A 57,671-nucleotide genomic window follows, 5' to 3' on the forward strand; every position below is an offset into this window, starting at 1 on the left:
GGATTAGCGAAAATGATGTTGACAGTATGTTATTACAATTAGAACGCAATCAAAAACCATTTTGGCAACGTAAAGATGGTTCAATTATGTTGGTCGATGAATCGCTTCGACAAGTTACACAGGCATTAGCTAAACTTAGATTAAGTCATGGTGATTTTCATCATGGTGAATTAAATATTTCGGCAACACAAGCTTTAAGTGTGAAATCAATTTTAAATGAACAGACAGAATTTGATGATAACTTTAAGCAACTAGCCTATGATTTAGCACATCCAGATTTATTTGATTATTCAGCAGATCAGCACGTAAATGCTGAGCTTCGACCATATCAAAATGAAGGAATTCAATGGTTAGAAATGTTGAATGCATATCACTTTGGTGGTATTTTAGCTGATGAAATGGGACTAGGAAAAACAGTTCAAATTATCGCTTTTCTATTTAATAATTTAAGAGATGGCGAAAAAGATTTAATTGTGGCCCCCGCATCATTAATCTATAATTGGCAAGCTGAATTTGAAAAATTTTCTCCAGACATTAGTATTAAAGTGGTTGAAGGAACGAAAGAAGTTCGCCAATCGATGATAGCTGATTCGCAATCGGAAATTTTAATTACTAGTTATAATAGTGCACGATCAGATATAGATGAATATCAACAAATTGGAATTAATTATTTAATTTTAGATGAGGCACAGTTCATTAAAAATGCTAGTTCAAAAACTAATAGAGCATTGCGTAAGTTGACGCCACGTAATACGTTTGCGTTATCAGGAACCCCAATTGAAAATCGGATTGAAGAATTATGGGCAATTTTTGAAGTTGTAATGCCTGGATTATTACCTAATAAGAAAGAATTTAAGCGAATGGAGCCGCAAGAAATTGCGGCAAGAGTAACACCATTTATCATGCGACGTGAAAAAGCTAAAGTATTGACTGAGTTGCCTGATAAAGTTGAAAGTAATCTTTATAATGAATTAACTAAAGATCAAAAGGCCGTTTATTTAGCGCAACTTCAACAAATGCAGGTTAAAGTTAAAGGGATGTCAGGGGATGCCTTTGTTAAAAATAAGATTGAAATTTTAGCTGGCTTAACTAGACTCCGACAGATTTGTGATACACCCTCACTATATTTAGATGAGTATGATAGTGATTCAGGTAAGTTGAATCAATTGAGTGAGATTTTAAAACAAGTTAACGAAAATAATCGGCACGTTTTAATCTTTTCTCAGTTTACGAGTATGTTGGATCAGATTAAGGTTAAATTGAATGAATTGGGATTAGATTCGTATTTATTAAAAGGTGATACTAAACCAAAAAATCGATTAGAGATGGTTAATCAGTTTAATGATGGTGAAAAGAATATTTTCTTAATCTCACTTAAAGCTGGGGGAACCGGTCTTAATCTAACCAGTGCAGATATGGTTATTTTAGTTGATTTATGGTGGAATCCAGCGGTTGAAGATCAAGCTACTGCTAGAGCTCATCGTATTGGTCAGAAAAATAATGTCGATGTTTTCCGATTAATTACTAAAGGTACCATAGAAGAACAAATTTATAAGTTACAAGAAACGAAGCGAAACTTTGTTGATCAAGTGTTAAGTGGAACCGAAAATAAGGCTTCATTATCTGAAGAAGAGATTCGAGAAATTCTTGGGATATAATAATTAAATTTTAAATTTCGATATTTACTCGCTGTCAATATGTTGGTATACTAGTCTAGTACCGCATTTGGAGAGTTGGCAGAGTGGTAATGCAACGGACTCGAAATCCGTCGAACCGGTTCATACCGGCGCGCAGGTTCAAATCCTGTACTCTCCTTAATGGAAAACATAAGAATACACAAATAAATAGACAATTACTATAAATCAACGTTTATAAAAATTGTCTATTTTTTTAATTCCTATTAATAAAACATAATTTAAAAAATGGTACCCATTTGGTACCCAAAAATAAAATTAATAGTTTTTCTTTATGTATTTTTTTGTATAAGTATATTTAGGAAAATAGTTAATTATCAAATTAAACATATTTCTAAAGCATGCTTTAAGTCTAAATGTTATGATTTTAAACGTATCTAGGATGTTATTATTAATTAATTGGTAACTTATTTATTATAAAAATGTGCAAATGTTAAATATTTTTAAGTAAATAATATTCTGAGGCTGGAATCTAATTTATTATTTATTTTAATAGTAGTTTACTGCAAAGCGGTAAGATAATTTTTCATGGATAAATTAGATTGACTAAAAGTTCTACAAACTTGTATAATTACGAAAGTATGTTCGAAAAAATAAATAAGATATGAATAAAGTGAGTACAATGATAATGACAAAAAAAAATAAAAATCTTCTTGTTCGACCTTTTTTAAAGTGGGCAGGAGGAAAACGGCAGTTATTACCTGAAATTGAAAAATATCTACCTAAATCTAACGATATAAAAAATTATTTTGAACCTTTTGTTGGAGGAGGAGCCTTATTTTTAAACCAACAATATTCAAAAGTTACTATCAATGATTTTAACGGGCAGCTCACTAATGCTTATGATGTAGTTAAAAATAATGTTCACGATTTAATTGAGTTATTAAAGGAACATGAAAATAATAATACAAGTGAATATTATTATGATTTGCGTGCTTGGGATAGAACCAACAAACTTGAAAATAAGTCAAGGCTTGAACAAGCTGCAAGATTTATTTATTTGAATAAAACAGGATTTAATGGCTTATTCCGAGTTAATAGTCAAAACCAAATTAATGTTCCATATGGTAAATATAAAAACCCAGCTATTGTTAATGAAAAGGTATTATTAAATGTAAGTCAGTATTTAAATGAAGCAAATGTTCAAATATTGAATGGCGATTATGCTGATGCTGTGAAAAATGCATCTAGTGGTGATTTTGTATATTTTGATCCACCATATGCACCAGTTAGTGATGATAAATCATCATTTGTTGGATATACATTAAACGGTTTTAGTTTAGATGATCAAATAAAATTAAGTGAAGTTTTCAAAGAATTAGATAAAAAAGGTGTTAAATTAATGTTGTCTAATTCTGATGTCCCTTTTATACGTGATTTATATAAAGACTTTAAAGACACTACTAAAATAGTACAAGCAACTAGAAATATAAATAGTAATGCTGCTGGACGGGGGAAGGTCGGCGAAGTTATTGTTATGAATTATTAATGAAAAATTTGAGGTGTTATAGGTGGATGAGGAAAAATTAAGTATTGAAAAACTTAGTGTAAATTCCCAAGCTTGGAATGAAATTTTTAATACATTAAACATAGTTGAAAATGTTAATGAAAAAAATTATTTTGAAATTAGTGCATCAAAAATTAAAGAAATTACAAATAGAGAAGCTAGATTAATGACTAAATTTGATTGGTCTGCTAGTTTACCACAGGTATTTCAAGATAATAAGTTAGTTATTTTGCCAAATTCAAGAGGTTCGTATGTAATTGGAAGATTTGAAGCATATCATAATTTTTCTCCAAAGCCTATTAAATCCTTAAGTACCAACATGCCTACCTGGATGGAAACTTTTGATCATTTTGATATTACTTCCGAAAGTGTAGCGTTAAATGTTGCACAAGCATCAGGAATGATTGATTATGTTATGGATAATGTATCAAATGAGTTTGAAATTAACGAGCCACATGCAGAATCAACTTTAACAGGCAGAATGAAAAGCGAATCAATATCGTATATTATTAATATGAGTATTCCAAAACTTGACCAGGATGGATGCCCCTTGTTAAACGAGGATAATACAACAAAATATATAAAGTCACCAAACAAATTTGACTTTACTGTTAATAATAGTCAAATTGAAATTGATGCCTCGTATGAAACCATGAGTAAATTGGCGGTTATTGAAGCAAAACAAAAGAATCCATTTGATTTTATGACAAGGCAATTGTATTATCCATACAGACGTTATAAAATGCTGGGAATTGATAAAGAAATATTACCTATATATTTTACTTATGTTGACAAAGTATTTAGTTTTAGTGTTTATAAATTTAATGATGTTAATAATTATTCTAGTATTAGTTTAATGAAGCAAATTGATTTTATTTTAGATGATAGTGATGTTATTACTTTGGATACTGTTCAAGAAATTTCTGCTAAAAGTAAGATGCTTGATGAACCAGATGACTTAGTTTATCCTCAGGCTAATACGTTAAAGAGAGTTTTTGAACTAGTTGATATTTTAGATGAACCTAAAAATAAATTCGAACTTGCTGTATTATACGGATTTAATGATAGACAGGGAGATTATTATGGTAATGCAGCAACTTATTTAGGATTTGTAAAAAAAAGTAAAGATAAATTTGAACTGACTCCTTTAGGTGAAAATTTAAGAAAATTGCCATCTGGACATATGCGTAATGTTGAAATGATTAAAAAAATATTAGATCATAAAACCTTTAAACTGAGTTATGATTTCTGGTATATAAATGATTTTAAAACCGATGAAAAATTTAAAAAATATGTAGAAAAGACAATTTTTGAATTAGTACCTAATATTAATCAAAATACAGTGGAAAGAAGAGGCCAGACATTAAGAGCATGGTTAAAATGGATATTCAGTGTTACTGAATAGAAAATTAGTAATAAACTTATTTTATAATTAAATGTAATTGTTTTTTGATCTTATTAGTATGATATTTTAATAAATGTAGATCTCGCATAAGTGCGAGATTTTTGATCAAGTTTTGATGAAACTTTACTCAATTGTATTTGATATGTACTGGTTGTTTAATTATTTCTGAACTGAGATAGTATTTTCTAGATAGTTCTTTAAAATAAGAGTTTTTAACTTTGTATAAACTAATCAATTTTATTAAAATTATAAATAAAAGAAAAAAATTTTAATGATACTGATAGCCAATTATCACATTTTGGGTACCCATTAGGTACCCAAAGCTTGTATAAGCGTTTATGTAGAAAGGTTTTTCAAATCCTGTACTCTCCTTAATGGAACACAAAAAAATAGACATACCTTGTATATCAATGATTATAAGGGTGTCTATTTTTTTAACATAAAATGTCGAAAGAGTTTGTACATAAAAAATTACAAACAAAATAGGTAGTAAAAAATAATGTACTAATTGATATCTAAATATGTTTTTATTTTATGCTCAATAAATTTAATATGATCGTCAATTTCATTTTGGCTTTTATGTAAATCATCTAGTTGATCAAACAAAATTTTCAATCTTTTTGGAATAGTACTATCGCCTTCATAACGAAGCTTAGCATATGATTTCATTTTTTTGATACTCATACCAGTTTTTTTTAAACGAATAATAAATTCAATCCAAATAACGTCTTGTTCTGTGTAAAATCGTCGATTATTGGCATCACGATTGGAAAAGACTAGTTCATTTTTTTCATAGAATCTAAGTGTATCTATAGTTAGTCCACAAATTTTAGAAAATTCACCAATTGAATATTGCATCTTTATCTCCTTTGTCATAACTAGTTTGCTGTAGATTACGCTAGGGTACTGATATTGTCAATATAAAATCTATTTGTAGATAAGTGTTGACGTGGACAATACTCCAGCATTTAATCTAAATGTATTCATATGAAATAAATTTAAATATAGGAGAAAATAATATGACAGAAGACTTACGATTTAATATAGGATTAAAAAATTTGAAGAAAGTTGATGATAAAGCTGGTCAAAATGTTATTGAATCTTTGACGGGTATTTCAGAAGATATCGGAAGATATATTATTGAATTTGCTTTTGGTGATATTTATGAGCGTGATGTTTTGGATCTTAAGCAACGGGAAATGATCACAATAACTAGTTTACTTACACAAGGTGATACATCTCCGCAACTTGATGTACATATTAATGGATCTTTAAATGTAGGGCTAACTCGTGAACAAATTATCGAAACATTTATACAAGCAATTCCATATGTTGGGTTTCCAAAGGTTTTGAATGCTGTAACAGTAGCTAAAAAAGTGTTTACCGATATAGATAATAATAAAATTTAATATTAGACGATAAAACGACAATCATTAAATTAATTCATAATGATTGTCGTTTTTTAGTAAGATAGATTAATATTCAAGTAGCGTGCAGCCAGTAAAGCAGCTTGTTGTTCGTTTACAATCACACCGCGTAGTGAAGCAAAATCAGCCTCAATTAATTCAAAAGAATTCAGACTTAAGTCCAGTCCTTTTAATGAAGTTCCATAGGTTGAAATCTGATTTAATTGGCAGTCAGTGAATGTAGTTTTGGTGAGCTTATTATCAGTGAAACCAACATCTTGTAAACTGGATTCAAGAAATTGACAATGCTTAATTTGAACATGATTAATACTAGCAAGATCAAGAATAGAATGATCAAAGATACAAGTACTAATGTAGGCATTATTTAGGTTTATTCCGAGCATTTTACAATTGTTGAACTCACAACGAAGAAAAACGGCTTCTTCAAGATTACAATTGGAAAAATCACAATTATTAAAGACAACATCTGTAGCTTCAAATTTATAAAGGGAACTTTTGGTTAAGGTTACATGATTAAAAATAGATTGTTCAACAAAGGGATGTTCAATTTGTTGTTCTTCATCAAATTCATTTTCAATTAACTTGTTTTTAAGTAATAAATCTTCAGTATTAAAAATATCAAGAAAAGAACCAGAAGATAAGATATCAGGATTTACTTTGGCAATGGTCATAAAATTTGTCCTTTCAAGTTACTACTTTTTTGTAAATAGTTTAGTGTTTTTAGTACGTTCGATGATGCTTTTACGGTCTTTGAAAATAATAATGACTAAGAAAATTAAGGCAGCTGCGATTAAAATCAAAATAATTGCCATTACCCAATGCTGATTAACAAGGGCATCGCCACCAAAAGCGTAAATAAATGCAATTGGAGTGCTACCAAGGATAATACAGCTAATTGTTTGAAGTTGACTAGTTTGCATCTTAACGGCTGCCATACTGGTCATAAATGATGGAATAAATGGGATGGCATAGCCAATTACAAGTCCAACGCGTGGATGCCGCATATTGATAATAGCATCAAGATATTTATTAGTACGTTCTTTTTTCATCAGACCATCTACAAAGGTTAAGGCATAGACATCAATTATGTTACCTAAAGAAAATCCAATAGCACTGACGGTGACGCCTAATAATTTTCCAAAGCAAATTCCAGCTGCAATTGCAAAAATAGAAGCGGGGGCACCAGGAATCGCTGAGACCACAATGATGAGCGTTGAAAAAACAATTACATCTGAAGTAGAATAATTTCTAAGTAAGGCTAATAATGATTTTAAATCATGAGAATTAGACCACATGGTACTAAATTGTGGATAATAATTTTTGATTAAAACAGCGGTTAGGCTAAGAGCGATGATGATTTCTAGAGTTATTAAAATGTGTTTAACGTATTTATTCATTTAACATCCTTGTCATAAGTAATAATTAGATAATCTTATCATAATTAGACAAAAGTCGGTAAAATAAGTTATAAATAGTGTATGATTATTGGAAATTGATGAAATCCTAGGAGGAATTGATTGTGGTAGATTTTAGAGTTGAACACGATACATTAGGAGCAGTAGAAGTTCCAATCGATGCCCTTTGGGGTGCCCAAACGGAACGCAGTTGTCACAACTTTCCAACAGGACCATTAATGCCGGTTCAACTAATTAGAGCCATAATTAATATTAAAATGACCGCGGCACAAGTTAATGATGAAAATAAGTTAATTGATCATCAAAAAGCAACAACGATAGTGGTAGCTTCTAATCAAATCATGTCATTAGCGGATAGAGAATTGATGGGAAGTTTTCCGTTACATGTTTATCAAACTGGATCAGGAACCCAGACTAATATGAATGTGAATGAAGTTATTGCAAATGTCAGTAACCAAATTAATCAACTTGCGAAGATTGCCCCCAATGATGATGTTAATAAGTCACAAAGCTCAAATGACGTTTTTCCCTCCGCAATGAATATCGCTGCAACACAAGCAATTAATCAATTGATACCAGTTATTGAACATTTAATTACAGTTTTGAAAGATAAGCAACAACAATATTGGGATGTTGTTAAATTAGGGCGAACTCATTTACAAGATGCAACTCCATTAACGTTTGGACAAGAAATAAGTGGCTGGGTTAGTGCATTAGAACATGATTTAAAGTATCTTCAACAACTGAGTGAAACGTTATTGGAACTACCAATTGGCGGAACTGCAGTTGGAACTGGATTAAATACGCCAGTTAATTTTGACACTGAGATTATAAAAAAATTGAGTGAAGTATATGGAGTATCATTTACTACTCAGAATAAATTTTTTGGTTTAGCCTCACATTCCGGCTTAACAGCAGTTCATGGTGCAATTAGAACCTTAGCCGCTGATTTACTTAAGATTGCGAATGATATTCGTTTCCTAGCTAGTGGACCACGTGCTGGATATGGAGAATTGATAATTCCAGTTAATGAACCTGGATCATCAATTATGCCAGGCAAAGTAAATCCAACTCAAGCTGAAGCAGTAACGATGGCAGCAACGCGAGTGATGGGAAATGATACGACGATTGAAATTGCGGCTAGTCAAGGTAATTTTGAAATGAATGTTTATAAACCGGTTATCATCGCAACTTTCTTGGAATCAATTGAAATATTAACTGGGGTCTTAGGACCGTTTACGGATAAAATGGTAGCAGGAATTACGGTTAATGAAGACCGGATGAAATCCTTAATTGATAACTCTTTGATGACGGTAACTTCACTATCACCAAAAATTGGTTATCATAAAGCCGCTGAAATTGCTCAACTAGCACATGAAGATGGCACTAACTTAAAAACGGCTGCATTAAAATTAGGTTATATAATGGCAGACGAATTTGACCAGTTAATTGATCCATTAAAAATGACAAATAATAATCGTTAAGTTTAGAAATGAGATGTGAAATTACATCTCATTTTTTTATTGCAGTAAATTAACCACTTATAACGTCAATTTTGCGAGTTATATCAATTTAGACTAATTGCATTATATTTTTTGATATTCTAAAAAAATAGGAGGACGAATAATGCATTTTTTTGAGGCAATACACTTAACAAAAAAGTTTAATGATAAAGAGATAGTTAAAAATGTTAATTTACATGTTGAAAAAGGTCAGTTTATTGCTTTTTTAGGGCCGAATGGTGCGGGTAAGTCTACGACTGTTGAAATGTTAATTGGACTATTAACTCCAACTATTGGTGAAATTAGCTTGGAAGGAATTAAAGTTAATAGTGAGAAATTTAGAAATAAAATAGGTGTGGTATTTCAGGATAGTTTACTAGATCGAGATTTAACAGTAATGGAAAACTTAAAGACACGAGCAAATTTATATCAGAATTTTGATTCAGAATATTTTAACCAAATAATCATAAAATTGGAATTAGAAGCTATTTTAAAACAACAATATGGCGTTTTGTCTGGTGGGCAAAGGCGACGAGTTGATATTGCACGGGCACTAATTCATCAACCAGAATTGTTGTTTTTAGATGAGCCATCGACGGGATTAGATATTCAAACCAGAAATAAAATTTGGCAAGTGTTAAATGAGATTAGAAAAACTAAACAATTAACAATTATTTTAACAACTCATTATTTGGAAGAAGTTGAGTATGCTGACTATGTGTATGTACTTGATCATGGTGAAATTATTGCTGAAAATACATTGGATAATTTAAAAAAAGAATATGCACATGACCAATTGATAATTCATTTTAAAGGTAGTAGTAAATTCTGTGATTTGATAGAAAGAAATAATCAACAAATTGGTCAAGATTTGAAATTAATAACGAATTCAAATATTGAAGCAATCAATATATTGGATGATTTGAAAAATGAAATCAGTTCTTTTGAGATGCGGCCTGGAAGTGTTAATGATATTTTCTTAGAATTAACGGGAAAGGAAATTAGATAATGGTAGGGTTAATAAAACGAAATTTACGATTACAGTTTAATAGTTTTGGTGGAGTTTCACTCTCTTTGATGGGAGCAATCATTTCATTTGTTTTGTATTTAGTTTTTTTAAGACAAAGTATTGCTAGTGGTTTGAGTAGAGTTCCTGATTTAAAACAAATTTTAGATCCCTGGTTAATGGGTGGAACATTAACAATTACGGCAATCACAACGACTGCAAATAGCTTGGGGCAAATGGTTAAGGATCGTGATAATGGAGCTTTACGTGATTTATTATTAACAAGGCCGTCTTATTATCATATCCAAGGGGCTTATGTACTAAGTACCATATTAATTGGAATTGTTATGCAAGGATTAGTGATGACATTTATGTCGTTGTATTTTAGTTTGATGGATGCAATGACTTTTCGTTTGGATTGGGTATTACCAATTTTAATCGTGATGATTTTAAGCAGTGTGGTTTGGACAACGGTTAATATGTTATTACTATCGTTTATTAATAATGTTGATTCATTAAGCAAATTCAATTCGATTATTGGAACTGCAGCTGGATTTTTTGCTTGTGTTTATATGCCAATTGGCTTGATTCCAACATCAGCCCAATGGTTAATTGAATTCACTCCGGCACCTTATAATGCTGCTTTATTTCGCCAAATATTACTCAAAGATCCATTAAATAATTCATTTAAAAATGCTACACCAGCTGTTTTAAATGATTTTAAAGAGTCAATGGGGATTGGAATAAATATTAATGGATTGACGACGGTTTATTCAAATATACTATTACTAGTTGGCTTTACTATGATTACAATCATTGCTATTCTAATTGTGACAAATATATTAAAACGTGGTGTTTTAAAACGACATTAATAAGTAAAGGAAGAGAATAATTGTGAAGGTTAACTTTCATCAAGATAAATCGTTACTCGATAATGAGATGGTTGTCGAAGTATCAGCAAATCAACTTAGTCAACCTGTTATTGATTTGATAAAAACATTAAGTAATGATAATTATTCTTCAAAAGTATTGCCAATTACTATTGATGATAAAACTAAAATGATTCAATTTAAGGATATTATCGCAATTGAGGTGCTTAAAACTGATTTGACTATTGTTACGAATAGTCAAATTTTTGAAGTTAAGGGACAGTTGAAAAATATGCTTAGTAAATTACCAATTGAGTCTTTTGCACAAGTATCGAAAAGTGCCATTATTAATTTAGATCATTTGCAAAGCATAGAAGCAGGGTTTTCAGGTAATATGGTTGCAATTTTAAGTCATCAAGTAAAGATGGGAATTAGTCGCAAGTATTTATCAGATTTAAAATTAAAATTAAGGATGTGATTCAGATGATGCTTGTAAAAGAATTAATTAAAAAAGCTTTTATTGGAGTACTAATTGGTTCAACGACTTTTGTCTTTGTATTGTTGGTTGGCTGGTCGAAGGTCGAAATTGATTCAGCTGGCCTTGAGATTATTTTAATAATGAGTGCTGTTATTGGCCTTATTTCTAAAGTATTAGATATGGAGCTTGGAACTTATTTATTACGAAGATTACTCCATTTTGTTTTAACTACAATAACATGTATGCTTGCTTATTGGGCCTATCCAGTTGCCTTTTTAACGAGTTGGCAACAAGGAATTTTTGGATATCTAGTTATATATTTATTAATTTTGCTGGGATTCAGAGTTTGGGTCTTTTTAGATTTAAATTCAATTAATAAACAAGTAAAAAGGCGAAAGCAAGCTAAAAAATAGTTACTGGCTGTTTTTCTTTTAGTTAAACATGCTAAAATATCATTGAGGTGGCTAATTATGAATGACGATCAAATGACATTTGAGACCACAAATTTATTAACTAACCAAACGCGGCCAATTATTTTAGTAGCAACAACCATTGAACGCGTTGTTGATGAAGGATATGCGTTAGTAATTTATCCTAAAGATAACGGTGAATTTACTTTATGGCCAGAGCCAATGTATTTATTTGATGAACCAAGACTGGCAAAAAAAATCGCAGAATATAACTATGTAAAACAATTAATGTTAGAAAATGAAACTAAACGTGTTAGAAATAATCTGACTAACACTGAACTAAGTCACCTAGATTTTGAATGGCTCGGATATTATCAGACTTGTGCTAATGATGAATTAACGATTAATCAGTGGACAATTACGTCAGAAACTAAGCAACAATTAAAAAAAACATTTAAGAACTGGCAAATAAATATTGAACAACTAAAGTAGCGCAGTGTGTCGGTTGTGATAAAATTAAACAATTGAATTAATCAAAGGAGCGACCATTAATGAAAATTGGAATTGATAAAATTGGCTTTAATACATCATCATATTATTTGGATTTAACCGATTTAGCGAATGCTCGCGGTGTAGATCCAAATAAGTATTTAATAGGTATTGGTCAAGAAAAGCAGGCGGTTGTTTTACCTACACAAGATATTGTAACGATGGGGACGATGGCTGCTGACCAGATGTTAACTGATGCAGATCGTCAAACAATTACCACTGTAATTGTTGCTACGGAATCAGGGATTGATAATTCTAAAGCGTCAGCAATTTATGTTAAAACGTTGTTAGGACTTGGAGATTTTGTCCGGACGATTGAATTTAAAGAGGCTTGTTATGCTGGAACAGCTGCTATTCAAGCTGCTAAAGGACTAGTTAGCGCTAATCCAGAAGAACATGTATTAGTGATTGCGGCAGATATTGCACGATATGGATTGAATACACCAGGTGAAGTAACCCAAGGTGGTGGGGCAGTTGCTATGTTAGTAACAGCTAATCCACGTATTTTATCGATTGAAGGTCCAAGTGTTCCAATTACACGGGATGTAATGGATTTTTGGCGTCCGTTAGGAAAAACAGAAGCAATTGTTGATGGAAAATATTCGACAAACGTATATATTGAGATGTTTTTAGAAGCTTTTAAACGATATCAAGAATTAACTGATGACGATTTGACTGACTTTACTGCATTGGCCTTTCATTTACCATTTACTAAAATGGGAAAGAAAGCATTGGAAGCCTTGCTAGGCGATGAGGATAGTTTAATTGCGGAAAAATTAAGAGCACAATTAACTGCTAGTCAGATTTTAAATCGTAAAGTCGGTAATCTGTATACTGGCTCACTGTACCTAAGTTTAATTTCATTATTAATAAATGGTGAGTTAGCTGCTGGTGAAAAAATTGGCCTATTTAGTTATGGGTCAGGTGCAGAAGGTGAATTTTATACAGTCACGCTACAAGCAGGATTTGAAACGGCGTTTGATAAAGATTTAATAGAATCTAATCTTGAAACTAGAACTAAAATTAGTGTTGCTGAATATGAAGCAATTTTTAATAGTCAGCTTGGAATGAATAGTGAAGATATTGAACTTAATTTGGATAACGATATAAGTAAATTTAGACTAACAGGAATTCAAAATCAAAAACGAATTTATACAAAAAAATAAATTTGTTATATACAATTAATATAATTTGTAGCATACAAAAAGACCACACAATCATAATGTGGTCTTTTTGGTTTTAATAAATATCATCTCGAAACAATCCAACAACTTGTCCAAGAATGGAAACATTGGTTAAAATAATTGGTGCCATAGTGTCATTTTCTGGTTGCAGACGAAAATGATCTGACTCTTTAAAGAATCGTTTACAAGTCGCCTCATTATCATCATTCATGGCAATTACAATATCGCCATTTTTTGCACTAGGTGTTTTACGGACGATAACTTTATCACCACTAAGAATACCGGCGTTAATCATACTTTCACCACGAATAGTTAGCATAAATAAATCTTCGTTATTATTAATGGTTGGTGGAACTGGAAAATAATCGGTCGCTTCTTCGACCGCTAAAATAGGAGCACCGGCAGTGACAACGCCTAACATTGGAATTTTTGCTTCAAACGTTGGTTCAGTAACGGTACTAACACCGATTAGTGACAAACCTTCAGGTGTAATTTCAATTGCACGTGGTTTTGAGGGATCCTTTTGAAGGTATCCTTTTTTGATTAGTCGGTTAATATGCCCATGAACGGTAGAAGTTGAAGAAAGATTGACAGCTTCTCCAATTTCACGAACAGTGGGTGGATACCCATGATTTTCAACACGATCATGAATAAAATTTAGTACTGCTAATTGTTTTGTTTCTCCAGATTTTGACATGATGACACTCCCGTTTTTTTATCTATAGTTAAGATTACCATAGTCTAGCACGTTAATCAAACACTTGTTCGTGTATTCTGTAATCAATGATTAAGCTTGAAGAATGGCAACAAATTGAGTATTATTAAACAGATAAAAGTAAATCAACGAGGTGCATAATGGCAACGGATGAAGAACGTAAATTATTAACTGCTAGAATTAATCAATTGGCTAAAAAAGCTAAAGAAGATGGATTAACTAATGAAGAAAATGAAGAACGTCAAAAATTAAGAAAAGAATTTTTGACTAATTTTAGAGAATCATTTCGGAGTCAAGTTGAAATGATGCAAGTGTTCGATAAATCTGGAAAAGAAGTTACACCAGAAAAAGTTAAAGGAATTCAAAGAGATAAAGGGTTACGTGATGATTAATTAATTAGGTTAAATCTAAAATTTTTCTTTCAATCGTAGTCAATATTGAGTATCATTAGTTATTGAACTAGAAAAGGGGGATTCAATATGTCAACTGGCATTTGGATTTTATTGATTGTAGTAGCTTTAGTTATTGGTTTGGTTGGCGGATTCTTTGGTGCCCGTAAGTATATGGAAACTTATCTTAAGAATAATCCACCAATTAATGAAGAAATGCTTAGCACAATGATGTTACAAATGGGCCAAAAGCCTTCTGCTAAGAAACTTCACCAAATGATGCAAGCAATGCAACAACAATCAAAGAATAGTAAATAATAATTCTTTAAAATAAAAGGATAATCATCATAACTGATGATTATCCTTTTTTGTATTATTTGCTTTCTTTTTTTACTGGTAAAACATAGTGGAAATTTGGATCGATTTGCTGGTCTAAGTCATTAAATGATTGTTGTAAGCGAGCTTCATATTCGGCTTGATTATCATCATCTAATTTAATTTTCTTATCAACCATGATTGGCTTTCCAAAAGCAACGGTCGTTTTCTTACGAGTTAAAAGGCCTTTGAATGTCATTGGCCCTTGATATACGGCTGGAATTAATGGAACACCAGATAATTTGGCAATCACCAATGCACCACCTTTCATCTGCTCCGAGTAACGAGTTCCACTTGGAAAAATAATGGTTGAAAGATCAGTCTTTTTCAAATAATTAACAGGCGTTTTAATAACGGATGGCCCTGGATTAATGCGATCAACTGGGTAAGCAAACATATGGTCTAAGACAAACTTATAAAATTTATTCTCAAATAATTCTTGTTTAGCCATGAAGCTGAACTTTTTAGGTGAACCAGCAAGGGCAAAATAAACTGGGTCAAACCATGTACGATGTGGTCCAACTAAGATATAATTTCCTTCAGGTAAATTTTCTTTATTTAAGTATGTTGGTTTTCCGTTTAGAATGTACAATAGAATTCTAACTAAACCACGTAAAAATGAATAAAACATTAGGTCATTTCTCCTAAAATAGTTTATGTGCTTATTTATCTTCTGCACATGTTTAGTATGCAAGAAAAATATGAGAGTTGCAAGTTACTTTAATATGAGGAATTAAGAATGCAAGAACAGAATTTAGTACAAGATAGTGAAAGAATTGATCAGTTATATAGTCAAGATGTTCAAATTATCCAAAGTAATGAAGTGTTTTCATTTTCGTTAGATGCTGTTTTATTGGCTAATTTTGTACCAGAAACTAAGAAAACACGTTTAAAAGTTGTTGATATGTGTGCGGGTAATGGGGCGGTGGGCCTATTTTTACACGCTAAGATTCCTTCACACTTTATAGAAGTTGAAATTCAACCACGTTTAGCCGATATGGCACAACGCAGTATTAAATTAAATAATTTGGATAAACAATATTCGGTATTAAATATGGATATTGCGGATTTATATACAGAAATAAAAAAAGATTCGGTTGATATTGTCCTTTGTAATCCGCCATATTTTACTAATTTACCTGACAGTACCAAAAATCCAAATGAATATTTAGCGATTGCTCGGCATGAAATTAAAACTAACCTTGAAGGTGTTGTGTCAGTCATGAGTGGGTTACTTAAAACCAATGGTCGTGGATATATGGTACATCGACCAGATCGATTGGCGGATATATTCGCGATGATTAGTAAGTATCGAATGGCACCCAAGCGGATTCAATTTATTCATCCCAAACCGGGACGAGAAGCTAACATGGTACTAATTGAAGTAATTCGGGATGGACATGCCGGTGGAGTCAGAATAGTTGAACCAATTATTGTTTCTGATGAAAATAATGAATATACGCCACAGGTTAAAGAGATGTTATATGGAAAATAAAGCATATTACTTTTATGTATTGTATTGTGCGGATAATACGTTCTATGGTGGTTATTCTAATGATGTGATTAAACGATTTGAAACCCACCAATCACGACAAGGGGCTAAGTATACGAAGGTTAAAAGTCGTCATCCGCTACATTTAATCTATTCAGAAAGATTTGAGTCTAAATCCACAGCTATGCAAGCCGAATATCAATTTAAGCATCAATCACGACAATTAAAAGAAAAGTTTTTAGCTGCACATAAAATTAATTGGCAAAAATATCTGTCATAATAAGGGCTTTTGTTTTAGCCGAACACCTAGTTTTGATATAATTAGAATAGTTGCAAATATAAATATACTTATATGGAGGTCAATTGACAGATGAAAATTATTGCGTACGGAATTCGAGATGACGAACAGTCATTTGTAAAAGATTGGGCAATGGAACATTCAGATGTAGAAGTGACAATCGTTAAAGAATTAATCGATGAGCAAACTATTTTACAAGCTGAAGGATATGACGGTGTTGTAGCGTTTCAACAAGCTCAATATCAAGATGCAGCATTACAAAAAATGGCAGATTTTGGAATTAAATATTTGTCGTTAAGAAATGTTGGCGTTGATAATTTAAATCCTAGTAAAGTGAAAGAACTTGGATTAAAAGTTACCAATGTCCCAGTTTACTCACCAGAAGCAATCGCCGAATTTGCGGTTACACGGTTAATGAATTTATTAAGACGAACTAAAGAATATAACTTAAAAGCTGCTAATCAGGATTTTCGATGGGCACCACAAATTTCAAAAGAATTGAATCAACAAACTGTGGGGGTCATTGGGACCGGGCACATTGGTCAAAGTGTGATTAAAATCTTACAAGGCTTTGGCGCTAAAGTAATTGCTTTTGATAAATTTCATAATGCGGAAATTGAAGCTCAAGGATTGTATGTGGATACCATGCAGGAAATTTTTGACCAGGCAACGGTAATTACATTGCATATTCCATTGTTTCCTGAAACGGAACATTTGTTGGATGCGGCTGCCTTTGAAGCCATGAATGATGGGGTGTTTATTATTAACACTGCACGTGGGCCATTGATTGATGAACAGGCTTTAATTAGTGCGTTAGACAGCCACAAAGTTGGTGGAGCAGCCTTAGATGTCTTAGAAGAAGAAACTAAACTATTTAATCAAGATTTTTCTGGTAAAGAAATTGATTATCCGGTGTTTAAAAATTTAAGTGCTAGAGAAAATGTATTAGTTTCACCACATACTGCTTTTTACACGGATGTAGCAGTAAAAAATATGGTACATGTGAGTCTTGATAATAACTTATCGTTAATTAAGACGGGAACTGCAAATAATTTAGTAACTTTTAATTAACCCTTGCACAGTTCCTGTAATTTAGGTATAATTATTTCCGGTGCACAAGCGCCAATTCACACCTAGGATTGATGATGAGAGGGTTGCTCGAGAGAGTTCTTGATTCATATGATATGCCTAGGGAGGAAAAAAACTTTTGGAGGTACTATTCATGTCAGTTATTAGCATGAAACAATTATTAGAAGCCGGTGTTCATTTTGGACACCAAACACGTCGTTGGAATCCAAAGATGAAGCCATTTATCTTTACAGAACGTAATGGTATTTACATCATTGATTTACAAAAGACTGTTAAAATGATCGATACTGCTTACAATTTCGTTAAAGAAAATGCCGCTGATGGTGGCGTTGTTCTTTTCGTCGGAACTAAGAAGCAAGCTCAAGAAGCCGTTGCAGAAGAATCTGTACGTGCTGGTCAATATTTTGTTAACCATCGTTGGTTAGGTGGAACATTGACTAACTGGGATACTATCCAAACACGTATCAAGCATCTTAAGCAACTTAAGAGCATGTCTGAAGATGGTAGTTTTGATGTATTACCTAAGAAAGAAGTTTCATTGCTTACTAAGAAACGTGAAAAGCTTGAAAAATTCTTGGGTGGTATCGAAGACATGCCACGCATCCCAGATGTAATGTTCATTGTTGATCCACACAAGGAACAAATTGCTGTTAAAGAAGCACAAAAGCTTAACATTCCTATCGTTGCTATGGTTGATACTAATACTGACCCAGACGATATCGATGTAATCATCCCTTCAAATGATGATGCTATTCGTGCCGTACGTTTGATTACTGCTAAGATGGCAGATGCTGTTATCGAAGGTAACCAAGGTGTTGACGACCAAGCTGAACAAGTTAAAGCTGAAGAAGCAAAGAAAGAAGTTTCTGGCGCTGACCTTGCTGGCTTAAAAGCAACCGTTGAAGGCACAACTGAAAAATAATTAAAACCTTAGGCTGTTTCATTTGCAACTAGGACCATATTGGCCTGAGCAATTGGGACAGTCTTTTTTTAAACAAAAAAGTAAACATATAATTAAGGAGAAACATAACATGGCAGACATTAAAGCAGCCCAAGTGATGGACTTACGTAAAAAAACTGGTGTAGGAATGATGGACGCAAAAAAAGCCCTTGTTGCTACTGAAGGTGATATCGACAAAGCAATTGATTTTCTTCGTGAAAAAGGAATTGCTAAGGCCGCTAAGAAGAATGATCGTATTGCAGCTGAAGGTTTAACTGGAATCAAAATTAATGGTAACAAAGCTGTTATCGTTGAATTGAACTCAGAAACAGATTTCGTTGCTGCTGGAGATACTTTTAAAGATCTTTTAAGCCATATTGCTGATGTTTTAGTTGCAAATCATCCAGCTGATGTTGAAGCTGCACTAGCTTTATCAACAGATAAAGGTACATTAAATGATGAATTGATCACGGCCACTCAACAAACTGGAGAAAAAATCTCACTCCGTCGTTTTACAATTATTGAAAAGACAGATAGTGAAAACTTTGGTTCATATTTACACATGGGTGGAAGCATTGGTGCGTTAGTTCTTCTTGAAGGTGCTGATGCTGAAACTGCTAAAGATGTTGCTATGCACGTTGCTGCTGTTAATCCAGAATTTGTTTCACGTAATGACGTTCCTGCAGATCGTTTAGCACATGAAACAGAAGTTCTTACTCAAGAAGCTTTGAATGAAGGCAAACCAGCCAATATCGTTGAAAAAATGGTTGCTGGTCGTGTTAACAAGTTCTTGGCAGAAATTAGTTTAGCTGATCAAGCATTCGTTAAAGATTCTGATATGACCGTATCTAAATATGTTGAATCTAAGAATGGTCAATTAAAGACGTTTGTTCGTTATGAAGTTGGCGAAGGTATTGAAAAGAAAGCCAATAACTTTGTTGAAGAAGTCATGGGACAAATTAAAGGCTAGTAAAAATTGGCGTACATTTAGTACGTCTTTTTTTCTGAGTCAGATTTTATTTTTGGGAGATTCTTGCAGGAGGACAGAAACATGACGGATGTAAAATATAAACGAGTAATTTTAAAATTAAGTGGTGAAGCACTTGCTGGTGATCGAGGTTTTGGAATTAATCCACCAGTTATTAAAGACGTAGCTGAAGAACTAAAACAAGTTCATGAACTTGGTGTAGAAATTGCCATTGTTGTTGGTGGCGGTAATATGTGGCGCGGTGAAGCCGGTGCACAAATGGGTATGGAACGGGCACAAGCCGATTATGTTGGAATGCTAGGAACCATTATGAATGCTTTAGCATTACAAGATAGTTTGGAATCAATTGGTGTACCAACTCGTGTTCAAACATCAATTGAAATGCGTCAAATTGCTGAACCTTATGTTCGTCGTAAGGCAGTTCGTCATTTAGAAAAAGGCCGAATTGTAATCTTTGCTGGTGGAACCGGTAGTCCATACTTCTCTACCGATACAACGGCAGCATTACGAGCAGCTGAAATTAATGCAGATGCAATTTTAATGGCAAAAAATGGAGTTGATGGTGTTTATAGTGCTGATCCTAATAAAGATTCCTCAGCCGTTAAATATGATAGTTTGACTCATTTAGAAATTATTAAAAACAATTTACACGTTATGGATTCAACGGCAAGTTCATTGTCGATGGATAATGATATTCCACTCGTTGTCTTTAACTTAAACGAAACTGGTAATATTATGAAAGTCGTTGAAGGACAAAATATTGGAACAACTGTCAGGGGGAATAATGATGGCAACAAGTAAAGAAATTTTAAATGAAGCAACAAGTAAAATGAAAAAGTCAGGTGAATCACTTTCACGTGATTTAGGTAATATTCGTGCTGGACGAGCAAATGCTAGCATTTTAAATCGGGTGATGGTTGATTATTATGGAGCACCTACACCAATTAATCAGGTAGCTTCAATCACGATTCCAGAACCACGCTTATTAATGATCTCACCATTTGATGAATCAATTATTGGCGACATTGAAACGGCAATTAATGCATCAGATTTGGGATTAAATCCTGCTAATGATGGAAGTGCAATTCGTCTTTCAATTCCACAATTAACTGAAGAACGTCGTAAAGAATTGGTTAAAGATGTTAAATCAGAAGCTGAAAAAGCTAAGGTTGCCGTTCGTAATATCCGACGTGATGCAATGGATGACTTGAAAAAAGGTAATAAATCTGGCGACTTTAATGATGATGAATTTCATGAATTAGAAGACAAGGTTCAAAAAATTACAGATGCTGGTATTAAAGAAGTCGATGCAATTGCTGCAGATAAAGAAAAAGAATTAATGCAAGGCTAATCATTAATAAAATATAGTTAAAAATAATGATGCGAAACTTTTGTTGAGTATCATTATTTTTTTTGAATTATTACTTTTATGCATTTTGATAGATCAGCGAGTAACTAATAACTGAGGGCTGTTTTAGTAATCCATTAATATCACTAGTTAATATGGTGTTTTTTTGGTAAAATTGAAACAACATATTTAAAAAGTAGGGTGGAGTATTGTGTTTTCAAAATTTAAACGTACTAATTCAAATAATGATGAGACTAACCAATTGGATTTGAATAATATTCCTAACCACATTGCTATTATTATGGATGGTAATGGTCGTTGGGCTCAAAGAAAACATCTTCCTAGAGTTGCTGGGCATCGTGAAGGAATGCAAACGGTGAAAAAAATAACCGTTGCGGCTAGCAATTTAGGAATTAAAGTATTATCGCTATATGCTTTTTCAACGGAAAATTGGAAGCGACCTAATGATGAAGTGAATTATTTAATGCAATTACCAATTAATTTTTTTCAAACTTTCGTTCCTGATTTAATAAAAAATAATGTTAAAGTAATGGTTATGGGCGACATTTCTAAACTTCCCGAGGGGACTCAAAAAGCAGTTTATGATGCAATCGAGCAAACTGCCGGATGTACCGGAATGGTGCTTAATTTTGCTTTGAATTACGGTGGTCGCATTGAAATTGTTGAAGCAGCAAAACAGGCCGCAATGGAAGTTAGTGATGGTAAAATAGAAGTTGATCAAATTGATGAGAATTTATTATCCAGTCTAATGATGACTGGATCACTAGCAGAGTTTGAAGATCCAGAACTACTAATTAGAACTAGTGGAGAACAACGAATTAGTAATTTCATGCTTTGGCAACTTGCATACAGTGAATTTGTTTTTGTTGATGAACATTGGCCCGATTTTGATGATGATTCATTAAAGAACGCAATTATTAGTTACCAAGGACGTCACCGTCGCTTTGGTGGATTAGATAAAAAATAAATAACTACAAAATTAGAAATGAGTGTGACTAACTATGAAACAACGTGTTATTACAGCAATAATTGCTTTAATTATTTTTATTCCACTAATAATGATCGGTGGTTTACCATTAACAATTGCCGCAATGTTACTTGGAATTATTGCAGTTGATGAAATTTTAATTATGAAAAAGATTCTATTAGTTTCGTTTGAAGCTATTTTAACGAATATTGGGGTGCTATTATTGATTATTCCCAATAACTGGTTTGATTTTTTACCGGGTAGATTTGATCGCTTTGTATTATTTTATGTAGTTATAATTTTATTAGCTGTCCATACAGTTACTAAAAAGGGACGCTTTACTTTTGATGATGCTGGTGTATTAACCTTAGCGATGTTATATGTTGGTATGGGCTTCCACTATTTTGTTGCTGCTCGTGCAGATGGATTTACTACCTTACTTTACGCAATGTTAATTGTTTGGATTACTGACAGTGGTGCATATATGATTGGACGTAAGTTAGGAAAACATAAACTTGCACCTAAAATTAGTCCTAATAAAACATGGGAAGGTTCTATTGGCGGAACAATTGCGGCCACTATCATTATTGGAATCTATTTGATCTTTTTCCCAGTGGGATATAATTGGATTATCATGATTATCTTAACTTTGATTTTATCAATCATTGGTCAATTTGGAGATTTAATCGAATCTTCATTGAAACGTTTTTATGGTGTGAAAGATTCCGGTAAAATTTTGCCAGGACATGGTGGAATTTTGGACCGCTTTGACAGCATGATTTTAGTAATGCCAATGTTATATTTACTTGGTATTATTTAGCTTAATAATTTATTTTAAATTGATTGGAAGGTAGCCTCGTGATTATTACAATCATCACCTTTATTATTGTTTTTGGAGTATTAGTTATTGTCCATGAATTTGGACATTATTACTTTGCCAAGCGGGCAGGTATTTTAGTGCGCGAATTTTCGATTGGAATGGGTCCAAAAATTTGGTGGCATCGTAAAAATGGTACGACTTATACAGTTCGAATTCTTCCCTTAGGTGGATATGTTCGAATGGCCGGAGCCCAAGATGATGACGATGACGCTATAAAACCAGGAACTCCAGTCAGTATTCAGCTTAATGAACAAGAGCAAGTAACATTAATTAATACAAGTAAGAAAAGTACGTTATTTAATGGAATTCCAATCCAAATTGCAGATGCTGATTTGGTAGATGGTTTATGGATTGAAGGTTACATCAATGGCGATGAAACTGTATTAAAACGTTATGAGGTTGATCACGATGCTTCCATTATTGAAAGTGATGGTGTTCAAGTTAGAATTGCACCCCGTGATGTTCAATTTCAATCGGCGTCGTTGCCACAGCGAATTTTAACGAATTTTGCTGGACCGATGAATAACTTTATATTAGCAGTTGTTGTTTTTGCTATTTTAGGGTTTATGATGACTGGAATTCCAACTAACAGCAATGTCGTGGGTGAAGTTACCACAAACTCAGTTGCACAAAAAGCAGGGTTAAAATCCGGCGATAAAATTACAGCCGTTAACCATAAAAAAACAAGTAATTGGACAGAACTTTCAACAGCTATTTCATCTAAACCAGATAAGCAAGTTACGTTATCAGTTAAGCGAAATGATACTCATAAAACAGTTAAGTTAACTCCCGATTCTGTAACTCAGGATAAGAGTAAGGTTGGTAAAATTGGGATAGCTGAGGAACAAAAGACTGATTTTGCTGCAAGAATAAGTTATGGTTTCACACAGTTTATGGCAATTGTAACCCTTATTTTTGGGGTCTTAGGTCATATGCTTACACATGGGTTTAATGTAAATGATTTTGGTGGCCCAGTGGCAATATACGCTGGAACATCAACGGCGGCATCATACGGAATAACAGGCGTACTTAACTTTTTAGCTGTTCTTTCAATTAACCTTGGAATTGTTAATTTGTTACCAATCCCAGCGCTTGATGGTGGGAAAATTTTATTGAATTTTATCGAAGCAATTAGAAGAAAACCGAATTCTGAAGGATTTGAAGGGACAGTTACAATAATTGGTTTTGGTTTATTGATGTTGTTAATGTTGGCTGTAACCTGGAATGATATTCAACGGTATTTCTTTTAAAGTAACATAAACAAGGAGAATTATTAAAAAATGAAACAATCAAAAATGTTAATTTCAACACTTAAAGAAGTTCCTAGCGATGCGGAAGCTTTAAGTCATAAGATGATGCTACGTTCAGGTTATATTTATCAAGTTGCTGCTGGAGCTTACGCATATTTGCCGTTAGCTCATCGAGTATTAAGAAAGCTTGAAAATATTATTCGTGAAGAATTAGAAAAAATTGATGCGGTTGAAATGTCAGTACCTGCAATTTTACCTGCAGATTTATGGCGCGAATCTGGTCGTTATGAAACTTATGGAGAAAATTTATTCAAGTTTAAGGATCGTCATGAACGTGAATTCATTTTAGGACCCACACACGAAGAAACTTTTACTGAAATTATTCGTGATAGTATTAAGTCTTATAAAAAATTACCATTGACGTTATATCAATTACAAAATAAATATCGTGATGAAAATCGTCCTCGTTATGGTCTTCTTCGCGGACGTGAATTTGACATGATGGATGCTTATTCATTTACTGTTAAGGAAGAAGAACTAGATGCTGCCTTTAATCAGATGGCAACTGCTTATAACAATATTTTTAAGCGCTGTGGGCTTGAATTTAAAACAATTATTGGTGATGCCGGAGCAATGGGTGGAAGTGATTCGAAGGAATTTTCTGCGTTAGCCGCGGTTGGTGAAGATACGATTGTTTATTCAGATTCTAGTGAATATGCAGCTAACTTAGAAATGGCAACTTCACAATTTACTAGCAAAAAATCACATGCTGCTCAATTAGATTTAAAAAAGATTGCAACTCCAGATGTTAAAACAGTTGAAGAGTTAGCTCAATTTTTAGAAATTGAAACTAGTGGCGTCGTTAAAACCTTATTATATATGGCTGATGGCAAACCAGTGATGGTATTAGTTCGTGGAGATCACGAAGTTAATGAAGTTAAAGTAACGAACTTTTTGCATGCAGATGAATTAGAAATGGCAACTCCTGAACAAACCGCAGCTACTTTAGATGCATCATTTGGTTCACTTGGACCAGTTGGCGTTGGTGAAGAAGTAACTATTTTAGCTGATCAATATATTGGTGACATGGTTAATGTACCAGTTGGTGCGGATGAAGATGGTTTCCATTATATTAATGCTAATGTTGAACGTGATTTCCGAGTAGATGAATTTGGTGATTTTCGAATCGTCCAAGAAGGTGAAACTTCACCTGATGGAAATGGTCAACTTCAGTTCCAACGCGGGATTGAAATTGGTCATATCTTTAAGTTGGGAACTCGTTATTCTAAGTCACTTGGCGCTTCAGTATTGGATGATAACGGCCGTCAACAAGATGTAATCATGGGTTGTTACGGGATTGGAATTTCTCGATTACTATCAGCCATTTCAGAACAATATGCTGATGAAGATGGGTTAGTTTGGCCAAATGAAATCGCACCATTTAACGTGCATGTTGTACCAGTTAACATGAAGAATGATGAACAACGTGAGTTAGCACAAAAAATTAACGATCAACTCCAATCAGAAGGATACGAAGTACTGTTAGATGATCGTAAAGAACGTCCCGGTGTTAAGTTTGCAGATTCTGATTTGATTGGAATTCCATTGAGAGTTACGGTTGGTAAAAAAGCTGATGAAGGAATTGTCGAAGTTAAAATTCGCAGTACTGGTGAGACTTTGGAAGTTAAACAAGAAGAACTTGGAAGTACACTTTCAATTCTAATGAAGACAAACGCAGAATAGATATTGATTTAATTTAAATGTGATACGATAATTTTTAACGATTATTCGATTCGCATTTTTATTTTGAGGAGGCAGTTCAAGTGGGGTTATCTCAGCATCAGTTATTTACTAAATTACTTGAGCAAATTCATTTTGAAGATAGTCAAAATGAAGCTTTTAGTGACGCCGAAATTCAGCGAGTGGTAGTTCATCAAATTTCAAAAAATTGGGAATTTACTTTTTTCTTTCCAAAGGTGTTACCGTTTGATTTATTTCAAACATTTAATAATGCGTTAACCGTTGGTTTTAATTCAATTGCTAAAGTATCATTTAAAATTGTTACGAACGAAGAAAGTTTAGTTCAGCGTGATATTGCTGATTATTGGAATTTTATGGTTTCTAATAGTGGGGTTGAATCACCATTATTGGGTCAGGTAGCTGATCGTGGCGTTCCTAACGTTAATGATGACCGAGTTACATTAGTGACAGAGAATGAAATTATCCGGGACTTTTTGATGAGCGAGGCAATTGGTCAAATTGAGGAAACTTATGTCCAATTTGGTTTTCCAAAATTTAGAATTCATACGATGGTTGATGAAAGTGCATCAGCTGCCCAAGTTCAAGCTTTAAAAGAAGCGCAAGATAAACGAAATGTTGAGTTAGCGGCGAAGGCAGCTGCCCAGACGCAAGCAATGGCAAGTCGAAGTTCAGACACGGCTTCACCAGTTGAAGGCCCAGCTAAACTGGGGAAGAATATTAGTGATAAAGAAGAAGTTCGGCGAATGATTGATATTACTGAAGAGGAACGTTCAGTTGTTGTCGAAGGTTATATTTTCAGTAAGGAAGTCCGGACACTGAAGTCGCAACGGCAATTAATGATTATTGAAATTACTGATTACACTTCCTCAATTACAATTAAAAAATTCTCACGTAATGCTGATGATGAAGCTCAATTTGAAGCAATCAATGAAGGTGATTGGATTAAAGTTCGTGGTCCAGTTCAAGAAGATACCTTTATGCGTGATTTAACGATTAATGCGTATGATTTAAATACTGTGTCACATCCAAAGCGGCAGGACACTGCTGAAGGTGAAAAACGAGTTGAACTCCATTTGCATACAACAATGAGTCAAATGGATGCGACCAATTCAATTAAAGATTTTGTAGGTCAAGCTGCTAAGTGGGGCCATAAAGCAATTGCGATTACGGATCATGCTGGCTTACAAGGATTTCCTGAAGCGTTTGCTGCTGCGAAAAAAAATAATATTAAAATGTTATATGGCGTTGAAGCTAACGTGGTTGATGATGGGGTTCCAATTGGTTACAATTCTAAACATGTTCCGTTGAAAGACACTGAATATGTTATTTTTGATGTGGAAACAACTGGACTATCAGCAATTTATGACAAAGTAATTGAATTATCTGCCGTGAGAATGAAAAATGGTGGAGTGCTAGAAGAGTTTGAGCATTTTATTGATCCTGGTTTTCATTTATCAGAAACGACGACTAATTTAACCAGTATTACTGATGATGACGTTCGGGGTTCAAAATCTGAAGAAGAAGTCTTCCAGATGTTCCGTGATTTTTGTGGCGATGCAATTTTAGCAGGCCATAATGTTACGTTTGATATGGGATTTATGAATACTGGCTATGCTCGTCAAGGCAAAGAGCCAATTCAAAATCCAGTGATTGATACGTTAACTTTAGCGCGCTTTTTACATCCAGAATTAAAAGGGTATCGGTTAAATACGTTAGCTAAAAAATTTGGTGTAGTGTTAGAACATCATCATCGCGCTATTTTTGATTCACAAACAACCGGGAATTTATTACATATTTTCTTGAAAGACGCTGAAGAACGATATGAGATTGAATTTCATGATCAGTTAAATGATCATATGAGTGAAAATGATGCTTATAAGCATGCGCGTCCATTCCATGTTACTATTTTTGCTCAGACGCAAGCAGGCTTGAAAAATCTCTTTAAGTTAATTTCATTATCGAATATTAAATATTTCCATCGAGTACCACGGATTCCAAGAAGTGAATTGGATAAATATCGAGAAGGCTTAATTTTAGGAACGGCTTGTTCTTCTGGCGAAGTATTTACATCAATTATGCAAAAAGGCCGTGAAGAAGCACTCGAAAAAGCTAAGTATTATGATTTTATTGAAGTTCAACCCAAAGCAATGTATGCACCATTAATTGAAGGTGAATTAATTAAAGATGATTCCAATCTCGAAGAAATTTTAATTAATATGGTAGAAATTGGTAAAGAATTAGGTAAGCCAGTGGTTGCTACTGGGGATGCTCATTATCTTAATAAAGAAGATTCAATTTATCGTAAAATTTTGATTCATTCGCAAGGTGGAGCCAATCCGATTAATCGCTATCAACTACCAGAAGCACACTTTAGAACGACTCAAGAAATGTTAGATGCATTTTCATTTATGGGTGCAGAACGAGCACATGAAATTGTTGTTGAAAATACTAATTTGATTGCAGATATGATTGATGATATCACGCCATTGCAGGATAAATTATATACGCCTAAAATGCCTGGCGCAGAAGATGAAATCCGATCAAGAACAATGGATACAGCTGCTGCATGGTATGGTAATCCATTACCTGAATTAGTTCAAAAACGGATTGATCGAGAATTGGAAAGTATTATTGGTAATGGATTCTCAGTGATCTATTTAATTGCGCAACGATTAGTGGCTAAGTCTAATAAAGACGGTTATTTAGTTGGATCGCGTGGATCGGTTGGATCAAGTATTGTGGCGACTTTAACTGGGATCACAGAAGTTAATCCGTTACCACCACATTATCGTTGTCCAGAATGTCAATATAGTCTGTTCTACACAAAAGGTGAGTATAGCTCAGGATTTGATTTACCAGATAAGACTTGTCCTGACTGTGGTGCATTATTGATTAAAGACGGGCATGATATTCCGTTTGAGACATTCCTTGGCTTCACAGGGAATAAAGTTCCCGATATTGATTTGAACTTTTCCGGTGATTATCAAGCAATCGCGCATAATTATACAAAGGTTTTGTTTGGTGAAAAAAATGTTTATCGTGCTGGAACCATTGGTACGGTCGCCGATAAAACTGCTTATGGATATGTAAAAGCTTACGAGCGTGATACGGAACAACAAATTCGGGGTGCCGAAATTGATCGATTATCTAAAGGGGCAACCGGAGTTAAACGGACAACTGGACAACATCCAGCCGGAATTTTAATTGTGCCGGATTATATGGAAATTTATGATTTTACTCCGGTGCAGTATCCAGCTGAAGATACGAGTGCTGCATGGAAGACAACTCATTTTGATTTCCATTCGATTCATGACAATATTTTAAAGATGGATATTTTGGGGCATGATGATCCCACGATGATTCGGATGTTACAAGATTTATCTGGAATTGATCCTAAAACCATTCCGACTGATGATCCTGGAGTAATGAGTTTATTCTCAAATCCCGATGTATTAGGGGTAACCGAAGAACAAATTTTTTCAAAGACCGGAACCTTGGGCGTACCTGAATTTGGAACGCGTTTTGTACGAGGAATGCTGGAAGAAACGCATCCTAGTAATTTCTCGGAGCTCCTACAAATTTCAGGATTATCACATGGGACTGATGTCTGGTTGGGTAATGCCGAGGAATTAATCAAAAAAGGAATTGCGACAATTGCTAACGTAATTGGTTGTCGTGATAATATTATGACCGATTTAATTCATTACGGAATGGATTCTGAAATGGCCTTTCAAATTATGGAACATGTTCGTAAGGGAAAAGGGATTCCAGATGAATGGCAATCTGCGATGAAAGAGTCAGAAGTTCCTGATTGGTATATTGATTCTTGTTTGAAGATTAAGTATATGTTCCCACGGGCGCATGCGGCAGCTTATATTTTACTAGCTTTGCGGATTGCATATTTCAAAGTTTACTTCCCATTGGTTTATTATTGTGCATATTTCTCCGTTCGAGCAGATGATTTTGACATCGTTTCAATGGCGCATGGTAAAGAAGCTGTTAAAAGTGCGATGGAAGAAATTAATAAAAAGGGTAATGATGCATCAACTAAAGAAAAGAATTTAGTGACGGTATTGGAATTAGCTAATGAAATGTTGGAACGTGGGTATAGTTTCAAGATGGTTGATATCGATCGTTCAGATGCATCAGAATGGTTAATTGAAGGAACAACGTTAATTGCGCCGTTTAGTTCAATTCCCGGATTAGGTTTAAATGTAGCTAAACAAATAGTAGCTGCACGTGAAGAAAAAGAATTCTTGTCAAAAGAAGACTTAGCTAAACGTGGCAAGGTTTCAAAAACATTAATCGATTTTATGACGGTTAATCGGGTACTTGATGCATTACCAGACGAAAATCAATTATCTTTATTTTAATTAATGACGATAAATTTTAAGGTAGGCGGGGAAATGAAAAAAGGAGTACTGTTGGTTAATTTAGGAACACCTGAAGCACCAACAACTGCAGCAGTAAGAACCTATTTGCGTAAATTTTTAGCTGATAAGCGTGTAATTGATATGCCACGCGCATTATGGTTACCAATTTTATATGGCATGATCTTACCAGTTAGGCCGGCTAAATCAGCGGCACTTTATCGTAAAATTTGGACAAGCGAAGGGTCACCATTATTGTTGTTTGCGCAACAACAAGCAAAACAATTACAAGTACTATTGCCTGAACAAATCGTTCAATACGCAATGTGTTATAGTGATCCAACGGTTGATACTGCTTTAGAATCAATGGCAGCTGCAGGAGTAACTGAATTAACTGTGATTCCGTTATATCCACAATATTCAACGACAACGATTGGATCAGTATTTGATCAAGTTGCGTCACATTATATGCATTCTATGACACAACCTAAATTGCACCTAGTTGATTCGTTTTATGAAGATGAAAAATATATTCAGATCTTAGTTGATCAGATTAAGCAAGAGTTAATTAATCAGCCAGATGCCCATTTAGTATTTTCATATCATGGTATTCCACAAAAATATGCTGATCATGGCGATCCATATCCCAAGCAATGTACAACCACCACAAAACGAGTGATGGATTTGATTGGGGATGTACCATATACACAGTCATACCAATCTAAATTTGGTCCAAGTCAGTGGTTATTACCGGCGACAGCTCAAACAATGAGAGATTTACCAGGCCAAAATGTAACTAATATTATTGTGATAACACCTGGGTTCGTTGCAGATTGTCTTGAAACCATCCAAGAAATTGATCATGAAAATCGTGAATATTTCATGGAAAGTGGTGGAAAAAAATTTACTTATATTCATCCATTTAATGGCAATGAGAAGTTTACAAACTTGTTAGCATCACTAGTTGAGTAGTTAGTGTAAAATTTGTATCATTAATGTGTATATGTTATAGTAGGTAAGTAAATTAAAACTCGTTAACGAGTGAGCAGAAATGCTCGCTCTTTTTATTGCAAAAATACTGGAGGTGCTCAGGTGAGTGGTGTTGTGGAAACAGTTACGGAGCTAGTAATGCCAATCATTAGCGAACAAAATTTTGAATTATATGATTTGGAGTTTGTTAAAGAAGGTCAAAGCTGGTTCTTAAGAGTTTACATTGATAAGCCTGGTGGGATTACAATTGAAGAATGTGCCATAGTAAGTGATTATCTTAGCGAAAAACTTGATGGAATTGAACCAGATCCAATTCCCCAAGCATACTTCTTAGAGGTTTCATCACCAGGCGCTGAGCGTCAATTGAAAAAGCCTAAGGATTACGAAAGTGCCGTTAATGAATATATTAATGTGTCACTATATCAAGCTATCAATGGTAGCAAGATTTATGAAGGAACCCTCATTGAATTATCTGATGATGAATTAACACTAGATTATCTAGATAAGACTCGTCATAAGAAAATTACAATTGATCGTTCTAAAATTGCCAAAGCCAGATTAGCAATTAAGTTTTAAATCAAAGGAGTTGTAAACATGAATAAGGAATTAGTTGGAGCTTTAGATGCTCTTGAAAAAGAAAAAGGAATTAAAAAAGAAATTGTAATTGAAGCTTTAGAAGCCGCTTTAGTTTCTGCTTTTAAACGTAATTATGATCAAGCACAAAACGTTGAAGTTGATTTTGATGCAGTTAAGGGTAATATCAAGGTATACGCAGTTAAAACGGTTGTTGAAGAAGTAGAAGATGAACAACAACAAGTTAGCCTTGAAGGTGCGTTAAAAGTTAGTCGTGGTTATGAATTAGGCGATGAAATTCGCTATGAAGTTACACCACAAAACTTTGGCCGAATTGCAGCTCAAACAGCTAAACAAGTCATCATGCAACGAGTTCACGAAGCCGAACGTAATGTCGTTTTTGAAAAATATAGTGAATACGAAAACGAAATTGTTACAGGTGAAGTTGAACGCCAAGATAGTCGTTTTATCTACGTTAGTTTAGGAAACGTTGAAGCAGTAATGCCAGTTTCAGAACAAATGCCTAACGAAAATTATAAAATGCATGATCGAATTCAAGTCTTTGTATCAAAAGTTGAAAATAGCACTAAGGGACCTCAAGTGTTCGTTAGTCGGACTGCACCTGAACTTTTGAAACGATTATTTGAAAAAGAAGTGCCTGAAATTTATGATGGAGTAGTTGAGATTATGTCAATTGCTCGTGAAGCAGGTGATCGTGCGAAGGTTGCAGTTCGTTCAAACGATGAAAATGTCGATCCAGTTGGGACGGCAGTTGGTCCTAAGGGTCAACGGGTTCAAGTAATTGTCAACGAACTTGGTGGCGAGAACATGGATATTGTTGAATGGATTGATGATCCAGCTCGTTACATTGCGAATGCTTTGAATCCAGCTGAAGTTTTAGATGTAATTTTTGATCCAGAAAATGAACGTGCATGTACGGTTATTGTTCCGGATTATCAATTATCATTAGCAATTGGTAAGCGTGGCCAAAATGCTCGTTTAGCAGCTCGTTTAACTAATTATAAGATTGATATCAAACCAGAATCAGAAATGTCTGATTCCGCACCAGCAGAAGAAAACACTGAAGCTTAACAGTTATATGACAAAGAGGTGAGTTACGTTGAAACAGCGAAAAATACCAATGCGTAAAGATATCGTGACTGGCGAAATGATGGAAAAGAAAGAGTTAATTCGTGTTGTACGTAACAAGGAGAATGAAGTTTCTCTTGATCCGACTGGTAAAAAGCCAGGTCGAGGTGCGTATGTTATGATTAACGTTGATATTGTTAAAAAAGCATTTAAAAATCGAACTTTTGATAAAGTGTTTGAAACAAAAATTGACGATTCTTTCTATGAAGAATTAATCGAGTATGTTGATCATCAACAAGCTCGTCGCGAGTTATTTAAAAATGAATAATGAGCAAAAAGCCTTGAATTTACTTGGGTTAACAAGACGTGCTGGAGAATTAATCTCTAGTGAAGATATAGTTCTTAGAGCCGTTAAGAGTCGAAAAGTAGCGTTTGTATTTATTGCAAAAGATGCTGGGGCTTCAACAAGTAAAAAATTTCAAGATAAGTGTAATTTTTATAAAATAAGTTATGATTTATCATTTACAAAAGAACAACTGAATCAAGCAACCGGTCAACTTAGGACAGTCTATGGGGTAACCCAAAATGGATTTGCTAAAAAGTTCAAGGAGTTGCTAACTATGTAAAAGGAGAGTGAACACATGGCTAAAGAACGAATTTATGAACTAGCAAAAGAATTAAATGTTGAAAGTAAAGTGGTCATTGATGCTGCAACTAAAAAGGGTATCTCTGTAAAGAATCACATGTCTTCAATTGAAGATAAAGATGCTGCTACAATTAAGCAATCAATCAAAGGGGGAGCAAGTGCTCCTGCTAAGAAAACGAGTGCACCTGTTAAGCCAACATCAAGTAGTACAGCTGTTAAGCCAGCTTCATCAACAAATAATGTGAGCCACTCATCTAATAACAGCTCACGTCCACAATCAAACGGACAAAGCCGTCCATCAAGCAACAGCTCACGTCCACAATCAAACGGACAAAACCGTCCATCAAACAACAGCTCACGTCCACAATCAAACGGACAAAGTCGTCCATCAAGTAACAGTTCACATCCACAATCAAATGGACAAAGTCGTCCATCAAATAACGGTTCACGTCCACAAACAAACGGACAAAGTCGTCCATCAAACAACGGTTCACGTCCACAAACAAACGGACAAAGTCGTCCATCAAACAATGGTTCACGTCCACAATCAGGTGGACAAAGCCGTCCATCAAACAACGGTTCACGTCCACAATCAGGTGGACAAAGCCGTCCATCAAACAACGGTTCACGTCCACAATCAGGTGGACAAAGCCGTCCATCAAACAACAGCTCACGTCCACAATCAGGTGGACAAAGCCGTCCATCAAATAACAGTTCACGTCCACAATCAGGTGGACAAAGCCGTCCATCAACTAGTAGTTCGCGTCCACAGGGTTCTAGTAATGGTGGCGGTCGTTTTGGCGGTAGTTTAAATTCCGGTGGTAATGGTGGTGGCGGTAATAGTAGCCGTCGTGGTAAAGGTGGTTACCGTGGTAACAACCAAAACCGTTATACTAAGAAGAAGAAAATCAAAACTAATGGACGGATTAAGGAAACGGCTGTTCAAACGCCTGCTCCTACTCGTAAAGAACGTCCATTGCCAGAAACTTTAGTTTATTCTGTTGGAATGAATGCACAAGATTTGGGAAAGGTTTTACATCGCGAACCAGCTGAATTGATCAAGAAATTGTTCATGCTTGGTGTGATGGTTAACCAAAATCAATCATTGGATTCAGATACAATTGAAATTTTGGCTGCCGATTATGGGATTGAAGCTGAACAAAAAGCAGAAGTCGATGTAGCTGATATTGATAAGTTCTTTGATGAAGAACAAGAAAACCTTGTTGATGCTACACCACGTCCACCTGTAGTTACAGTTATGGGACATGTCGATCATGGTAAGACAACCTTACTAGATAAACTTCGTCATACTCATGTTACAGATGGTGAAGCTGGTGGAATCACACAAGCAATTGGTGCTTATCAAGTAAATTACAACGATAAGATGATTACATTCTTGGATACTCCAGGACATGCTGCTTTTACTGAAATGCGTGCTCGTGGTGCCAACGTTACTGATATCACTGTGCTAGTTGTTGCTGCTGATGATGGTGTAATGCCACAAACTATCGAAGCAATTAACCATGCTAAAGCTGCTGGAACACCAATTATTGTTGCAGTTAATAAAATTGATAAACCAGATGCTAATCCTGATCATGTAACTGAACAATTAGCTGCTTATGATTTGGTTCCTGAATCATGGGGTGGAGATACAATCTTTGTTAAGATTTCAGCTAAAATGGGTGAAAATCTTGATGAATTATTAGACATGATTTTACTTCAAGCAGAAGTGCTTGAGTTAAAGGCTAATCCTAATCAACGTGCTGCCGGTTCAGTTGTTGAAGCTCGATTAGATAAGGGTAAAGGAACAGTTGCTACTTTACTAATTCAACAAGGAACGATGCATGTTGGGGATCCAGTCGTAGTTGGTAACACCTACGGACGAGTTCGTACCATGACTAACGAAAATGGTCGTCGAATTAAGATTGCAACACCATCAACTCCAGTTGAAATTACTGGATTGAGCGGTGTGCCAGATGCTGGTGATCGTTTTGTCGTCTTTGAAGATGAAAAAACTGCTCGTACTGCAGGTGAAGAACGTGCTAAGCGTGCTTTACTTAAAGAACGTGCTAATACAACCCATGTTACTTTGGACAACTTGTTTGATTCCCTTAAAGAAGGCGAATTGAAGTCAGTACCTGTAATTATTAAGGCTGATGTTCAAGGTTCCGTTGAAGCTCTTGCACAAAGCTTGAAGAAGATTAAAGTTGATGGTGTTAAGGTAGATATTATTCATACTGCCGTTGGTGCTATTAATGAAAGTGATGTTACATTAGCTGAAGCTTCAAATGCGATTATCATTGGCTTTAATGTACGTCCAACTCCACAAGCTAAGGTACAAGTAGAATCTGGCGAAGTTGATGTTCGTCTTCATCGTGTTATCTATAACGCAATTGATGAAGTTGAGTCAGCTATGAAGGGTATGCTTGAACCAGTCTATGTCGAAGAAGTAACTGGTGAAGTTGAAATTAAGGAACTTTATAAAGTTTCTAAAATTGGTACAATTGCAGGTGGAATGGTCACTACTGGCCGGATTACCCGTGATGCTGGAATCCGCTTGATTCGTGATGGCGTTGTAATTTATGAAGGTAAGCTTGGTAGTTTGAAGCGCTTCAAGGATGACGTTAAGGAAGTTAAGGCTGGATTTGATCTTGGATTAACAGTTGAAAACTACAATGATATCAAGGTAGACGATGTGATTGAAGCTTATGTTATGAAAGAAGTCCCAGTAGAATAATAGTTATCCATTAATCAAAGGAGGTTCTTGAGATGGCAGATAAACGTTATCGCGTTGGTCGTTTGAGTCAAGAAATTCAAAAAGAGGTTAACGACATTTTATTAAAACGTGTTCGTGACCCTCGCGTTGAAGGAATCACAGTTACTGGTGTCGAAGTAACTGGAGACCTCCAACAAGCAACCATCTATTACAGTATTTTGTCTGATAAAGCATCTGATGCTTCAAAGGCACAAACTGGCTTAGAAAAATCTTCAGGATTAATTCGGAGCGAGTTAGGTTCACGCTTAACAATTTATAAAACTCCTGAATTGATTTTTGAACAAGATCGTTCAGTTGCATACGGTTCTCGAATCGATCAACTTTTGAATGATATGCACAAAAGAGAATAATTGAAATAATACTTAATGACTATTAATCATAGTTATTAAGTATTTTTTTATCTTTATTTTAAATAAAACTATTACGACTTTTATGGTCATTTCCTGTATACTTAATGACTGTTGGAGGAATTATCATGAATGGAATTATTCCCTTATTTAAAGAACGCGGTATGACTAGTCACGATTGTGTTAGTAAGTTACGTAAAATTTTGCATACAAAAAAAGTTGGTCATTCAGGAACCCTGGATCCCAATGTTGATGGCGTTTTACCAATTGCAATTGGTAGTGCAACTAAAGTAGTTGAGCTATTGATGGAATCTGGCAAGATGTACAAAGGTGAGTTATTAATTGGTTATGCTACTGATACGCAAGACTTAGATGGAGAAATTATTGAAACTAAGTCTTTAACTCAGGCATTTACTGATGAACAAATTATCGAACAAATGAAACAATTAACTGGTGATATTATTCAAATTCCACCAATGTATTCGGCAATTAAAGTTAATGGGCGAAAATTGTATGAGTATGCGCGTGCGGGTGAAACGGTTGAACGACCAGAGCGGCATATTAATATTTCTCGTTTTGATTTGGTATCATCGACTTATGATGCTGACAGCCAGCAACAACGAGTTAGATTTGAAGCTGAATGTAGCAAAGGAACATATATTCGAACCTTAGCAGTTGATTTGGCAGCACGCTTAGGTTATCCTGGCGTGATGAGTGATTTAACGCGTGTTAAGAGTGGTGGCTTTACAATTAATCAAGCGGTAAAATTAGCTGAAGTTCAAGCTGCCATGGATAATGAAACCATTGACGAACTATTAAATCCGATTGATATTGTCTTAACTCAATATCCAAAAATTAATTTAACGGATATACAATGGAAAGGCGTTCAAAACGGTATGTGGATGCGTCTATCTGAGATTGATAGTGAAGCAGAAACCGTTGCGATGCGTTATCACAATGAAATTAAAGCGTTATATTTACGACATGACGCAGAGAACTGCTATAAACCACTGAAGATGTTTTCAGTCAAATAGGAAGTGAAATTTTGAAAGTAATTAACTTACATCAACCTTTTGAACAAAACAAAATTCCTGCAGGAAAAGTGGTACTTGCGATGGGATTTTTTGATGGGGTTCACCGAGGCCATCAAGCAGTTATTGCGAAAGCACGGCAGCGAGCGAATGAATTAAAATTACCGCTAGCTGTACTGACTTATGATCACCACCCATCAATTGTCTATACGACAACTAACCAACAGCAAACTTATTTATCAACATTACCAAGAAAATTGGAACTACTTGAACAGCAGGGCGTAGATTTAACTTATGTAGTTAGTTTTACTTCTGCGTTATCCGAGTTAGCACCACAACAATTTGTAGATGATTACTTAGTTAGATTTCATGTGGCTGCTGCAGTTGCAGGGTTTGATCATACTTATGGCCCCAAAGAAACGGCGACGATGGATAAATTAATCGGATATGCTCAGGGTCGGTTTGAAGTTATAGTGGTAGATAGTGCTAATGATGAAAATATAAAAATTAGTTCAACTAGAATTCGTGAGACTTTAGATGATGGTCAAATAATTGCTGCTAATAAGTTATTTGGGTATCAATATCAAACGACTGGGTTAGTAGTTCATGGTGAGGCGAGAGGAAGGACGTTAGGTTTTCCAACAGCTAATATTGATTGGCCAATTAATGAGCAGATACCACACATTGGCGTTTATACCGTTCAATTAAAGATTGGTGATCATTGGTATAATGGAATGGCATCAATTGGACATAATGTAACGTTTGGAGATGCTCGTCCTAAAACTTTAGAAATTAACTTATTTGATTTTAATCAAGCAATTTATGGTGAAAATGTTGTTGTTCGCTGGATATCATGGTTACGAGATGAAGTTAAATATACAACAGTTGAAAATTTAGTTTTGCAATTAAAGCAAGATGAAATTGACAGTCGAACTATTTTTAAAAATCAAAAATAATAATAAAAGCACGATAACCTTTGATGGTTATCGTGCTTTTTTTGAATAATTTATTTGGATAATTTAGCTTGGCATTCAGGACAAAGACCGTGAACTGAAATTGAATTACTTGAAATTTTGTAGCCAGATAGTGTTTCGGCTTGTTGTTGCAGTTTATTTTCAATATTGACGAAGTCGGTAAAGGCAATATCAGTAATCTTACCGCAATTATCACAAATTGCATGGTAGTGGTGATGTTCAAAATAATCATAGTGAGTACTACCATCACCATTTTGAATTTCAATAACAATTCCATGATCAACGAAAGTATTCAGGGTATTGTAAATTGTTGCAGACCCTAAATTAGGAAGTTTTCGATTTAAATCTGATTTAATCATTTCTACAGTTGGATGAGTAATGTGGCTAGCTAAATAGGCCAAGATAATATGGCGCTGAGCAGTAATTCGAAGATGGTTATTTTTCAATACTTCGCGAGTCTGTTCAATTACATTTTTTTCAGCCAATTTAGTAGCTCCCCTCAAAATTAATATCTGTATCTATTAAAGCACTATTTTTTGAATCTTTCTAGATTGATAACTAAAATCTTTACTTTAATAAATAAGACAACTATAATTGATCTAGATTAGAATCATTATAAACTAGAGGTAGGGAAATGAAAAAGAGAAATAAGATTAGTTTAGCCGCACGAGTCAATATTATTCGTGCAGGCGTAATGGGGGCCAATGACGGGATTGTTTCTGTTGCGGGGATTGTTATCGGAGTTGCAGGTGCTAATGGAAGTACATTTGCAGTACTATTGTCGGGCTTATCTGGAATGTTGGCAGGAACCATTTCAATGGCAATGGGCGAATGGGTTTCTGTCAGCACCCAACGTGATAGTGAAAAAATGGCAATGATTGAAGAAAAAGGTCGCTTGCATCATAATTTTGAGCAGGAATTTGAATATATTAAAAATAAGTATGTTTTAACCGGAATTTCAGAATCCTTAGCACATAAAGCGGTGGACGAAATGATGCGTGATAAGCCATTAGAAGTCGGAATTCGAGAACGATATGGGTTTGACCCTAATGAAAAAACAAGTGCGCTAATGGCAGCAATAGCATCAATGATTTCATTTCCACTAGGTTCGTTATTGCCGTTATTAACCATTACGTTATTAAAAAATGATAATGCAATTGTAGCGACAATGTTCTCAGTTGTCATTGCGTTAATTTTTACGGGATGGGCAGCGGCTCGATTAGGGGATGCTAATCCTAAAAAAGCTATTATCCGAAATGTCGTGGCAGGATTATTAACAATGTTAGTAACATATGTCGTTGGAACACAATTTGTATAAAATCGGGTGAATTAAATGGAACAGGTTAAAGAAGAACAAACCTTAGCAGAAAAATCGAATACGATCCGTGCTGCTGTTTTAGGTGCTAATGATGGAATTTTAACGGTGGTCGGCGTTCTTTTTTCAGTTGGGGTAGCTACTTCAAATCAAGGAACCATCATTATTGCGGGGGTATCAGATTTAATTGCATGTGCATTATCAATGGCTTCCGGTGAGTATGCATCAGTTAGTTCTCAAAAGGATACGGAACAAGCAGTTGAACAATCTGAACGAAAATTAATTGAAACAGATTTTAAGCATGAAACAAGGCAGGTGGCAGATTATTATATGAACCGTGGTGTTTCGGCAACGACGGCGACTGAGATTGCTGATGAGTTGATGGAGCAAAAGCCATTAGAAACAGTCCTTAGAACAAAGTATGATTTGAAATATGGTCATTACATGGATCCATGGCAAGCAGCTTTTTCTTCAATGTTTGCGGCTGCTTCGGGTGGATTATTTCCATTACTAGCGATTATTTTGTTTCCAGCCGATATTAAATGGGCGGGGACAATCCTAGCAGTGATCTTATCAGTTACTTTGACGGGATTTTTAAGTGCTAAGTTAGGTGATGGATTAGTCAAAATTGCAATTATCAGAAATGTAATTGTTGGAATTATTACCATGTTTATTCATTTTTACGTGGGAACGTTATTTTAATAGAAAAAGCTAATTCAGTTGATTTGAATTAGCTTTTTTAGTGGATTGAGCCACGATGACTACCGCCAGCTTTTCCGCCTTTAATGACATTTCGTTTAAATTTTTGATGATTTTCATTGACTAATTTAAAATTTTTCATTTTATACATGAATGGTTTGTTAGTCATCCGTTGTTTGGTCCAGAATTGCATATCAGCAATCATCTTTTCAAGGGTAATCAATTGCGAATGATTGTCCTCACGAATGGCTTCGTCATGAATATCTGATTCTAGGCGTAAAACCAAATTTTGATGATACTTAAGCAATTCCATAGTTAGATCAGCTTTACGATATTGATTAAATAAATCTTGAATAGTGGTCATCGCTTCTTTAACGTTGTTTGGTTGAACATAGCGATTTTTTTCATTTTCTGACATAGTGACTCCTAATATTTTTATTAATTAATATCTGACGGGAGGTAATTGTTATTTAGTAGGGCAATAATTTGTTGACATTTCTTGACTTTAAATTGTGGACTTGGTATATTATACATTGTGTTTAGCACTTGAACGAGTCGAGTGCTAAAAAGGAAGTGATAATAATGTTAACAAAACGTCAAAGTGATATCCTGCAAGCAATTGTACGCCATTATACATCAACAGGGCAACCGGTTGGTTCAAAAGTATTGGCTGATAACTTACCTGAAAGGGTTAGTTCGGCCACTATTCGAAATGAAATGGCTTCATTAGAAGAAATGGGACTAATTGCGAAGGAACATTCGTCTTCAGGACGAGTACCTTCAACAGTGGGTTACCGATATTATGTCGATAACTTGTTGGATCAGCAAGCAGTTCATGAAAGTGATGTTGCCATCATTCAGAATTCATTTGGCCAAGATTTTAATAAAATTGATGAAATTGTTGCAAGGTCGGCTGATATTTTGTCGGACTTGACGACGTTTACGACGTTTACATTAAAACCTGAGCAAAAAATGGCGCGGTTAAGTGGATTTAGATTAGTGCCTTTAGGTAATCAACAAGTAATGGCAATTATCGTAACCGATAGTGGTGACGTTGAAAGTCAAAACTTTACGATTCCAAGAGACATGAATACTGATGAACTTGAATCAGTGATTCGCTTGATTAATGATCAATTATCTGGGTTGCCGTTGACCGAAGTATTAACGCGTCTGCAACAGGATATTCCATTTAAGATTAAAGATTACATGCATAGTCCCAATGGAGTGCTTGATATTTTTGATAACATTTTATCACATGCATCTAGTGAACGATTTTTTGTTGGTGGTAAGATGAATCTGTTGGGATTCTCTCATAATCATGATCCAAATACGCTACAAGCATTATATGGATTACTTGATCAAAATGAAAGATTGTCAACAGTTCTTGATCCGCTTGATGATAGCATCAATGTGCGCATTGGTAGTGAAATCTCAAATGAGTTATTAGATGATTTCAGCTTAATTACGGCTACATATGATGTTGATCAATATGGTAAAGGTATTATTGCCGTACTAGGGCCAACGCGGATGCCATATTCACGTACGATTGGGTTAGTTAGTGCCTTTCGTCAAGAGTTAGCTAAGCAGATGCTAGATTATTATCATCGTTATTACGATCAATAGGAGGTTCCATTTAATGGCTAAGGATAAAAAGCAGACAACTGATGAAGCTGTCGAAGAAGAACAAGTTGAAACACCCAAAGTTGATGAAACTAAAGAAGCTGTCGAAGAGGTTTCAGAAGTCGATCAATTAAAGGAAAAGCTTGCGAAAGCAGAAGATTCACTTTTACGCGAACAAGCTGAAATTCAAAACATGAACAATCGTTTTAAAAAGGAACAAGCTAGCTTGTTGAAATATGATGGTCAATCGTTGGCAAAAGCAATTTTACCAGTGATGGATAACTTAAAACGGGCATTAGAAATTGAAGTTAGTGATGAGAATGGCGAACAGTTAAAGAAGGGTATTCAGATGGTTCATGATCATTTGGATGAAGCTTTAACTGGCAATTCAGTTACTGAAATCGAAGCTCTGGGTCAAAAGTTTGATCCAACTTTGCATCAAGCAGTTCAAACTGTACCAGCTGAAGACGGACAAGAATCTGATACAGTAGTTCAAGTACTACAAGCAGGTTATCAATTGAAGGATCGTGTTTTACGCCCTGCAATGGTAATGGTTGCTCAATAATATAATAAAATAAGAAGAGGTAAATTAAACATGGCAAGTAATAAAATTATCGGAATTGATTTAGGAACTACAAACTCGGCTGTTGCTGTAATGGAAGGTAATGAACCTAAAATCATTACTAACCCAGAAGGTAACCGTACAACACCATCAGTTGTTTCATTTAAAGATGGTAAAACTCAAGTTGGGGAAGTTGCAAAGCGTCAAGCAATTACAAACCCTAATACAATTGTTTCAATCAAGAGCCACATGGGTGAAGCTGGTTATACAGTTGAAGTTGAAGGCAAAAAGTATACACCACAAGAAATTTCAGCAATGGTACTTCAATATTTGAAGAAATATGCTGAAGATTATCTTGGTGATGAAGTTACTGAAGCCGTTGTTACCGTTCCTGCATACTTTAATGATGCACAACGTCAAGCAACTAAGGATGCTGGTAAAATTGCCGGACTTGATGTTAAACGTATTATCAACGAACCAACTGCATCTTCATTAGCATATGGTTTAGACAAACAAGATAAAGATGAAAAAGTTCTTGTTTATGACCTTGGTGGTGGTACTTTTGATGTTTCAATCCTTGAATTAGGTGATGGCGTATTCCAAGTACTTTCAACTAATGGTGATACACATTTAGGTGGGGATGACTTTGATCAAAAAGTTATCGACTGGCTTGTAGCTGAATTTAAAGCTGATAACGGCGTAGATTTAGGTCAAGATAAGATGGCTCTTCAACGTTTGAAGGATGCTGCTGAAAAGGCTAAGAAGGATGTTTCAAGTGCTAATGAAGCAACCATCAGTCTTCCATTTATTTCAGCTGGTGCTGCGGGTCCACTTCATTTGGAAAAAACAATGAGTCGTGCTAAGTTCAACCAATTAACAGTTGATTTAGTAGAACGTACTAAGCAACCAGTATTGAATGCTTTGAAGGATGCCGGACTTTCATTCTCTGATTTAGATGAAATCATTTTAAATGGTGGATCAACACGAATTCCTGCCGTTCAAGAAGCTGTTAAAGAATTAACTGGTAAAGAACCTAACCATTCAATCAACCCTGATGAAGCCGTAGCGATTGGTGCTGCAGTTCAAGGTGGTGTGTTGACTGGTGATGTTAAAGATGTTGTTTTACTTGATGTTACGCCATTATCACTTGGTATCGAAACCATGGGTGGTGTGATGACTCAATTAATCGAACGTAACACAACAATTCCTACTTCAAAGAGTCAAACGTTCTCAACGGCCGCTGATAACCAACCAGCTGTTGATATTCACGTATTACAAGGTGAACGTCCAATGGCTGCTGATAACAAGACCCTTGGAAACTTCCAATTGACTGATATTCCAGCTGCACCTCGTGGGGTTCCACAAATCCAAGTTACATTTGATATTGATAAGAATGGTATTGTAAATGTATCTGCTAAGGATTTGGGTACTAACAAGGAACAAAAGATTACTATTAAGAGTAATTCTGGCCTTTCTGATGACGAAATCGATCGTATGATGAAGGAAGCTTCTGAAAATGAAGAAGCTGATAAAGCTAAAAAAGAAGAAGTTGACTTGAGAAATGAAGTTGACCAACTATTATTCCAAGTTGATAAGACTTTGGAAGACCTTAAGGGTAAAGTTTCTGATGAAGAAGTTAAAAAGGCTGAAGATGCACGTGATGCATTGAAGAAAGCTAAAGAAGACGACAACATCGAAGACATGAAGACCAAGAAGGATGAATTGAACGAAATTGTTCAAGAATTGACAGTTAAGTTGTATCAACAAGCTCAAGAAGCCCAAGGCGCTGAAGGTGCCGATGGTGAAGCTGACGGTAAAAAAGATGATGACAACACTGTTGATGGTGACTTTGAAGAAGTAGATCCTAAAGACAAGAAATAGGAGTGCGCAAAAAGTCGGTAGTTTGGGCGCGTTAACCTAAGATAATGATGATTTCGAACTTTGAAATAGAATTATCTGTAGTTAAGTAAGCAAACTGACTTTTGAAGCCGATTATAGAAATCGGTACCACCCTAATAAATCGATAGTAAAAGCCAAAGTCTTGTGCTTTGGCTTTTACTTGGTACTAGATTTTATGGTATAACTAGAGGACTACTTTATAACGGAGGATCCAAAAAATGGCAGATAAAAATCCATATGATGTGTTGGGTGTCGATAAAGGCGCTTCACAAGATGAAATCAAAAAAGCATATCGTAAATTATCAAAAAAATATCATCCGGATTTGAACAAAGAAGCCGGTGCTGAAGATAAGTTTAAAGAAGTTAATGATGCTTTTGAAACTGTTGGTGATGAACAAAAACGCCAACAATACGATACTTACGGTTCAGCTGGTTCACAAGGTGGATTTGGTGGCGGTGGTTTCGGTGGTGGTCAATACCAACAAGGTGGATTTGGTGGCGGCGGTGGCGGATTTGATGACATCTTTAGCCAATTCTTTGGTGGCGGTGGTCAACAACGTCGCGATCCGTCAGCACCACAACAAGGTCGTGATTTACAATATAATATGACTTTGAAATTTGAAGAAGCCATTTTTGGTAAGACAACAACGATTAAGTATAACCGTGAAGCTTACTGTGGTACTTGTGATGGTTCTGGTGCTAAAGCTGGAACTTCACCAGTAACTTGTTCTAAGTGTGGTGGTAGTGGAACGATTGATGTAATTCAAAATACACCACTTGGTCGGATGCGTTCACAACAAACTTGTGATGTTTGTGGTGGAACTGGTAAAGAAATCAAAGAAAAATGTGATACTTGTCATGGCTCAGGTCATGTTTCTGAACGTCATGAATTAAAAGTTGATGTTCCAGCTGGGGTTGATGATGGACAACAAATGCGTCTTCAAAACCAAGGTGAAGCAGGAGAAAATAAAGGCCCTTATGGAGATCTTTATATTGTCTTTACTGTAACGCCTAGTCGCGAGTTTACTCGTGATGGCAATGACATTTACTTTGATCAACCAATTTCATTTACACAAGCAGCGCTTGGTGATGAAATCGGGGTTAAAACCGTGCATGGTGATGTGAAATTGAAGATTCCGGCAGGAACACAAACCGAAACTAATTTCCGTCTTCGTGGTAAGGGTGTTCCTCGTGTTAATGGTAATGGTACTGGGGATGAACATGTTAAAATTCATGTTGAAACGCCTAAGAGCCTTAACAAAGAACAAAAAGCTGCCTTACAAGCATTCGCTGAAGCTTCTGGTGAAAAAGTTTCCGGGGGCAAAAAAGGTGTCTTTGATAAATTAAAAGATGCATTTGATGATTAAAAATTAATTAATTGAATAAACTAATGTGGATAATAATCGTCCATATTAGTTTATTTTTTTTGATAGCAATTGTAATTTCATTCCTTTTGGTAAACTTAAGTTAGCATGATATACTTTGATTGTTCTTAGACTAACGCGCTTACTAAAGGAGAAAATTATTATGGCAAATGCAGTTATGGCTATTCAAGTTTTACCTGAAGCAGATTCAACTAAAGAACTACTAAGATTAGTCGACGTGGCAATTGCAGAAATTGATGCAGCTGGGATGTCGTATGAAGTGGGTGCGTTTGAAACCACGATTGAAGGTGATTTAGATAACCTAATGAAGTTATTACATCGAATTCAAATAAGTGTAACGGATAGTGGTGCACCTCGAATTAGTAATTATATTAAGTTATCATATGCACCAGCAGAACATATATTAACGACAGATGAAAAATTAGCTAAATATCGTGAAGTAAATAATAAAAATAGCCATCAAATTAAATAATTTTCAAAGATAGATTATTCAAAATTTTAAATTTGAATAATCTATTTTTTTGTAGGGTTGTTAAATGACTAGTAGTAACTGTTAAGCGTATAATGGTTACATAATCTGAAACAAGAAGGAGTAGCCTATGAGTCATTTTTATGAAAGCTTTCATCCAAACAATTACAATATTTATTTAGATATTAACCGTGCTACCAAAACTATTATTGGTAAAACCGTCATTCGCGGTGAAGCATTATCGTCATCAATTTCAATTCACCAAAAATATTTAGATATTAAAAGTGTTTTAGTTGATAATCAAACAACTATTTTTAAATTACAAGATGAAGCAATTTTATTGCCGGATGTTAAAACGGGTGATATTGAAGTTATCATTGAATATTCAGCCAAATTAACTGATTCAATGATGGGGATTTATCCATCCTATTATGAAGTTGATGGCGTTAAAAAACAGTTAATTGGAACTCAATTTGAGACGACTTTTGCGCGTCAGGCGTTTCCATCAGTTGATGAACCTGAGGCTAAAGCAACGTTTGATTTAGCCATTAAGTTTGATGAACAAGCTGATGAAACAATTATTGCAAATATGCCTGAAATTCGTGTTGAATCGGGAGTTCATTATTTTGAAACGACAGTTAAAATGTCGACTTATTTAGTTGCCTTTGCTTTTGGTGAAATGCTAAGTAAATACACTACCACTGAGAGTGGCGTTAAGATTGGTGTCTTTGCGACAAAAGCACATCAAGATAATGAATTGGATTTTGGTTTAGACATTGCCAAACGTTCAATTGAATTTTATGAAGACTTTTATCAAACTCCATATCCATTGCCACACTCATGGCAGTTGGCATTGCCGGACTTTTCGGCTGGGGCAATGGAAAACTGGGGCTTAGTCACTTATCGAGAAGCTTATTTAGTACTAGATCCAAATAATACATCACTAGAGACTAAACAATTAGTGGCAACGGTCATTGCTCATGAATTAGCTCATCAGTGGTTTGGTGACTTGGTTACGATGAAGTGGTGGGATGATTTATGGTTAAATGAAAGTTTTGCCAATATGATGGAATATGTGGCAATTGACGCCCTTGAACCAGACTGGAAAATTTGGGAAAGTTTCCAAACTTCAGAAGTATCAGCTGCATTACAGCGTGACGCCATTGATGGTGTTCAATCAGTACACGTCCAAGTTGAAAATCCAGCTGAAATTGATGCTCTTTTTGATGGTGCAATTGTTTATGCCAAGGGTGCCAGAATGCTAGTAATGGTGAGAGCTCTCATTGGTGATGATGCCCTACGAATGGGCTTGAAAAATTATTTTGCCAGTCATCAATTTGATAATGCCACCGGAGCCGATTTATGGGCGGCCTTAGGTGAAACGTCAGGTATGGATATTGGTAGTATTATGCAATCTTGGTTAGAACAACCAGGCTATCCAGTTGTAAACGCCAAGCTTGTCGATGGACAATTAACGATTAGCCAGGAGCAATTTTTCATTGGCGAAAATCAACCTAAGTCACGACAATGGCAGATTCCATTGAACAGTAATTATCATGAATCACCAGCCATCTTTGCCGAGGTAGAAAATACACTGGGTGACTACGAACAGTTGCGATCACAAAATGGCGTTCCATTTAGATTAAACGTTGGCAATAATTCTCACTTCATAGTTAAATATGACGAAACGTTATTAGCAGACATTATCGAACATGTGACTGAATTAGATTCAATTTCACAATTACAATTGTTGCAAGACTTACGCTTATTAGCTGAAGGTGGACAAATTTCATATGCGACCGTGGTACCTTTATTGAGTCACTTTATTACGAGTCATTCAAATATTGTTAATGCCGCACTCTATCGTTTAGCCAATGATTTGAAAAAATTTGTGACGCTTAATTCTCATGAAGAACAGCAACTACAAGCATTCTTCAATAAAATGAGTGATAATCAAGTTAATCGATTAGGTTGGTTGCCGGTTGATGGTGAGACTAATGATGATCAATTAACACGGCCATACGTTCTAAATGCTACTTTGTATGCTGAAAATCAAAAATCAATTGAAATCGCGCATCAAATTTATCAAAATAATGTCGATAAAATTGCTGATTTACCAGCTGATATTCGGGTATTTATTTTGAAAAATGAAGTAAAAAATTATGGTAACCGTGAATTAGTTAATCAAATGTTGCTGGCTTATCGTCAAACATCTGATGCCAGTTACAAATCAGATCTAAGAGTAGCAGTGACTAGCACACAAGATACAGAGTTAATTAAACAAATTATCGCTGAATTTAAAAATGCAGAGACAATTAAGCCTCAAGATTTACGTGCCTGGTTCCGTGGAATTTTGGCCAATAGTCATGGGGAGCAAGCTGCGTGGGATTGGATTCGCAATGATTGGGATTGGTTAGAAAAAACAGTTGGTGGAGATATGGAATTTACCACTTACATTACGGTGATTGCAGGTATTTTTAAAACCCCAACTCGTTTGAAAGAATTTAAATATTTCTTCTGGCCAATGCTTGAAATACCTGGATTAAAGCGTGAAATTACGATGGATTTAAAGGTGATTGAAAGTCGGGTTAATTTAATTGCAGTAGAGCAAGTTGCTGTTAATCAAGCAATTATGAGCGAAATTAAATAAATTATATAAAGGAAGTCAATTTTATGAAAGCAACTATATTTATCGAACCCGGTAAAGTTGAAATTAAAGAGGTTCCAAAACCAAGTATTTCCGGTGACAATCAAGCGATTATTCGTGTTGTTCGCGCATGTGTATGTGGCTCTGATTTATGGTGGTATCGCGGACTATCTGATCGTGAAACAGGATCAATGGTTGGTCATGAAGCAATTGGCATCGTTGAAGAAGTTAGTCCAGAGGTTACTAATGTAGCGGTTGGTGATTTTGTAATTGTGCCATTTACCCATGGCTGTGGACATTGTGCCGCTTGCCTAGCTGGATTTGATGGTAACTGTTTGAATTCACCAGCTGGTAATACAGCATATCAAGCCGAATATTTGTTATATAACAATGCTGATTGGGGACTAGTTAAAGTTCCTGGTGATCCTAAATCATTCTCAGATAAGATGTTAAATTCGTTATTGAGCCTATCAGATGTAATGGCAACTGGATATCACGCTGCCGTTACAGCGGAAGTTAAAGCTGGTGATACGGTAGTTGTTATGGGTGACGGTGCAGTTGGCCTTTGCGGAATTATTGGGGCTAAATTATTAGGGGCCAAACGAATTATTGCAATGAGTCGACATGAAGATCGTCAAAAGTTAGCTAAAGAATTTGGCGCAACAGATATCATTGCTGAACGTGGTGACGAAGCCGTTGAACGGGTGATGGAATTAACTAATGGTGGAGCAGATGCTGTTTTAGAATGCGTTGGAACAGAACAATCTGTTGATACAGCTGTTAAAGTTGGACGCCCAGGGGCAGTTGTTGGCCGGGTTGGTGTGCCACAAAAATCAGATATGAATACTAACAATTTGTTCTGGCGTAACGTTGGTCTTCGTGGCGGAATTGCAGCTGTTACGACCTATGATAAAAGCGTTTTGTTAAAATCCGTCTTAGATGGAAAAATTGAACCAGGTAAAGTATTTACCAAGTCATTTGAACTTGAAAATATTCAAGCTGCATATGAAGCCATGGACCAACGAATTGTGATTAAATCATTAGTGAAGATTAGTGAAATATAAAAATCTGGTTGGTTATCTTAGTAGTTTATTCTCGTTGTTAACTGGGGCTATCATGGTATACTAGTAATTGATGATACACGGAGAAAGCGAGAATAAAATGAACTTAGAAGAAATGAAAGCACGACAAAGTCATATTCGTAATTTTTCGATCGTGGCCCATATTGATCACGGTAAATCAACATTGGCTGATCGAATTTTAGAGTTGACCGATACCGTTTCAAAACGGGAAATGCAGGCACAGTTGCTTGATACGATGGACTTGGAACGTGAACGTGGAATTACGATCAAGTTAAATGCGGTGGCGCTTAATTACACGGCTGAAGATGGTGAAACTTATACTTTCCATTTAATTGATACTCCGGGACATGTGGATTTTTCATATGAAGTTTCGCGGTCATTGGCTGCCTGTGAGGGTGCGATTTTAGTTGTTGATGCTGCTCAAGGGGTTGAAGCACAAACTTTAGCTAACGTCTATTTGGCGTTGGATAATGATTTGGAAATCATTCCGGTGATTAATAAAATTGATTTACCATCGGCTGATCCTGAGATGGTAAAAGGTCAGATTGAAAATCAAATTGGCCTTGATGCTTCTGATGCGGTGTTAGCAAGTGCTAAAGCTGGAATCGGAATTGAAGAAATCTTGGAACGGGTTGTAACTGATGTTCCAGCCCCTGATGGCGATCTAGAAGCACCATTAAAAGCGTTAATCTTTGATTCAATTTATGATGAATATCGTGGCGTGGTTTTAAGTGTCCGAGTTAAGGAAGGAACCGTTAAACCAGGCGATAAGATTCGTTTGATGAATAGCGGTGCTGAATATGAAGTTGTTGAAGTCGGAGTAAACTCACCGAAACCAATTAAAAGTGAGTTGTTAATGGCAGGGGATGTTGGCTATATTACGGCCAGCATCAAGGACATTCAAGAAACGTCAGTCGGTGATACTATTACCGATGCCAATAATCCAACTGATGCACCATTAGATGGGTATCGTAAGATGACGCCGATGGTTTATTCAGGTTTGTATCCAACCGATAATGCTAAATTTGTTGATTTACGTGAAGCACTTGAGAAGTTACAACTTAATGATGCTTCGTTGACCTTTGAACCTGAATCTTCGACAGCGTTAGGATTTGGATTCCGTTGTGGCTTCTTAGGATTGTTGCATATGGATGTGGTTCAAGAACGATTAGAACGTGAATTTAATTTAGATTTAATTACGACGGCACCATCGGTTACTTATAAAGTTGACTTGAATGATGGCGGTGAAAAAATCGTTGAAAATCCATCTGATTTACCAGATGCATCAGAAATTAAAGCGATTAACGAGCCATATGTTTTTGCCCAAATTATTGTTCCTAATGATTATGTGGGAGCGGTAATGGAACTAGCTCAACGTAAACGTGGTATTTTTGAAACGATGGATTACTTGGATGATATCCGTGTAAACGTTAAGTATCATATTCCATTGTCAGAAATTATTTTTGACTTTTTTGATAAGTTAAAAAGTAGTACTAAAGGATATGCATCTTTGGATTATGAAATTGAAGAATATCGTCCAAGTGAATTAGTTAAAATCGATATCTTGTTGAATAGCGAAAAGGTGGATGCCTTGAGTTTCATCGCGCATCGTGAATTTGCTGAAGCTCGTGGTCGTGATATTACATCACGTTTGAAGAAAATAATTCCACGTTCTAACTTTGAAATCCCAGTTCAAGCAGCAATTGGCGCTAAAATCATTGCCCGAACTAATATCAAGGCTTATCGTAAGGATGTTACAGCTAAGATTCATACTGGTGACCCTGATCGTCGTGCTAAGCTACTTGATAAGCAGAAAAAAGGTAAGAAGAGAATGAAGTCGATAGGAACGGTAGAAGTCCCTCAGGAAGCCTTTATGACGGTTCTTCAAACTGGTGACGATGAAAATGGTAAAAAATAGTTGATATAATAACGTTTAAAGAGCTAACTCAATTGGGAGTTAGCTCTTTTTTGATGTTTGTATCGATAAGTAGTTAATAATACGGTATGATAAATAAAAATAGGGGGGCTACAATGAAAATATTTAGATATGGCTTAGACGCACCAGCATTTGTGATTGGATATTTTTTATTTGGAATAGTTGCTATTATTCTTGATGTGCTTGGCTATCTTCAAGGATGGTCATTTGGTGGTATTATATGTATTTTATTTTCATTATGGATGGCTTTTAGTAGTTTATTTGGTAAAAGTATTGCTTTAGATAAAGTCTTAAAGACTAATTTACCTCAAGATAAATTGATTAAGTCATTAGATATTGGAACTGGTCGAGGATTAGTATTAGCTAAATTGGCCCGTCTTGATAATGTTCAAATCGCTACCGGAATTGATTTATGGTCGAATAAAGATCAAAGTAGTAACGCTAAAGATAACACGATAAAAAATATGGTACTAGAGGGATTAGCCAGTAAAACTCAAATTGATACTGGAAATATGTTAAAGATGCCATATGAAAATGAAACGTTTAACGTCGTAACGGCATCGTTTTCGATTCATAATGTTGGCAAAAGTAACGTTCAACAAGTCTGTCAGGAAATATATCGAGTAGCTGCTAAAGATAGTATCATTATTATTTTTGATATTATGTATCTTGGTAAGTATAAGCAATATTTTAAAGCTCTAGGTGCTGATATTTTAAAAGAATCATTGCCAACCCCATTAACGTTTCCGTGTGCACGAACATTAGTTATTAAAAAAGTATAGTAAAGGAGCCAACTCATTAAATCGAGTTGACTCCTTTATAAGATACGAATAATTATGATGTTGCAATTCCAAGCATCATAAGTACCATCGTGATCACCATTAAAATAATGGTGCGCTTTTCAGTTGCGAAGTTAGGTTCATGCTGGACATATGACCAAATCAAAGCTAACGCGAAGAAGATCGTAATAACAATTGAAATAACAAACAAAATGGCAAATAAAAGTGACATATTAGAACCTCCAAAAACTTATTATGCTTATTATACATTTTTAGAATTAATAAATGGAATATTACCAGTGATTTGAGTTGATATATTTTGAATTTATTATGGAGCATGATAATCTTAAAAAGATAAATTATGTGTGGAGGAAGTAGTATGACGATTTTTGAAAGAAAAAATGATCAAACAAAACTACCGTTGATTGACACTGAATTATCTGCGAGTCGAGGACTTGGGTTAGTTATTTCTGGATCAGCAATTATGGGAATAATATTGTATCTTGATTCATTGATATCAGTAGAAAATCATAAGTTAGTTTATTTTTTATTAGTAGGTTTACTACCACTAATCTTAATGATTTTGGCATTGAAGTTAGTTACTAAGTTTAACTTTAGAGCATTGATTGCGACAAAATATTGGTCAAAAAGTAATTTTAAAACTGGCGTTGTATATTTGATTGGTTACGTGTTATTTACGCAACTAGCCCAGCTAATTATGCGCCTAGCAAATATTAAAGTAGTGGGTCATGATAATGTTGATCATATTAATGTAACCACGTTATTGTTTAATTATGGAACTGATTTAGTTAATTTAATGAACGAAGAATTATTTAGTTTATTTGTTTTTATTGGATGTACAATTATTTTTCAAAAGACGTTTAAACTAAGTCGAAGTGCCAGTATTTATAGTGGCTTATTATTATCAATTATCTTATTTGGGTTGATTCACTACAATGCTTACAATGGTAATTTGATAACAATGTTTCTACTAATTGGTCCAGCGAGATTCTTCTTTACTGGAGCCTTTATCAGAACTAAAAATATCTTAGTTCCATTTACAATGCACTATATATTCGATGAAGTTGCGTTTACGTTGCTCTTTATTGTGACGAATATCTAAAAGATCACGCTCAATTTTTGAGCGTGATCTTTTAATTTTTATTCTTCGGTGAAACTTAGTTCACTCATTGATTCTTCAAAATTTTCAAGGATTTCAGTTTCAATCATAAACTTTTGCCAATTGTCCCCGAATGGATTGGAGCGTCGCTTCATCGCATTATCCACTTTAGTCATAATGCTGTCTAAAATTTCATCCCACATTTTGTCAACGGCACGGTCAACTTTAGTATCATTCCAGCGTTTAGCAGGTTGTCGCTTGGCATTCTTGGCTTGTTGGAAAACGAGTGCTTTTTCATAAAAGGTATCTTTAGCGCGACTATTGGTTTCAATAAATTGATCTAATTCAGATAGTAGCATAGTAGAATTCCTTTCAGTTACGATATCGAACATATGTTCTGCACAATGATATCATACCGCGTTTTTTTAGGCAATACAATTATTATTTGAATAAAAAATGATCACCGATTTTGGTGATCATCATTGCGCCTGTAATTCCTGCCAAGGGTGATTCAATTATAGCACGTTTGAATATCTTGGTAGGGACTACTAGGTAAATAATAAGGTTGTCCACAATTTTTTCTGAAAGCAGTTATAATGTGATTTTATACACATTGTTATTATGTTTTAAAAAATATATGATAAAATTTATATTAAAATTGAGCTAGTTGAGGTTGCAGGATGATGTTTCGTTAATTCACTTTATAAAATTATATTTCTATTTAAAAAAAATTATATAAAAATAGCTGTTAACCTTTATACAATAAACAATATAACCGCTGATAGACGGGCATTTATTAATTATTTTAAAACTATTTTTAACAAATGATGGAATAAGTGGTATTCTAACAACATGATGAAAACAGAGAGAGAAAAAATGTCAGATGGTGAACCGTATGAGCAGTTGGACCCAGAGTTAGTTGAACGAAGAAAACTAATGCGGAGAAAACTGCTGAAAATTAACCAGCTAGACGATAATGAACAACAGAACAGTCAGATTAAAGAATTACTTGCGGATTCCGGTGACGACTTTTGGGCCGAAACTGGTATTGAGTTTGATTACGGCTTTAATATTCATATTGGAAATCATTTTTATGCTAATTACCATTTGACGTTATTGGATACTTGTCCAATCACAATTGGTGATCATTGTTATATTGGACCAGATGTTGGTTTTTATACACCAGTTCATCCACTATCTGCAAAGTTACGTGATGCCGATGTTGAATTGGGTAAACCAATTACAGTTGGCGACAGTGTTTGGATGGGTGGACATGTCACAATTTTACCAGGAGTAACAATTGGTAGTCGAGTTGTGGTTGGTGCTGGTTCAGTTGTCACCAAGTCATTTGGGGATGATGTTGTAATAGCGGGTAATCCAGCACGGATTATTCGTCATTTAGATGATAACGGGGATGTGAGTCCCGGTTAATGATTCAATAGAATATTAAGTTATGAGTATTTGTATAAGATAGCAAAGCTAAAAAGCACGCTGTGCAGATATCCCTAGTGGAGAAACTGTATTAGTGTGCTTTTTTTGTGCGAACAAATTATCAAAAAATTGGGATTACTTGATGAATATAATTGAGTAAAAGCATTGTGAAATAAGAGAGATTGTAAAGTTGGGTTCCAAGTTTACGGCTACCTATCGTAAAATATTTGGTGATTTAAATTATCGAATATTTTAGTTAGTGTTTAAAAATAGTAGTGACTTGCGACGTGTCAGAAAGATTAGGAGGAATTTTTTATTTTAGAAAAGCAAAATATCGACAAGAAAATGTTTGTGCCGACAGTGGCGCTGTTTATTTTGGTGTCAATTGGATTATTGCTTGGTGGATCAGGTTTAAAGGCAACGTTGAGTTCAGCAATGGATGTGATTACGACACATTTAAGTTGGGCTTACTTAGGGATTTATATTATTAATTTTGTGTTCTTTATATATATTGCATGTAGTCATTACGGTCGAATTAGATTGGGCCAAAAAGATGAAAAGCCAATGTATAGTAGTTTTAAATGGGGAAGCATGGTATTTGCTACTGCTATTGATGCTAGTATTTTAATGCTTAGCATGGTTGACCCAATTCGCTATGTCCAACAACCGTTGTTTGGTGCTAAAGCGATGTCGCCGGCTAATTATCAAAATGCTCACATGTTAGGTCAGTTTGATTGGGGACCAATGGCGTGGATGATGTTTGCTTCATCTGCCGTAATTATTTCGTATGTGATGTATGTTAAAAACGTTAAAGTGATGTGTGTTAGCGATGTTATTCCAATGTTAAAAGGTGATCAGACATATAAAAAGATCTTACGAAAAATTGTTGATTTCTTGGTAGTTTTTGGAATTATGGGTGGAATCGGATCATCAGTCGGAATGGAAATTCCAGTATTATCAAAAATTATTGCGACGTTAACTAGCATTCCGGATACGATATTCTTAAAATTAGCTTTATTCGTAATCTTATTTACGATTTTCACGTTAACGATGTTTAAGGGAATTAAGGGTGGAATTGATCGCTTAAGTTCAGCCCATATCTGGACCGCAATTGGATTTTTATTGATTGTGTTATTAGTTGGCCCCACAATGTATATTCTAAAATCAGAAGGTCATAGTTTAGTACTGATGGTTACTCGGTTCATTACAATGAGTACCGGGACAGCTTCTGGAATGGGACATGCCGTTGATCCAGTTAAATCAGAAACAATCTTTTATTGGGGATGGTGGTTAACCTTTATGCCATTTATGGGATTATTCATTGCTCGAATTTCACGCGGACGGACGATTCGTCAGGTGATTTTGGGGATGTTGGGTTATGGAGCCTTAGGTTGTATGAGTTTCTACGCTATATTGGGTGGATATTCATTGTATTTACAACAAAGCGGTGCCGTTAACTTAATTCATATTTTGAATACGTATGGTCAGGCAGCGGCAATTGCAACTGTGATTTCAACTTTACCACTTAAGTACGTCATGTTAGTTATTTATGCGGTTTCTTGTTTCATTTTCTTGGCAACCACGATTTCTTCATCAGCATATATCGTGTCGTCATTTACTAGTACGAAGCTTAGACCATCACAACAACCTAGCTTGGTTAACCGACTAGTTTGGATGGTAATATTTATGCTATTTTCATTTGGGATTGTCTTCGTTGGTGGCTTTAAAACTATTCAGGCAATTTGTTCAATGGCAGGGTTCCCATTGATATTAGTTTCCTTGTTGTTAATTATTTCAACGTGGCAATATTTATCAAAAGACAAGTCCACTGAAAGTGCTAGTGATTCATTAGTAAAAGTAGGTAAAAAAGTGAAGAAGAATCTTCGTACTCAAGTCCATATGATGCATGAAAATATAAGATGAAATTGAAAAAAATATTAAATGAAAACTCCTAAATTAATTGCACTAGGAC

57 protein-coding genes and 1 tRNA gene (1 of these 58 running past the window's edge) are annotated in these 57,671 nt (G+C 35.0%); 49 read left to right on the forward strand and 9 right to left on the reverse strand.

Annotated elements, in window-relative coordinates; all coding sequences use genetic code 11:
- The 4 genes from FC70_RS07635 to FC70_RS07650 all read left to right on the forward strand — a co-directional run.
- Positions 1-1,658, forward strand: the 3' portion of a protein-coding gene (locus FC70_RS07635; protein WP_057890410.1) for a DEAD/DEAH box helicase. The gene continues 1,534 nt to the left of window position 1, outside the view; only the last 1,658 of its 3,192 coding nucleotides appear in the window; the start codon falls outside the window, past its left edge; it ends in the stop codon at positions 1,656-1,658.
- A gap of 69 nt (positions 1,659-1,727) precedes the next feature.
- Positions 1,728-1,815, forward strand: a tRNA-Ser gene (locus tag FC70_RS07640).
- 507 nt (positions 1,816-2,322) lie between these two features.
- On the forward strand, positions 2,323-3,183 hold the full coding sequence (locus FC70_RS07645) for a DNA adenine methylase (RefSeq protein WP_057890411.1): 861 nt from the start codon (positions 2,323-2,325) through the stop codon (positions 3,181-3,183).
- 22 nt (positions 3,184-3,205) lie between these two features.
- The gene (locus FC70_RS07650; protein ID WP_057890412.1) at positions 3,206-4,606 is read left to right on the forward strand and encodes a type II restriction enzyme; all 1,401 of its coding nucleotides are present in this window, start codon (positions 3,206-3,208) and stop codon (positions 4,604-4,606) included.
- A 504-nt stretch (positions 4,607-5,110) separates the two neighbouring features.
- Here the strand turns inward: FC70_RS07650 and FC70_RS07655 are convergent.
- On the reverse strand, positions 5,111-5,464 hold the full coding sequence (locus FC70_RS07655; protein WP_057890413.1) for a MerR family transcriptional regulator: 354 nt from the start codon (positions 5,462-5,464) through the stop codon (positions 5,111-5,113).
- 161 nt (positions 5,465-5,625) lie between these two features.
- On the opposite strand from FC70_RS07655, the gene FC70_RS07660 reads away from it, so the two are divergent.
- Entirely contained in the window at positions 5,626-6,015 is a 390-nt protein-coding gene (locus FC70_RS07660) for a carboxymuconolactone decarboxylase family protein (RefSeq protein WP_057890414.1), read from the forward strand.
- Positions 6,016-6,068: 53 nt separating this feature from the next.
- Here the strand turns inward: FC70_RS07660 and FC70_RS07665 are convergent, their stop codons facing one another.
- Together FC70_RS07665 and FC70_RS07670 are read right to left on the reverse strand one after the other, a co-directional pair.
- Positions 6,069-6,704, reverse strand: coding sequence for a pentapeptide repeat-containing protein (locus tag FC70_RS07665; RefSeq protein WP_057890415.1), 636 nt, complete (start codon positions 6,702-6,704; stop codon positions 6,069-6,071).
- A gap of 21 nt (positions 6,705-6,725) precedes the next feature.
- A complete protein-coding gene (locus tag FC70_RS07670; RefSeq protein WP_057890416.1) occupies positions 6,726-7,430 on the reverse strand; it encodes a VTT domain-containing protein in 705 nt (234 codons plus the stop codon).
- 122 nt (positions 7,431-7,552) lie between these two features.
- Between FC70_RS07670 and FC70_RS07675 the strand changes: the two genes are divergently transcribed.
- The 7 genes from FC70_RS07675 (at position 7,553) to FC70_RS07705 (ending at position 13,428) form a co-directional block, all read left to right on the forward strand.
- Positions 7,553-8,932, forward strand: a complete 1,380-nt coding sequence (locus FC70_RS07675) for a class II fumarate hydratase (RefSeq protein WP_057890417.1) — start codon at positions 7,553-7,555, stop codon at positions 8,930-8,932.
- Positions 8,933-9,074: 142 nt separating this feature from the next.
- Positions 9,075-9,959, forward strand: a complete 885-nt coding sequence (locus tag FC70_RS07680; RefSeq protein WP_057890418.1) for an ABC transporter ATP-binding protein — start codon at positions 9,075-9,077, stop codon at positions 9,957-9,959.
- The gene (locus FC70_RS07685) at positions 9,959-10,828 is read left to right on the forward strand and encodes an ABC transporter permease (RefSeq protein WP_057890419.1); all 870 of its coding nucleotides are present in this window, start codon (positions 9,959-9,961) and stop codon (positions 10,826-10,828) included. Before FC70_RS07680 ends, FC70_RS07685 begins: the two co-directional genes overlap by 1 nt.
- A 22-nt stretch (positions 10,829-10,850) precedes the next feature.
- Positions 10,851-11,303 carry a LytTR family DNA-binding domain-containing protein gene (locus FC70_RS07690; RefSeq protein WP_057890420.1) on the forward strand — a complete coding sequence of 151 codons (453 nt, stop codon included), beginning with the start codon at positions 10,851-10,853 and terminating at the stop codon, positions 11,301-11,303.
- Between the two features lie 5 nt (positions 11,304-11,308).
- Positions 11,309-11,716 carry a DUF3021 family protein gene (locus FC70_RS07695; RefSeq protein ID WP_057890421.1) on the forward strand — a complete coding sequence of 136 codons (408 nt, stop codon included), beginning with the start codon at positions 11,309-11,311 and terminating at the stop codon, positions 11,714-11,716.
- A gap of 57 nt (positions 11,717-11,773) precedes the next feature.
- On the forward strand, positions 11,774-12,205 hold the full coding sequence (locus FC70_RS07700; protein ID WP_057890422.1) for a hypothetical protein: 432 nt from the start codon (positions 11,774-11,776) through the stop codon (positions 12,203-12,205).
- Between the two features lie 59 nt (positions 12,206-12,264).
- Complete coding sequence (locus tag FC70_RS07705) at positions 12,265-13,428, forward strand: hydroxymethylglutaryl-CoA synthase (protein ID WP_057890423.1); 1,164 nt, start codon at positions 12,265-12,267, stop codon at positions 13,426-13,428.
- Positions 13,429-13,501: 73 nt separating this feature from the next.
- Here the strand turns inward: FC70_RS07705 and lexA are convergent, their stop codons facing one another.
- A complete protein-coding gene (gene lexA, locus FC70_RS07710; protein WP_057890424.1) occupies positions 13,502-14,143 on the reverse strand; it encodes a transcriptional repressor LexA in 642 nt (213 codons plus the stop codon).
- 158 nt (positions 14,144-14,301) lie between these two features.
- Here lexA and FC70_RS07715 point away from each other — a divergent pair, with 158 nt between their 5' ends.
- Both FC70_RS07715 and FC70_RS07720 read left to right on the forward strand, forming a co-directional pair.
- Positions 14,302-14,553, forward strand: a complete 252-nt coding sequence (locus FC70_RS07715) for a DUF896 domain-containing protein (RefSeq protein ID WP_057890425.1) — start codon at positions 14,302-14,304, stop codon at positions 14,551-14,553.
- Positions 14,554-14,640: 87 nt separating this feature from the next.
- A complete protein-coding gene (locus FC70_RS07720) occupies positions 14,641-14,868 on the forward strand; it encodes a YneF family protein (protein ID WP_057890426.1) in 228 nt (75 codons plus the stop codon).
- Positions 14,869-14,923: 55 nt separating this feature from the next.
- Here FC70_RS07720 and FC70_RS07725 read toward each other — a convergent pair whose 3' ends face one another.
- On the reverse strand, positions 14,924-15,556 hold the full coding sequence (locus tag FC70_RS07725) for a lysophospholipid acyltransferase family protein (protein ID WP_057890427.1): 633 nt from the start codon (positions 15,554-15,556) through the stop codon (positions 14,924-14,926).
- Between the two features lie 108 nt (positions 15,557-15,664).
- On the opposite strand from FC70_RS07725, the gene FC70_RS07730 reads away from it, so the two are divergent.
- The 21 genes from FC70_RS07730 to ribF all read left to right on the forward strand — a co-directional run bounded on the left by FC70_RS07730 (position 15,665) and on the right by ribF (position 38,737).
- Positions 15,665-16,420 carry a tRNA1(Val) (adenine(37)-N6)-methyltransferase gene (locus FC70_RS07730; protein WP_057890428.1) on the forward strand — a complete coding sequence of 252 codons (756 nt, stop codon included), beginning with the start codon at positions 15,665-15,667 and terminating at the stop codon, positions 16,418-16,420.
- Positions 16,410-16,697: a GIY-YIG nuclease family protein gene (locus FC70_RS07735; RefSeq protein WP_057890429.1), complete on the forward strand. Its 288-nt coding sequence runs from the start codon at positions 16,410-16,412 to the stop codon at positions 16,695-16,697. Before FC70_RS07730 ends, FC70_RS07735 begins: the two co-directional genes overlap by 11 nt.
- Positions 16,698-16,787: 90 nt before the next feature.
- Entirely contained in the window at positions 16,788-17,786 is a 999-nt protein-coding gene (locus FC70_RS07740) for a D-2-hydroxyacid dehydrogenase (RefSeq protein WP_057890430.1), read from the forward strand.
- A 151-nt stretch (positions 17,787-17,937) separates the two neighbouring features.
- Positions 17,938-18,726, forward strand: coding sequence for a 30S ribosomal protein S2 (gene rpsB / locus FC70_RS07745; protein ID WP_057890431.1), 789 nt, complete (start codon positions 17,938-17,940; stop codon positions 18,724-18,726).
- Positions 18,727-18,835: 109 nt separating this feature from the next.
- Positions 18,836-19,714, forward strand: a complete 879-nt coding sequence (tsf, locus tag FC70_RS07750) for a translation elongation factor Ts (RefSeq protein ID WP_057890432.1) — start codon at positions 18,836-18,838, stop codon at positions 19,712-19,714.
- An 81-nt stretch (positions 19,715-19,795) separates the two neighbouring features.
- Positions 19,796-20,533 carry a UMP kinase gene (gene pyrH / locus FC70_RS07755; RefSeq protein ID WP_057890433.1) on the forward strand — a complete coding sequence of 246 codons (738 nt, stop codon included), beginning with the start codon at positions 19,796-19,798 and terminating at the stop codon, positions 20,531-20,533.
- Positions 20,520-21,083, forward strand: coding sequence for a ribosome recycling factor (frr, locus tag FC70_RS07760; protein ID WP_057890434.1), 564 nt, complete (start codon positions 20,520-20,522; stop codon positions 21,081-21,083). The genes pyrH and frr overlap by 14 nt, the downstream gene beginning before the upstream one ends.
- Positions 21,084-21,291: 208 nt before the next feature.
- Positions 21,292-22,068 (forward strand): isoprenyl transferase, encoded by a 777-nt coding sequence (locus FC70_RS07765; protein ID WP_057890435.1) that lies wholly within the window; start codon positions 21,292-21,294, stop codon positions 22,066-22,068.
- Between the two features lie 34 nt (positions 22,069-22,102).
- Positions 22,103-22,888 (forward strand): phosphatidate cytidylyltransferase, encoded by a 786-nt coding sequence (locus tag FC70_RS07770; RefSeq protein WP_057890436.1) that lies wholly within the window; start codon positions 22,103-22,105, stop codon positions 22,886-22,888.
- Positions 22,889-22,926: 38 nt separating this feature from the next.
- Positions 22,927-24,198, forward strand: coding sequence for an RIP metalloprotease RseP (gene rseP / locus FC70_RS07775; RefSeq protein ID WP_057890437.1), 1,272 nt, complete (start codon positions 22,927-22,929; stop codon positions 24,196-24,198).
- Positions 24,199-24,228: 30 nt separating this feature from the next.
- The gene (locus tag FC70_RS07780; RefSeq protein WP_057890438.1) at positions 24,229-25,941 is read left to right on the forward strand and encodes a proline--tRNA ligase; all 1,713 of its coding nucleotides are present in this window, start codon (positions 24,229-24,231) and stop codon (positions 25,939-25,941) included.
- Between the two features lie 80 nt (positions 25,942-26,021).
- Positions 26,022-30,332 carry a PolC-type DNA polymerase III gene (locus FC70_RS07785; protein ID WP_057890439.1) on the forward strand — a complete coding sequence of 1,437 codons (4,311 nt, stop codon included), beginning with the start codon at positions 26,022-26,024 and terminating at the stop codon, positions 30,330-30,332.
- 33 nt (positions 30,333-30,365) lie between these two features.
- Positions 30,366-31,301 carry a ferrochelatase gene (hemH, locus tag FC70_RS07790; RefSeq protein WP_057890440.1) on the forward strand — a complete coding sequence of 312 codons (936 nt, stop codon included), beginning with the start codon at positions 30,366-30,368 and terminating at the stop codon, positions 31,299-31,301.
- A 120-nt stretch (positions 31,302-31,421) separates the two neighbouring features.
- Positions 31,422-31,895 (forward strand): ribosome maturation factor RimP, encoded by a 474-nt coding sequence (gene rimP / locus FC70_RS07795; RefSeq protein ID WP_057890441.1) that lies wholly within the window; start codon positions 31,422-31,424, stop codon positions 31,893-31,895.
- An 18-nt stretch (positions 31,896-31,913) separates the two neighbouring features.
- Entirely contained in the window at positions 31,914-32,984 is a 1,071-nt protein-coding gene (gene nusA, locus FC70_RS07800; RefSeq protein ID WP_057890442.1) for a transcription termination factor NusA, read from the forward strand.
- A 28-nt stretch (positions 32,985-33,012) separates the two neighbouring features.
- Positions 33,013-33,309 carry an RNase P modulator RnpM gene (gene rnpM, locus FC70_RS07805; protein WP_057890443.1) on the forward strand — a complete coding sequence of 99 codons (297 nt, stop codon included), beginning with the start codon at positions 33,013-33,015 and terminating at the stop codon, positions 33,307-33,309.
- Positions 33,302-33,607 (forward strand): L7Ae/L30e/S12e/Gadd45 family ribosomal protein, encoded by a 306-nt coding sequence (locus tag FC70_RS07810; protein WP_057890444.1) that lies wholly within the window; start codon positions 33,302-33,304, stop codon positions 33,605-33,607. Before rnpM ends, FC70_RS07810 begins: the two co-directional genes overlap by 8 nt.
- A 15-nt stretch (positions 33,608-33,622) precedes the next feature.
- Positions 33,623-36,364 carry a translation initiation factor IF-2 gene (gene infB, locus FC70_RS07815; protein ID WP_057890445.1) on the forward strand — a complete coding sequence of 914 codons (2,742 nt, stop codon included), beginning with the start codon at positions 33,623-33,625 and terminating at the stop codon, positions 36,362-36,364.
- Positions 36,365-36,396: 32 nt separating this feature from the next.
- A complete protein-coding gene (rbfA, locus tag FC70_RS07820) occupies positions 36,397-36,753 on the forward strand; it encodes a 30S ribosome-binding factor RbfA (RefSeq protein WP_057890446.1) in 357 nt (118 codons plus the stop codon).
- A 125-nt stretch (positions 36,754-36,878) separates the two neighbouring features.
- Entirely contained in the window at positions 36,879-37,784 is a 906-nt protein-coding gene (gene truB / locus FC70_RS07825; protein WP_057890447.1) for a tRNA pseudouridine(55) synthase TruB, read from the forward strand.
- A gap of 11 nt (positions 37,785-37,795) precedes the next feature.
- Positions 37,796-38,737, forward strand: a complete 942-nt coding sequence (gene ribF / locus FC70_RS07830) for a riboflavin biosynthesis protein RibF (RefSeq protein ID WP_057890448.1) — start codon at positions 37,796-37,798, stop codon at positions 38,735-38,737.
- Positions 38,738-38,787: 50 nt separating this feature from the next.
- Here the strand turns inward: ribF and FC70_RS07835 are convergent, their stop codons facing one another.
- Positions 38,788-39,240 (reverse strand): Fur family transcriptional regulator, encoded by a 453-nt coding sequence (locus FC70_RS07835; RefSeq protein ID WP_057890449.1) that lies wholly within the window; start codon positions 39,238-39,240, stop codon positions 38,788-38,790.
- Positions 39,241-39,389: 149 nt separating this feature from the next.
- Here FC70_RS07835 and FC70_RS07840 point away from each other — a divergent pair, with 149 nt between their 5' ends.
- Together FC70_RS07840 and FC70_RS07845 are read left to right on the forward strand one after the other, a co-directional pair.
- Positions 39,390-40,073 carry a VIT1/CCC1 transporter family protein gene (locus tag FC70_RS07840; protein ID WP_057890450.1) on the forward strand — a complete coding sequence of 228 codons (684 nt, stop codon included), beginning with the start codon at positions 39,390-39,392 and terminating at the stop codon, positions 40,071-40,073.
- 15 nt (positions 40,074-40,088) lie between these two features.
- Positions 40,089-40,772, forward strand: a complete 684-nt coding sequence (locus FC70_RS07845; RefSeq protein ID WP_057890451.1) for a VIT1/CCC1 transporter family protein — start codon at positions 40,089-40,091, stop codon at positions 40,770-40,772.
- A 37-nt stretch (positions 40,773-40,809) separates the two neighbouring features.
- Here FC70_RS07845 and FC70_RS07850 read toward each other — a convergent pair whose 3' ends face one another.
- Positions 40,810-41,187 (reverse strand): hypothetical protein, encoded by a 378-nt coding sequence (locus FC70_RS07850; protein WP_057890452.1) that lies wholly within the window; start codon positions 41,185-41,187, stop codon positions 40,810-40,812.
- Positions 41,188-41,351: 164 nt separating this feature from the next.
- Here FC70_RS07850 and hrcA point away from each other — a divergent pair, with 164 nt between their 5' ends.
- The 9 genes from hrcA (at position 41,352) to FC70_RS07895 (ending at position 53,151) form a co-directional block, all read left to right on the forward strand.
- Complete coding sequence (gene hrcA, locus FC70_RS07855; protein WP_057890453.1) at positions 41,352-42,392, forward strand: heat-inducible transcriptional repressor HrcA; 1,041 nt, start codon at positions 41,352-41,354, stop codon at positions 42,390-42,392.
- A gap of 13 nt (positions 42,393-42,405) precedes the next feature.
- Positions 42,406-42,954 (forward strand): nucleotide exchange factor GrpE, encoded by a 549-nt coding sequence (gene grpE, locus FC70_RS07860; RefSeq protein WP_057890454.1) that lies wholly within the window; start codon positions 42,406-42,408, stop codon positions 42,952-42,954.
- A gap of 30 nt (positions 42,955-42,984) precedes the next feature.
- Positions 42,985-44,832 (forward strand): molecular chaperone DnaK, encoded by a 1,848-nt coding sequence (dnaK, locus tag FC70_RS07865; protein WP_057890455.1) that lies wholly within the window; start codon positions 42,985-42,987, stop codon positions 44,830-44,832.
- Positions 44,833-45,068: 236 nt separating this feature from the next.
- A complete protein-coding gene (gene dnaJ / locus FC70_RS07870) occupies positions 45,069-46,217 on the forward strand; it encodes a molecular chaperone DnaJ (protein WP_057890456.1) in 1,149 nt (382 codons plus the stop codon).
- Between the two features lie 160 nt (positions 46,218-46,377).
- Complete coding sequence (locus FC70_RS07875; RefSeq protein WP_057890457.1) at positions 46,378-46,707, forward strand: thiamine-binding protein; 330 nt, start codon at positions 46,378-46,380, stop codon at positions 46,705-46,707.
- A 127-nt stretch (positions 46,708-46,834) separates the two neighbouring features.
- Entirely contained in the window at positions 46,835-49,354 is a 2,520-nt protein-coding gene (locus FC70_RS07880) for a M1 family metallopeptidase (protein WP_057890458.1), read from the forward strand.
- A 23-nt stretch (positions 49,355-49,377) separates the two neighbouring features.
- Positions 49,378-50,415, forward strand: a complete 1,038-nt coding sequence (locus FC70_RS07885) for a zinc-dependent alcohol dehydrogenase family protein (protein WP_057890459.1) — start codon at positions 49,378-49,380, stop codon at positions 50,413-50,415.
- A 97-nt stretch (positions 50,416-50,512) separates the two neighbouring features.
- The gene (gene lepA, locus FC70_RS07890) at positions 50,513-52,351 is read left to right on the forward strand and encodes a translation elongation factor 4 (RefSeq protein WP_057890460.1); all 1,839 of its coding nucleotides are present in this window, start codon (positions 50,513-50,515) and stop codon (positions 52,349-52,351) included.
- 113 nt (positions 52,352-52,464) lie between these two features.
- Positions 52,465-53,151 carry a class I SAM-dependent methyltransferase gene (locus FC70_RS07895; RefSeq protein ID WP_057890461.1) on the forward strand — a complete coding sequence of 229 codons (687 nt, stop codon included), beginning with the start codon at positions 52,465-52,467 and terminating at the stop codon, positions 53,149-53,151.
- A 52-nt stretch (positions 53,152-53,203) separates the two neighbouring features.
- Here the strand turns inward: FC70_RS07895 and FC70_RS09270 are convergent, their stop codons facing one another.
- Positions 53,204-53,380, reverse strand: coding sequence for a hypothetical protein (locus FC70_RS09270; RefSeq protein WP_157045255.1), 177 nt, complete (start codon positions 53,378-53,380; stop codon positions 53,204-53,206).
- Positions 53,381-53,527: 147 nt separating this feature from the next.
- Here FC70_RS09270 and FC70_RS07900 point away from each other — a divergent pair, with 147 nt between their 5' ends.
- Positions 53,528-54,271 (forward strand): CPBP family intramembrane glutamic endopeptidase, encoded by a 744-nt coding sequence (locus FC70_RS07900; RefSeq protein ID WP_057890462.1) that lies wholly within the window; start codon positions 53,528-53,530, stop codon positions 54,269-54,271.
- Positions 54,272-54,309: 38 nt separating this feature from the next.
- Here the strand turns inward: FC70_RS07900 and FC70_RS07905 are convergent, their stop codons facing one another.
- The gene (locus FC70_RS07905; protein WP_057890463.1) at positions 54,310-54,627 is read right to left on the reverse strand and encodes a hypothetical protein; all 318 of its coding nucleotides are present in this window, start codon (positions 54,625-54,627) and stop codon (positions 54,310-54,312) included.
- A 493-nt stretch (positions 54,628-55,120) separates the two neighbouring features.
- Between FC70_RS07905 and FC70_RS07910 the strand changes: the two genes are divergently transcribed.
- The gene (locus FC70_RS07910) at positions 55,121-55,699 is read left to right on the forward strand and encodes a sugar O-acetyltransferase (RefSeq protein WP_057890464.1); all 579 of its coding nucleotides are present in this window, start codon (positions 55,121-55,123) and stop codon (positions 55,697-55,699) included.
- A gap of 345 nt (positions 55,700-56,044) precedes the next feature.
- On the forward strand, positions 56,045-57,622 hold the full coding sequence (locus FC70_RS07915) for a BCCT family transporter (RefSeq protein WP_057890465.1): 1,578 nt from the start codon (positions 56,045-56,047) through the stop codon (positions 57,620-57,622).
- Positions 57,623-57,671: the final 49 nt, after the last annotated feature.

The sequence above is a fragment of the Paucilactobacillus oligofermentans DSM 15707 = LMG 22743 genome (assembly GCF_001434315.1).
In the GTDB taxonomy this organism is placed as follows: Bacteria; Bacillota; Bacilli; order Lactobacillales; family Lactobacillaceae; genus Paucilactobacillus; species Paucilactobacillus oligofermentans.

Coding starts and splice junctions, on each gene's coding strand:
- FC70_RS07645 (WP_057890411.1), top strand. CDS start 2,323: ATGACAAAAAAAAATAAAAATCTTCTTGTTCGACCTTTTTTAAAGTGG.
- FC70_RS07655 (WP_057890413.1), bottom strand. CDS start 5,464: ATGCAATATTCAATTGGTGAATTTTCTAAAATTTGTGGACTAACTATA.
- FC70_RS07660 (WP_057890414.1), top strand. CDS start 5,626: ATGACAGAAGACTTACGATTTAATATAGGATTAAAAAATTTGAAGAAA.
- FC70_RS07665 (WP_057890415.1), bottom strand. CDS start 6,704: ATGACCATTGCCAAAGTAAATCCTGATATCTTATCTTCTGGTTCTTTT.
- FC70_RS07670 (WP_057890416.1), bottom strand. CDS start 7,430: ATGAATAAATACGTTAAACACATTTTAATAACTCTAGAAATCATCATC.
- FC70_RS07680 (WP_057890418.1), top strand. CDS start 9,075: ATGCATTTTTTTGAGGCAATACACTTAACAAAAAAGTTTAATGATAAA.
- FC70_RS07685 (WP_057890419.1), top strand. CDS start 9,959: ATGGTAGGGTTAATAAAACGAAATTTACGATTACAGTTTAATAGTTTT.
- FC70_RS07695 (WP_057890421.1), top strand. CDS start 11,309: ATGATGCTTGTAAAAGAATTAATTAAAAAAGCTTTTATTGGAGTACTA.
- FC70_RS07700 (WP_057890422.1), top strand. CDS start 11,774: ATGAATGACGATCAAATGACATTTGAGACCACAAATTTATTAACTAAC.
- FC70_RS07705 (WP_057890423.1), top strand. CDS start 12,265: ATGAAAATTGGAATTGATAAAATTGGCTTTAATACATCATCATATTAT.
- lexA (WP_057890424.1), bottom strand. CDS start 14,143: ATGTCAAAATCTGGAGAAACAAAACAATTAGCAGTACTAAATTTTATT.
- FC70_RS07715 (WP_057890425.1), top strand. CDS start 14,302: ATGGCAACGGATGAAGAACGTAAATTATTAACTGCTAGAATTAATCAA.
- FC70_RS07720 (WP_057890426.1), top strand. CDS start 14,641: ATGTCAACTGGCATTTGGATTTTATTGATTGTAGTAGCTTTAGTTATT.
- FC70_RS07725 (WP_057890427.1), bottom strand. CDS start 15,556: ATGTTTTATTCATTTTTACGTGGTTTAGTTAGAATTCTATTGTACATT.
- FC70_RS07730 (WP_057890428.1), top strand. CDS start 15,665: ATGCAAGAACAGAATTTAGTACAAGATAGTGAAAGAATTGATCAGTTA.
- FC70_RS07735 (WP_057890429.1), top strand. CDS start 16,410: ATGGAAAATAAAGCATATTACTTTTATGTATTGTATTGTGCGGATAAT.
- FC70_RS07740 (WP_057890430.1), top strand. CDS start 16,788: ATGAAAATTATTGCGTACGGAATTCGAGATGACGAACAGTCATTTGTA.
- rpsB (WP_057890431.1), top strand. CDS start 17,938: ATGTCAGTTATTAGCATGAAACAATTATTAGAAGCCGGTGTTCATTTT.
- tsf (WP_057890432.1), top strand. CDS start 18,836: ATGGCAGACATTAAAGCAGCCCAAGTGATGGACTTACGTAAAAAAACT.
- pyrH (WP_057890433.1), top strand. CDS start 19,796: ATGACGGATGTAAAATATAAACGAGTAATTTTAAAATTAAGTGGTGAA.
- frr (WP_057890434.1), top strand. CDS start 20,520: ATGGCAACAAGTAAAGAAATTTTAAATGAAGCAACAAGTAAAATGAAA.
- FC70_RS07770 (WP_057890436.1), top strand. CDS start 22,103: ATGAAACAACGTGTTATTACAGCAATAATTGCTTTAATTATTTTTATT.
- FC70_RS07780 (WP_057890438.1), top strand. CDS start 24,229: ATGAAACAATCAAAAATGTTAATTTCAACACTTAAAGAAGTTCCTAGC.
- hemH (WP_057890440.1), top strand. CDS start 30,366: ATGAAAAAAGGAGTACTGTTGGTTAATTTAGGAACACCTGAAGCACCA.
- nusA (WP_057890442.1), top strand. CDS start 31,914: ATGAATAAGGAATTAGTTGGAGCTTTAGATGCTCTTGAAAAAGAAAAA.
- FC70_RS07810 (WP_057890444.1), top strand. CDS start 33,302: ATGAATAATGAGCAAAAAGCCTTGAATTTACTTGGGTTAACAAGACGT.
- infB (WP_057890445.1), top strand. CDS start 33,623: ATGGCTAAAGAACGAATTTATGAACTAGCAAAAGAATTAAATGTTGAA.
- rbfA (WP_057890446.1), top strand. CDS start 36,397: ATGGCAGATAAACGTTATCGCGTTGGTCGTTTGAGTCAAGAAATTCAA.
- truB (WP_057890447.1), top strand. CDS start 36,879: ATGAATGGAATTATTCCCTTATTTAAAGAACGCGGTATGACTAGTCAC.
- FC70_RS07840 (WP_057890450.1), top strand. CDS start 39,390: ATGAAAAAGAGAAATAAGATTAGTTTAGCCGCACGAGTCAATATTATT.
- FC70_RS07845 (WP_057890451.1), top strand. CDS start 40,089: ATGGAACAGGTTAAAGAAGAACAAACCTTAGCAGAAAAATCGAATACG.
- FC70_RS07850 (WP_057890452.1), bottom strand. CDS start 41,187: ATGTCAGAAAATGAAAAAAATCGCTATGTTCAACCAAACAACGTTAAA.
- hrcA (WP_057890453.1), top strand. CDS start 41,352: ATGTTAACAAAACGTCAAAGTGATATCCTGCAAGCAATTGTACGCCAT.
- grpE (WP_057890454.1), top strand. CDS start 42,406: ATGGCTAAGGATAAAAAGCAGACAACTGATGAAGCTGTCGAAGAAGAA.
- dnaK (WP_057890455.1), top strand. CDS start 42,985: ATGGCAAGTAATAAAATTATCGGAATTGATTTAGGAACTACAAACTCG.
- dnaJ (WP_057890456.1), top strand. CDS start 45,069: ATGGCAGATAAAAATCCATATGATGTGTTGGGTGTCGATAAAGGCGCT.
- FC70_RS07875 (WP_057890457.1), top strand. CDS start 46,378: ATGGCAAATGCAGTTATGGCTATTCAAGTTTTACCTGAAGCAGATTCA.
- FC70_RS07880 (WP_057890458.1), top strand. CDS start 46,835: ATGAGTCATTTTTATGAAAGCTTTCATCCAAACAATTACAATATTTAT.
- FC70_RS07885 (WP_057890459.1), top strand. CDS start 49,378: ATGAAAGCAACTATATTTATCGAACCCGGTAAAGTTGAAATTAAAGAG.
- lepA (WP_057890460.1), top strand. CDS start 50,513: ATGAACTTAGAAGAAATGAAAGCACGACAAAGTCATATTCGTAATTTT.
- FC70_RS07895 (WP_057890461.1), top strand. CDS start 52,465: ATGAAAATATTTAGATATGGCTTAGACGCACCAGCATTTGTGATTGGA.
- FC70_RS09270 (WP_157045255.1), bottom strand. CDS start 53,380: ATGTCACTTTTATTTGCCATTTTGTTTGTTATTTCAATTGTTATTACG.
- FC70_RS07900 (WP_057890462.1), top strand. CDS start 53,528: ATGACGATTTTTGAAAGAAAAAATGATCAAACAAAACTACCGTTGATT.
- FC70_RS07905 (WP_057890463.1), bottom strand. CDS start 54,627: ATGCTACTATCTGAATTAGATCAATTTATTGAAACCAATAGTCGCGCT.
- FC70_RS07910 (WP_057890464.1), top strand. CDS start 55,121: ATGATGAAAACAGAGAGAGAAAAAATGTCAGATGGTGAACCGTATGAG.
- FC70_RS07915 (WP_057890465.1), top strand. CDS start 56,045: ATGTTTGTGCCGACAGTGGCGCTGTTTATTTTGGTGTCAATTGGATTA.